Here is a 57671-nt window from a genome sequence, read left to right as displayed (position 1 = left end):
AGGCGCTGCGCTTCCAGACCGGAGGCCTGCGCTACGTGAAGGCGCTGGGCTTCTTCCTCGAGGACCGCGGGATCGCCCAGGTGAGCATGAACCTGGTCAACTACCGCCAGAGCCCCATGCACCGCGCCTTCGCCATGGTGCGCGAGGAGGCGGAGCGCTTCGGCGTGGGCGTGGTGGGCAGCGAGATCGTGGGGCTGGTCCCGCAGGACGCGCTGTTCGCCGCGGCCGAGCACGCGCTGCGGCTGGAGGCCTTCACCCCCAACCAGGTCCTCGAGAACAAGCTGGCCGCGGCGGGTGCGGGCGGGGGCGGTGGGTCGGTGGGGGAATTCCTGGATCGGATCGCCTCGCGCGAACCGACCCCGGGGGGCGGAGCGGTGTCGGCGCACGCGGGCGCGCTGGCCGCCGCGCTGGGCGCGATGGTGGCGGGCCTCACCGTGGGCCGCAAGAAGTACGCCGCGGTGGACGCCGAAATGCGCCAGGCGATGCGCAGGTGCGAGGAGTTGCGCTCCCGGCTGTCCCAGCTGGTGGAGGCGGACAACGCCTCCTTTGACGAGGTCATGCGGGTCCGCAAGACGCCTGCCAACAACGAGATCGAGACGTCGCGTAAGGCGAAGCTGGAACTGGAGGCCCTGTGGAAGGCCACCCGGGTGCCGCTGGAGACGGCCCGGGCGGCCGCCGAAGTGGTGGGCCTGGCCGGCGAGATGGCCGCCAAGGGCAACCGCAACGCCTTGAGCGACGCGGGGGTGGGGCTGCTGATGTCGCAGGCGGCCGGGAGGGGGGCGCTGTACAACGTGGCCATCAACCTCAAGGACCTGCCCGACGGGCCGGACAAGGAAGAGGTGCGCCGGGAGGCCGCGGCTCTCAAGCAGGCCCTCGCGGGGGCCGATAGTGTATTGGCTGCACTGGAAGCCGGACTGGCCTGACCCGTTGCGGGAGGATCCTTGGAGCGAGCTGCTGACATTAAGCGGCAGGCCCAGAATTTCATCAAGCAGGGCCGTTGGGACGAGGCCATCAGGGCCTACGAACGTCTCGCGCAGGCGTCGGATCCCGATCCGTACCTGCTGGTGATGATCGGCGACGTCCACATCCGGCGCGGGGACACCGCGTCGGCGCTGGGGTCGTACACCCAGGCCATCGAAGGCTACCGCGCGGTCGGGCTGCTGAAGAACGCGGTCGCGCTGGGCAAGAAGCTGCTCCGCTACAACCAGCAGAAGGTGCAGGTGCTGCGCCTGCTGGGAGACCTGACCGCGCAGGACGGCCTGGCCGGGGACGCGGCCGCCTTCTATGCCGCCGCCGCGGAGGAGGAGGTCTCCACCGGCCACATGGACGCCGCGGCCGAGATGTTGCGCCGGGGCGTGTCCGTCTCACCGGTGCACGCGGATTGTTCCAACCGGCTGGTGGATCTCTACGTGAGCCTGGATCGCCCGCGGGATGCCGCGGGAGAGCTGCTGCGCATGGCCGCGGCGCTGCGCATGGCCGGCCGCGAGGAGATCGTGCATTACCTCCTGGAGCGCGCCCGCGCGCTGGATCCCGAGGCGGAGCTGCCGTCGCTGGAGCCGGTGCAGGGCGGGACCACCGACCCCGCGCTCGGGCTGCGGGATGCCCTGGAGTCCTCCGGGCGGCCCGCCGCATCGCCCCAGGCCCCCGCGGTGCCGCGCGTCGCCGGGGACCGGTTGTCCGACCTCGAGGGCACCAGCCGCGCCAAGGAGAGCCCCGCTGCGCCGAAGGAAGTAACCCCCGCCGCGAAGTCGGCTGCCGGGCAGGCGCAGAAGGAAGGCACTCCGGCCGCGAAGCCGGCGGCCCCGTCGGCGCCGAAGACCGCCGCCGCGAAGGCGAAGCCGCCCGAGGCGGCCGCGCCGGAGGCGGCGCCGGCAGCCGCCGAGGCCGCATTCGTGGAGCCCGAGGCGCCCGCGAAGCGCAGCACCAGCCGCTCGGTCAGCGTGCGCGACGAAGCGCCGGCGGCCGGGGCGTTGATTGATCTCTCCAAGATTCTGGACGAATTCAAGCAGGGCCTGGAGCAGCAGATCGCGCCCGACGACGCCAAGAGCCACTACGACATGGCCATGGCATTCATGGAGATGAACCTCCTCGGGGACGCGGTGGCCGAGCTGGCGGCGGCCTCGCACGACACCGAGATGCGCCCGCGCTGCTGCGAGCTGCTGGGCCAGTGCTACCTGCGCCAGGGCCTGCCGGCCGACGCCGAGCGGATCCTGCGCCGCGGCCTGGAGTCGCCCGGCCTGGCGGAGGAGGCGTTGCTGTCGCTGCGCTACCACCTGTCGCTCGCGCTCGACGAGCTGGGACAGGGGGAGGAGGCGCACGAGCTGATGGCGGAGGTGGTGCGCACGCGGCCCGACTTCATGGACGCGGCGACGCACCTCGAGGCGTTTCGCCTGAAGCGCGCCTCGTGAGCCCCTTCGGCATCAAGCTGCTCCGGCCGCGCCCCCGGCCCCCCGAGATTGACCTCCACATGCACAGCACGCAGTCCGACGGGTCGGTGGACCCGGCGGGACTGGTGCGCGAGGCGCTCGCGCTCGGGCTCAAGGCCATCTCCATCACCGACCACGACACCACCTCCGCCATCGTCGAGGCGCGCCGCTCCGCCGAGGGCACCGGCCTGGAGATCGTCCCCGGCGTGGAGCTGTCCACGGCGGAGGGCAAGTCCGACGTGCACCTGCTGATCTACGGCTTCAGCGACTCCGAGGGCCTGGAGCAGGCGCTGCTCCGCTTCCGCGAGGCGCGCGAGCGGCGCGCGGAGGAGATGGTGGGCAAGCTCAACGCGCTGGGCATCGAGATCACCATGGCCGAAGTGCGGGCGTTGGCGGGCCCGGGGGCCATCGGCCGCCCGCACCTGGCGCAGGCCCTGGTGCTCATGGGGGCGGCCGAGACCAGCCAGGAGGTCTTCCGGCGCTGGCTGGGGCACGGCGGCTCGGCGTGGGTGCCCAAGGAGCGTCTCACCATGGAGGACGCCGCGGAGATCGCGCGCCGGCACGGGGGCGTCACCTCGCTGGCGCACCCCGCCACGCTGCGTCGCGACGACCTGATCCCCACCCTGCGCGACCGCGGGGTGCAGTGCCTGGAGGTGTGGCACTCCCGCCACGACGTGGAGTGCTCCAAGTACTACCTGGCGCTGGCCCGCCGGCACGGGCTGGTGCCCACCGGCGGCTCCGACTACCACGGAGCGCACAACCCCGGCGTGACCATGGGCTGCACGCGGGTCGCGGCGGAAGTCCTCGAGGAGTTGCGCGCGGCCTTCCCGTCCACTCCGCCCAGCATCTCGCCATCCATCCCCTGAGCCCCGGTTTCGAGATCGCCCCGCCCGTTCCCGCCGCCCGGAGCATCCGCACGGTGCATCTGAAAGGTTGACACTGGTCGGCACTGCAAGGTTGACCGGCCCGCACCCGCTGCCTAGACTCCGCAAGCTGGATGCCCGAATCTCCCGATCGTCACGAGCCGGTGTCGCGGCGCGCCCGGCGCATCGCAGTGGAGGCCGTGCTGGCCGCGCTGATCGTGGCCAGCGGGCGCTTCCACGTGATCCCCAGCGTGGAGTGGGTGAGCGTGCTGTGTCTCGCCGCGGGCCTGCTCCGGGGAGTGGGCGGCGGGCTGCGCGTGGCGGTCGCGGGCATGTTGCTCTACAGTCTCACCAGTCCGTATGGCCTGGCCTCGCCGCTGGTGCTCGCGGCGCAGGTGCTGGGAATGGCGCCCGCGGGGCTCGCGGGCGGTTTGCTGCGCCGCGGGACACCCGCGTTCTGGGTCTACGGCGCCGCCGGGTTCCTCACCACCCTCTGGTTCGATCTTTGGACGAATCTCGCCACCGCACAGTACGTGGGAGCGCTGGGGCCGTCGCTGGCCGCGGCGCTGCCGTTCACCGCGGTGCACGTGGCGTCCAACGTGGTGCTGTTCGCCGCGCTGGGCCCGCTGCTGCGCTCGCGGCTCTCACCGCTCTTCTCCTCGGCGCGCTGAGCCCAACGGGGGTCGCGGCGGCCGTGGATTCGACCGCGGCGCGGCCGGCGCCCGTGAATTCGACCGCGGCGCCTCGCACGGACGTACCTGCCGCTCCCCCCGCCGTGGCGCGCCCGGCGCCCGTGCCGCACGCGGTCACCACGTTGCAGGCCGGCCTGCCCGGTGTGCGTTCCGCGTCCGTCGCCCCGCCCTTCGACCGCCCCGCGGACCGGGAGGACCGTTTCTTCCGCTCCTACGCCGACCGGCTGGCCGAGGCGGGCTGGGTGGCGGACGTGGACTACGGCTACACCGGCCGCGAGCGCTACCTGTTCGCGCCCGGCTCCCCGCGTCCACCGGTGATCCTGCTCGATGGGTTCCCCGCGGACCTGGGCTGGGTGGCCTCCGGCGCGCTGGAGGGCTGGGGCGGGGACCTGGACGGGGGGGGGCGCGCCTCCTGGCCAGACGGACCCGGTCCACACCTTCCCGGTGGGGTGCTGGCGCTGTCCCGCTACCCGGCGGGCGACGGCTCGCTGCTGGCCCGGCTGACGCTGCACGCCTCCGACGTGGGCGCCCAGGACGCGCGGGTCCACTTCGCGCGGCGCGACGCCGGCAGCGAGTGGGCGTCGTCGTTCGGCACGCGCAAGGAGGTTGCGAGCTACCTGGTCGAGGAGTACCGCGCCCGGGGCCTGGCCCTGGCCGGCGCGCGCCGGGCCCGCTGGGGGCGGTGGCGCGTGTCGCTGCTCAGTTCCACCTCCGACGTGGTGGACTACTCCCCGGACTTCACCGGCGACAAGACCCGCCGCGAGCTGGTGCGGCTCGGGGCGGGAGCCTCCAGCCGCGACAGCGTGGTGTGCGCGTGGGTGGTGCTGGGGAGCGCCGGCGACGGCAGCGGCCGCGAGCCGCGCCGGGCCGCCGCCGTGCGCTTCGCGCCCCGAGGCCTGCCGCTGGGTGGTGCGCTGGGGCTCTCGGTGCAGCGGGACAGTTCCGGCGGGGCCCGCGCCACGGTGCAGGGGTCCGTGGGTGCACCGGGCTGGGAGGCGGCGGCGAGCCTGGACGCCACGCGTCCCGACGGGCGGCCGCGCCTGCTGCAGCTCCGCGGTTCGGCCACGCGCGCGTTGTCCGGGGGCTGGAACATGGCCTTCGAGGGCAGCTGGAGCGCGGAGATCAGCACTCCTCCGGGCGCAGGGCAGGGAGGCGGGCTCTCCATGCTGCGCGTGGAACCTCGATTGCAGTGGCGGGCGGGGCGGGCGCGCGCGGAGATGTCGGTGTTCGTGGAGCGGGACAAGGGGCTGGACCGCGAGCCGGCCCTGGAGGCGTACTCCACGCTCGCGCCGGCGGCGGTGCGCGACGCGCGCTCCCTGGGCCTGCGGGCCCGCGCGGAGATCCCCGGGATCCTTCGCACCCGGTGGGGCGTGTCCGGCTTCGTTCAGCGCACGCGCGACGAGCGCGGGTGGCGCTTGCCGTACCAGCCCCCCTACGCCGCGCACGCCTTCGTGGCCGCCGACCGGCGCACCCCGCTGCTGCCCCTGGATGCGCACCTGCGCCTCACCGCGCACGCGGAGGGGGAGCGGAGGGGCGAGAACGACGTGCCCGCCGCCGCGCACGTCACCCTGGATTTCGAGACCGTCCTCGACTACGGCCAGCTGCACGGTCAGTTCGGCTTCTACAACTTCACCGACCTCGGTTACGAGACCACGTTCACAATCCCGGGACGGCCCACGCTGGCCGCGCCCGCTCCGGGCCGCAGCTTCCGCTTCGGCATCACCTGGGACCTCTGGAACTAGGCCGGCACCGGCCCGATCCCTCGACTTCCCCCGCGGACCCGCCGAGATGACTCCTGGCGCGCGCGCCCTGCTCCGGATGGGGCTGGCGTCGGCGGTCGCCGTCCTGATCGCGGTGCTCGCGCACCGGGCCCCCGTGCCGGCGGAGCGCCTTGCCGCCGCGGGAGGCGTGGGCACCGCCGCCGCCGCCGCAGACGCGCCCGGAGCGGAAGCCCCCGGCTCACCTGGAGCGGGCCTGCCGCCGCGTGGCGCAGCGTGGCCCGGCGAACCCGGCGGGCATCGCTTGAGCCTCAACCGGGCCAGCCAGGCCGATCTCGAGGCCCTGCCGGGCATCGGACCGGCCCTGGCGCGGCGCATCCTCGAGTTCCGCGCCTCGCACGGGCCATTCCGGAGCGCGGAGGAGCTCCTCCTGGTGCGGGGCATCGGCCCGCGCAAGTGGGCGGCGCTGCGGGGTCTGGTGGCACCGTAGGGAGCCGGGGCCCGGGAGACCCGAAGCAGCCCGAGGCCACAGGCTCCGCGCGAAGCGGAACTCAGAAGAGGGCAGCCTGCACGCGCGCGCCCGCACTCCCCGCTTGCATCCTGCATCCACCCATCGCGTCCCGTGGGCGCGCATTTCCGGAGCGGCAACGAGTTAGGACGCATCGGGAAGCGGCACGCCCCTTGCGCCTACTCTCGCGGGGGCCATCCGGCCCCGCCTTGCCCGTTTCCTGACACGCAACCGATGCCGGGGGCTCCGGAACCTTGGAAGACCTGGGACTCAAACTGCTCGAAGCGCAGCTGGTCACCGAGGAGGGGCTTTCCAAGGCCCTGGTCCAGCAGAAGAGCTCGGGCGGCACGCTGGAACACAACCTCGTCAAGGCCGGCGCGGTCCAGGAGGAGCGGCTGATGCTCTTCCTCTCCGAGCTGTTCCACGTGCCGCTGTTTGACGTGGCGCACGCGGAAGTGGACCCCACCGTCACCCGCCTGATCCCCGCGGAAGTCGCGAACAAGTTCCTGGCCATCCCGGTGGCCCGCCTCGGCCGCCGCCTGAAGGTGGCCATGGCCCACCCGGACAACCTGTTCGCCATCGAGGACATCAAGTTCATCACCGGCTACGACGTGGAGCCGGTGCTCTCCTCCGAGGCGGATATCCGGCGGGGGATCGAGCGCCACTACGAGACCGCGGGCGCTTCGCTGTCCGAAGTGATGAAGGGGATGGAGGACGACCTCCAAATCGTCGACGAGGACGAGGATGACGATGCGGACCTCGGCAACCTCGCCGAGGAAGCGCCCATCGTCAAGCTGGTCAACTCGCTGATCACCGACGCGGTGCGCAAGGGGGCCAGCGACATCCACGTGGAGCCCTACGAGCGGATGCTGCGCGTGCGCTTCCGCATCGACGGCACGCTGTACGAGATGATGTCGCCGCCGGTGAAGTTCAAGAGCGCCATCCTGTCGCGGCTCAAGATCATGGCCGAGCTGGACATCGCCGAGCGCCGGCTGCCCCAGGATGGGCGCTTCAAGACCAAGATCCTCAACAAGACGGTGGAGTTCCGCGTCTCGTCGCTGCCCACCATCCACGGCGAGAAGATCGTGCTGCGCGTGCTGGACCAGTCGAACCTGAACGTGGACCTGACGCGCCTGGGCTTCCACGAGAAGTCGCTGGACGCGTTCATGCGGGCGATCTTGAACCCCTACGGGATGGTGCTGGTGACCGGTCCCACCGGCTCGGGCAAGACCACCACGCTGTACTCGGCGCTCAGCAAGCTCAACACGCCCGAGGTGAACATCATGACCGCCGAGGATCCGGTGGAATACAACCTCGAAGGCGTGAACCAGGTGCTGGTCCAGGAGGACATCGGGCGCACCTTCGCCGCGGCGCTGCGCGCGTTCCTGCGCCAGGACCCCAACATCATCCTGGTGGGTGAGATCCGCGACGTGGACACCTGCTCCATCGCCATCAAGGCGGCCCTCACCGGTCACCTGGTGCTGTCCACGCTGCACACCAACGACGCCGCCAGCTCCATCAACCGTCTCATCGACATGGGCATGGAGCCGTTCCTGGTGGCCGCGTCGCTGAACCTGATCGAGGCCCAGCGGCTGCTGCGCCGGGTGTGCCCGCACTGCAAGAAGCCCATGAAGGTGCATCCGGAGCTGCTCGAGGAGCTGCAGTTCCCGGAGTCCGAATGGGACGGCATCAGCCTCTTTGAGGGCCAGGGCTGCGTGGAGTGCCGCAACACCGGGTACAAGGGCCGCGTGGCGGTGCACGAGGTGATGCCCATCAGTCCGGCGGTGCGGGACATGATCCTGGACCGCTCCCCGACCAGCGCGATGAAGAAGCAGATGATTGATGAAGGATACCTGACGATGCGCGTGGATGCCCTCATCAAGCTCAAGAACGGCATCACCACGGCCGAAGAAGTGTTGAAGGAGACGGCCCCGGACCGATTCTGACCGGGGCCCGGAATCGCGCGCGCCACTGACGGACGCCTGGCCCGAGGAATGACCGACCATGTGGAACATGAGAGCCCTGCTGGAGGAGATGATCTCCCGGAACGCCTCGGACCTGCACCTGAGCGCCGGCATCGCGCCCGCCTACCGCGTGGACGGTGCAGTGGCCATGGGGGAGGGCGAGCCGCTCACCCCGGAGGACACCCAGAAGCTGGCCTACAGCGTGCTCACCGACGAGCAGCGCAAGCGCTTCGAGGTGAGCAAGGAGCTGGACCTCTCCTTCGGTATCAAGGGCCTCTCGCGCTTCCGCGCCAACGTGTTCCAGCAGCGCGGCGTGATCTCGATGGCCATCCGGCAGATCCCGTACTCGGTGCTGGCGTTCGAGCAGCTGGGGTTGCCGCCCTCGTGCCGCGAGCTGACGCTGAAGCCCCGCGGGCTGGTGCTGGTCACCGGCCCCACCGGCTCCGGCAAGTCCACCACGCTGGCGGCCATGCTGGACCTGATCAACGGCGAGCGCGAGGGACACATCATCACCATCGAGGACCCCATCGAGTACGTGCACACGCACCGCAAGTGCATCGTGAACCAGCGTGAGGTGAACACCGACACGCAGACCTTCGCGGCGGCCCTCAAGTACGTGCTGCGGCAGGACCCCGACATCATCCTGGTGGGGGAGATGCGCGACCTCGAGACCATCGCCGCCGCGCTGACCATCGCCGAGACCGGTCACCTGGTGTTCGCCACGCTGCACACCAACAGCACCTTCGAGAGCGTGAACCGCATCGTGGACGTGTTCCCCGCGGAGCAGCAGGAGCAGATCCGCGCGCAGCTGGCCTTCTGCCTGGAGGGCGTGATCACCCAGCAGCTGGTGCCCCACGTGAAGGGCCGCGGGCGGGTGCTGGTGGCCGAGGTGCTGATGGTCACCCAGGCCGTGCGCGCGGTCGTTCGCGAGGGCAAGGTCCACCAGATCTACACCCTGATGCAGGCCGGCGCGAAGCACGGCATGCAGACCATGAACCAGGCCCTGTACCAGGCCTACATCAACAAGAAGATCTCCATGGACGAGTGCCTGGGCCGCAGCCCCAACGTGCAGGAGCTGGAGCAGCTCCTGGGCAAGACGGGATCGCGCGCAGCCGCGTAAGGAGCCGGACGCATGCCGACGTATCTCTGGAAAGGCCGGACTGTCAGCGGGGACGCCCAGGGCGGCGAGCTGACCTACGAGAGCCAGGAAGAGGCGCTCGCGTACCTGCGCAAGAAGCGCATCCTGATCACCTCGCTGACCGAGAAGCCCCGGAACATCCGCATCAAGATGCCGGGCAAGGGCAGCGTCACGGTGAAGGAGCTGGCCATCTTCACCCGCCAGTTCGCCACCATGATCGGGGCGGGCCTGCCGCTGGTGCAGTGCCTGGACATCCTCTCCAAGCAGACCGAGAACGCGGGCTTCCGCGCCGTCATCACCGACGTGATGCACGACGTGGAGGCCGGCTCCACGCTGGGCGACGCGCTGAACAAGCACAAGCGTGTGTTCGACGACCTGTTCGTGAACATGGTGCACGCGGGCGAGGCGGGCGGCGTGCTGGACGAAATCCTGATGCGCCTGGCCACCTACATCGAGAAGGCCAACGCCCTGATCCGCAAGGTGAAGGGCGCGCTGACCTACCCGGCGGTGGTGCTCACCGTGGCGCTGGGCGCGACCATCTTCATGCTGATGTTCATCATCCCGACCTTCGCCAAGCTGTTCATCGACTTCGGCGGGGAGCTGCCGCTGCCCACCAAGATCGTCATGGGAGCCTCCAACTTCCTGCGCGGCTACTGGTGGACGCTGCTGATCGGCGCCATCGGCTCGGCGATCGCGTTCAAGCGCTACTACGCCACCGAGGCCGGGCACATCATGATTGACCGGCTGTCGCTGAAGATGCCGGTGCTGGGCGACGTGATCCTGAAGGGCGGCGTGGCCCGGTTCACGCGCACCCTGGGCACCCTGATCGCCAGCGGCGTGCCGATCCTGACCGGGCTGGAGATCACCGCCCGCACCGCGGGCAACAAGATCCTCCAGATGGCCATCGAGGCCACCCGCACCAGCATCCGCGAGGGCGAGACCATCGCCGCGCCGCTGCGCGCCTCGGGCGTGTTCCCGCCCATGGTGGTGCAGATGATCGCGGTGGGCGAGCAGACCGGCGCGCTGGACCAGATGCTCAACAAGATCGCCACGTTCTACGAGGAGGAAGTGGACGCGGCGGTGGAAACCCTGACCTCGGTGATCGAGCCGGTGATGATCGTGATCATGGGCACCATCGTGGGCGGCATGCTGGTGGCCATGTACCTGCCGATGTTCAAGCTGATCAACGTGGTCGCCGGCAAGGGTTGATGCTCGCGGCGCTGATCGAGCCGGTCGCGCCCCGGGACCGGTCGCGGACCGGCGCGCTGCTGGTGAGGGGCGGCATCCTGGCCCTGACCGGGTGCATGACCCTGCTGGGGCCCCACCACCCGGGTGCGGAGACAGCGGTCTCGCTCCTGGTCGTGGTGGGGGTGGCGCTGACCCTGGTGGAGCGGTTCGCGCTCCGCCGCTTCGGCGAGTCGGCGGAGATCACCGCCCACTACGTCGGCGACGTGGGGCTCCTGACCGCGGCGCTGGTGCTGGGCGGGGACCTGCAGGGGCAGTTCGCGCCGATCTACCTGCTGGTGGTGGCGGCCGCGGGTTCCGCGGCCGGAATGGGCGGCGGGCTGACCTGTGGCACGCTGGCCGCGCTGGCCTACCCCGCGACACTCTGGCTCACGCACCCCCGCGGAGCCGACGTGGACTGGCCCCGGGCCACGGTGCTCTCGCTGGTGTTCCTCAGCGTGGGCGCCCTGGCGGGCACGCTGGGGCAGCGCTCCCGCGAGCACCGCACTGCGCTCGAGGACGCGCATCGTCGCCTGCACCGCATGCAACTCGACACCGCGTGCATCGTGCGGAACATGTCCAGCGGGCTGATGACGGCCGACCTCGAGGGCCGCATCGGCATCTGCAACCCCGCCGCGGAGGAAATCCTGGGGCTCGCCCCGGGGGGCGCGGCCGGGCGGATCCTGGCCGAGGCGCTCCCGCCCGGCGTGCGGCCCTTCCGGGGCATCCTGGACGCGGCGATCCTCGCCGGGGTGGTGCACCAGCGGGCCGAGGTGGACATCGTGCGGGGCAGCGGCAGCGAGATTCCCCTGGGGATCAGCACCTCGCTGCTGCGCGAGCCCGACGGGCGGCGGCGCGGGGTGGTGGCGGTGTTCCAGGACCTTACCGAGGCGCGTGAGCGCGCGCGGCGGGCGCGGCGCCAGGAAACGCTGGCGGGCATCGGGGAGCTGGCCGCGGGAGTGGCGCACGAGATCCGCAACTGCCTCAACCCCATCACCGGCTCCATCGAGCTGCTGAAGACGGAGTTCCGGGTGGACGGTGAGGGCGGGCGGCTGATGGACCTGATCACGCACGAGGGCGAACGGCTGAACCAGTTCATAGCAGAGTTGCTGGACTTCGCCCGCATGGAGGAGCTGCGCCCCGGCCCGGTGGACCTGGGGGCGCTGCTCGAGGAGACGGCCCGGCTGCTGGAGTGCCATCCGAAGCGCCGGCCCGACCACCAGGTCCGCTGCGAGATCGCCACCCCGTGCTGGGCGCGGGTGGACGGCGAGCAGCTCAAGCGGGTGTTCGTGAACCTGGGTGTGAACGCGCTGGAAGCCACCGACGGGCCGGGCACGCTGATGCTGCGGCTGGACACCGCGGCCCCGGGCGGGCGGCGCGACGAGGTCGCGATCGTGTTCGAGGACGAGGGCCAGGGCATCCGGGAGGATCACCTGCCCCACGTGTTCGAGCCCTTCTTCACCACCAAGCGCGGCGGCACGGGCCTGGGCCTGTCGCTGGCGCGCCAGGTGGTCGAGCGTCACGGCGGGCACATCTCGGCCCGCAGCGAGGGCCGCGGGACGCGAATGAGCGTCACGCTGCCCCTGGAGGAAGTCGCAACGCCCCCCGCGCGCGCCGCCTGAAGCGCGACGGGGGTATACGGGTCCGGCTCCGCTGAACTTGCAGCCGTGGGATGCCGATAAGGGACTGGATTCGAAAGCCGGCCACGCCGGAAGGACGCACCGATGCCGCAGAACAAGATCCTGGTGGTGGACGACGAACAGAGCATGTGCCAGTTCCTGTCGCTGATGCTGCGGCGGGAGGGCTATCTCGTCACGGCGGTCAACCGCGGCCAGGAGGCCCTCGAGAAGCTCAAGGAGGAGGAGTTCGACGTCGTCATCACGGACATCAAGATGCCCGAGATGGACGGCCTCGAGGTCCTCACCTCCGTGAAGAAGCATGATCCCGGGATCCCGGTGATCATCCTTACCGCGTTCGCCTCGCAGCGCTCCGCGATCGAGGCGGTGAACCGCGGGGCGTTCCAGTATCTCGAGAAGAACGCCAAGAACGACGACATCAAGATGGTGGTGAAGAGCGCGCTGGAAATGCGCAAGGTGCGCTCCGAGAACACCTTCCTCAAGCGCCAGCTGCGGCGCACGCACGAGGAGCGCGAGATCATCGGCAGCAGCGACGGCATGGTCCGGGTGTTCAAGATGGTGGACAAGGTCGCGGAGACCGACAGCACCATCATGATCTTCGGGGAGAGCGGCACGGGCAAGGAGCTGATCGCGCGCGAGGTGCACTACCGCAGCCGGCGCTCCCAGGGCCCGTTCGTCTCCATCAACTGCGGCGCCATCCCGCGGGACCTCCTGGAGAGCAATCTCTTCGGGCACGTGAAGGGCTCGTTCACCGGCGCGGTGCGCGACCAGGCCGGGCTGTTCACGGTGGCCGAGGGTGGCACGTTCTTCCTGGACGAGGTGGGCGAGATGCCCGCCGCCACGCAGGTGAAGCTGCTGCGGGCGCTCCAGGAGCGCGAGATCATCCCGGTGGGCGGCACCAGCCCGATCAAGATTGACGTGCGCCTGGTGGCGGCCACCAACGCCGACCTCGAGAAACAGGTGGCCGAGGGCCACTTCCGCCCCGACCTGTTCTTCCGGCTCAACGTGATCCCGGTGCACCTGCCGCCCCTGCGGGACCGCCTGGACGACATCCCGCTGCTGGTGGACCACTTCCTGAAGAAGCTGGCCCTGGGCCGCGACGGCAAGGTGCTCTCCGTGGGCAAGGACGCCATGGAGTGCCTGGCCCGCTACGACTGGCCGGGCAACGTGCGCGAGCTGGAGAACGTGATGGAGCGCGCCGTGATCCTGAACGAGTCCGGCGCCATCGGCCTCGAGGACCTGCCGGACAAGGTCCGCCGCGGCAGCAGCGCCACCCCCAGCCTGGTGATTGACCGGCCGAGCATGACCCTGGAGGAGCTGGAGAAGCAGTACATCCTGCGGGTGCTGGAGTTCACCAACTGGCAGAAGAAGCGCGCCGCTCAATTGCTGGGCATCAACCCGTCCACCCTCTATCGCAAGCTGGTGGGCTACGGCATGCATACCGAGGGAGCGGAGGAGGGCGACTCCGACGCGGCGTAGAGTGCAGCCTGCCGCCGCCGAGTGCGCGACGCAACGGCGGGCGGGCCGGGAGTGCAGGACGCAACAGGGTGGGCGAATTCGAGCACGGACGTAAGCGAAACGGGGCCAATACAGTGGCGGTCCCGAGGGGGTGAGGGGGGAGTGGCACGCGGGTTGCTCTGACCGTGTGTGGAAGTGAGGAGCACGCGTCGCGGGCCGGGTCGCCCCGCGGCGCTGAAGACTCGAAGCAGCGCGAGAGCGCAGGTCAATCCCGAGGGCCGGCCGTGGGGCCGGCGGAAGAAAGGAAGGCACCGAGAATGCTGCGGAACACCAAGGGCTTCACCCTGATCGAGCTGATGATCGTGGTGGTCATCATCGGTATCCTGGCCGCCATCGCCATCCCGAACTTCATCGCCATGCAGGCCCGTGCGAAGGAAGGCTCGACCAAGAGCAACATGCACACCTACCAGCTCGCGGCCGAGGACTGGGCGGTGCGGCGTGACGGCGCCTACGGCAACTACGACACCGTGGCGAACTTCCTGCCGGCCAATTTCAAGAACCCGTTTGACCAGGCGACGGGCGACGGCGGCGCCTACATGGACGGCGCGGCGAACGTGGCCGGGATCACCGGGTACGCTGCCAACGCCACCGACTCGACGCTGGGGTACACCATCACGGGCGGTGCGAAGGACGGGTCGGCGCTCATTCTGACGCTGACCAACGGCTCGTAAGCCGGCTTATCCAGAGGCGGATCCGACGGCGGGCCTTCGGGCCCGCCGTCCTTTTGTTGCGCGGGATGGCTGCCGATAACCCCTCGGGCACGTTTCGTGCGATTCGCTGAGGGCAGTGCGGGCTCCCCGGATCCGGGGGGCGCACCCCGAGGTCCGCAACCTGTGAGAGCACAAATGGAAAGAGGCGACACCCACGGCGGGCGACCGGTTCGGTTGATCGCCGGCGCGGCCAGTTCCGCGCCGGCGGGGGCAGGCGCTTGGCCGCCGGCTGGCGCGCCCGTGGTGCTTAGCCTGCGGGGGCTCGGGAAGGCCTACCGCCATCCGCTGACCCTGCGCCGCTCGGGAGGACTCGAAGACGTGAGCTTCGAGATCGCCCGCGGGGAGACCTTCGGCCTCCTGGGCCCCAACGGGGCGGGCAAGACCACCACCATCAAGCTGCTGCTGGGCCTGCTCCGGCCTTCCTCGGGGACCGGGTCCATCTTCGGACACCCGCTGGGCTCGCGCGAGGCGCGCGCCTGCCTGGGCTTCCTGCCCGAGAACCCGTACTTCTACGATTACCTGAGCGCCCCGGAGTTCCTGGACCTGTGCGGCAGCCTCTCGGGCATGGACGCCGGGGCGCGGCGGCGACGCGTCTGCGAGCTGCTGGAGGAGTTGGACCTCGCGGAGGCCGGCACGCGCCCGTTGCGGAAGTACTCCAAGGGCATGCTGCAGCGCGTGGGACTCGCGCAGGCGCTGATCGCCGATCCCGAGCTGCTGGTTCTGGACGAGCCCATGAGTGGCCTGGATCCGCTGGGCCGCCGCCTGGTGCGCGACCTGGTGCTGCGCCTGAAGAAGCGGGGAAAGACGATTCTCATGAGCACCCACATCCTGCCCGACGTGGAGCACCTGTGCGATCGCGTGGGGATCCTCAACCGGGGCCGCCTGGTGCGCTGCCTGGACCTGGCCGAGCTCACCTCGGGGGTCCGCGGCGGCGCGGAGATCCGCCTGCGCGGCCTGCCCGACGTGGCCGGGGCGCGCTGGCCCGGCGATCCCACGATCGAGCGCGGGGTGGACACCGCGCTGGTGCGGGTGGCCGACGCCGCGTTGCTCAACCCGCTGCTCACTTCGCTGGCCGCCTCGGGGGCGGAGATCCTGGCGGTGCAGCGCGACCAGTTCCGGCTCGAGGACGTGTTCCTGCGCCTGCTCGAGGGGCGCGACGTCGGCGAGCCCGACCGGGAGGCCGTGTGAACCGCGTCGCCGCCATCGCCGCCAACACCTTTCGCGAGGCGCTGCGCCAGCGGGTGCTGTACCTGTCCGTGGGCTTCATGCTGTTCCTGTTTGCCGCCGCCCACGTGCTTTCGCCGCTGGCGCTGGGCGAGGGCCCCCGGGTGGTCCGCGACGTGGGCCTGAGCATGGTGAGCCTTTTCGGGATGATCCTCGTGGTAATGGTGGGCACGTCGCTGCTGCACAAGGAGCTGGAGCGCCGCAGCATCTTCGTGCTGCTGAGCAAGCCGGTGGGCCGCAGCGAGTACCTGCTGGGCAAGTACGCCGGCCTGGTGGCCATGCTGGCGCTCTCGGCCGCGCTCATGACCGTGGCGGTGTTCCTGGCCGACCGCTGGATGAGCCGCGCGTGGCACCCGGTAATCCTGTTGTGCGGTCTGGCCACCGTCGTCGAGCTGATGGTGCTCACTTCGTGGACCATGGTCTTCTCGGCGGTGGCCTCGCCACTGCTGGCGGGGGTGTTCACCCTGGGCTGCTACGTGATCGGGAACTGCGTCGCCGACCTGCGCGACCTTGCGGCGCTGATGCCGGCGGGGGGCGGGGTGCTGACCTGGGTCTCCTACGCGCTGCCCAACCTGTACGTGTTCAACTTCCGGGCCCAGGTGGCCGCCGGGCAATGGCCGGAGGCGTCCCAGCTGGGATTCGCGCTGATGTACGGCCTGCTGTATTGCGCGCTGACGCTGACGGTGGCCACCGGCCTGTTCCGGCGGCGGGAGTTCGCATGACCCGCGGGGCCCGCAGGCTGTGGCTGGCGGGGCTGCCGGTGCTGCTCGCGCCCGCGTGCCTGTGGACGCTGCTCCAGGCCGAGGCGGCCCGGCCGCACGGTGGGGGGCTGGGGGAGTTGTCCTATTTCCCCAATGGGCGCATGGTGCGCGTGCTGGCCGCGGGTCACCACGTGGCGTGGGCCGACGTGGCCTGGTTCCAGACGGTGCAGTACTACGGCACCCATCGCAAGAGCGACCAGGACTTCCACAAGCTGCGGCACCTGGCTTCGGTGATCGCGGACCTGGACCCGAAGTTCTTCGGCGTGTTCCGCTTCACCGCCTTCGCGCTGGGGCAGGAGGGACATGACTATCCCGGGGGCATCGCCATCCTGCAGCGCGCCATGGCCGAGAACCCGGATTCGTGGGAGCCGTGGTTCGACGCCGGCTTCCTGGAGTTCGTGGGGCGGCACGACTATGCGCGCTCCGCATTCTACCTGCGTCACGCGGCGTCCCTGCCGGGACACCCGGAATACGTGGAGCGATTCGCCGGCTGGGTGGCCGGCAAGGCCGGCTTCACCGAGACGGCGGAGCAGTTCTGGACGCAGATCCTGCTCACGTCCGACAACGAGTACATGAGGACCATGGCGCGCAAGTACCTGGACCGGCTGCACACGCGGGGGCGGTTGTGATCCCCCCGCCGTGTCCGCCGTGGATCCTGGGCGCGTTCTTCGGCCTGTTGATCGGCAGCTTCCTGAACGTGGTCATCTACCGCATGCCCCTGGGCCAGTCGGTGATCTTCTGGCGCTCGCGCTGCACCGCGTGCGGCCACGAGATCCGCTTCTTCGACAACGTGCCGCTGCTGTCGTGGGTGGCCCTGGGCGGGCGGTGCCGGGACTGCCGGACGCCGATCTCGGCCCGCTACCCCCTGGTGGAGGCCCTCACCGCGGCCGTCTTCGCGCTGATCGTCGCGAGCTTCGGACCGACCGTCACCACGCTGTTCCGCCTGGGCTTCGCCGCCGCGATGGTGGCGGTGGTCTTCATTGACCTGGATCACCAGATCATCCCGGACCGCATCACTCTGCCGGGACTGGCCCTGGGGCTGGCGGCGTCCTTCTTCGGGCCCCCGGGGCCGTGGGGGGCGGTGCTGGGCGCGCTGGTGGGCGGCGGCACGCTCTACGCGGTGGGCTGGGGCTACGAGAGGCTTCGGAGGATCGAAGGCATGGGTGGGGGGGACGTGAAGCTGGGCCTCATGCTGGGGGCGTTCACCGGCTGGCAGGGGGCGCTGTTCACCCTGATGGCGGCCTCCGCGGCCGGGGCGGTGGTGGGGCTCTCCATGGTGGCGGCGCGCCGCGCAAATGGCCGCACGGCGCTGCCCTTCGGGACCTTCCTGGCGCCGGCGGCCATTCTGGCCCTGCTGGCGGCACCCGCATTTTTTTCTTGGTATGGGGCATTGCTTCGCCGATAACCCGCATCGAGGCGCGTGAAACGCCGTCTCCCCTTTGCGTCCTGCAACCCCCATTCGCCGGAGTCGGCGAGCGGGAACGCAAGGCAGGGCCGTAAGGCGATATGCGACACGCCGCCGGCCGCAACCCCCGGAAATCGGGGGCATGGCATGCGCGTTGCAGTGAATGAACCGATGGGGCTCCCGTCTCGCGCACCCGGCGAGCGGGGCTCGGCCCCTGTTGAGCCCGGAGCAATCTAGAGACACACGAACGCGGCGGCACGCGCCGCGGGGGCACGACCCGGCACTTCAAGGAGGCTCGGCGTGATCTTCAGGAAACAGAGGTCGGTGGTCGGGCTGGATCTCGGCAGCCACACCATCAAGGCGGTCGAGCTGGAGACCACACCGGCCGGGCCGAGGCTCATCAACATGGGCGTCTCGGAACCGCTGGACGAGGCCATCGTGGACGGCGAGATCATCGACCGCCAGATGGTCGTGGACGCGCTGCGCCGGCTGTTCGAGACGCGGCGGTTCAAGTCCAAGAGGGTGGTGACCTCGGTCAGCGGCCGCGCGGTGATCGTCAAGCCCATCACCATGGACCGGCTGGGGGAGACCGAGGCGCGCCAGGCGATCGTGTGGGAGGCCGAGCAGCACGTGCCCTACGACGTCAACGACGTGGTGCTGGATTTCGAGATCCTCGACCCGCAGGGCGAGGGCAAGCAGATGCAGGTGCTGCTGGTGGCGGCCAAGAAGGACCTGGTCATGTCGCAGGCCGACCTGCTGCGCGAGGCGGGGCTCACCCCGGTGGCCGTGGACGTGGACTCCTTCGCCATCCAGAACGCCGTGGAAGTGAACTACACGCTGGACGAGAAGGAGATGGTCACGCTGGTCAACGTGGGCGCCGAGCTCACCAACATCAACGTGATCCAGAACGGGCGCCCGCTGTTCACCAAGGATCTTCAACTGGGCGGCAACAACGTGGAGGAGGCGCTGCAGCGGAAGCTGGGCCTCACCCAGTCGGAGGCGCAGGCCATCGTGCAGGGCCGCGCGCCGTCCAAGCCGGAGCACATGGAAACGCTGCGGGCGGCGTTCGAGCCCCTGTCCACCGGGATCGAGCGGGCCGCTTCGTACATCAAGTCGGGCGCGGAGAGCGAGAAGATCGACCGGATCTTCCTCTCCGGCGGGTGCGCGCGCATCGAGGGGCTGAAGCAGTTCCTGGAGGAGCGGCACCACGTCCCGGTGGAAGTGGTCAACCCGATGAACCGCATCCCGTATGACCCGGCGGTGTTCGGCGCCCAGGACCCCGAGAGCCTGGCGCCGTCGCTGGCCGTGGGCATGGGCCTGGCGCTCAGGAGCGTGGGGGACAAATGATCCGGATCAACCTGCTGCCGCCGGAAGAGCGCATCGCCCGGGCGCGCAAGGGCCCGGCCGTCCCGTGGTTCGCGCTGCCGCTGGGCGCCGCCGGCGCGGTGACGCTGCTGGCGTTCGCGAGCGCCGGGATGCAGGCCGCGCGCATCCAGTCGCTGCACAAGGATATCGTCAAGGCGGAGGCGGAGACCGCCTCGCTGGCCCCCCAGATCCAGCGCATCAGCCTGCTGGCCCGCGAGCGGGCCGACATGGACCTGCGCATGTCGCTGCTCAAGCGGCTGGAGGGCAGCCGCTACGTGCGGGTGCAGATGCTGGACGAGCTGTCCCGGCAGCTGCCCGACCACGTGTGGATCACCACGCTGCGGGAGAACGGTCCGGGCAGGGTGCAGGTGGAGGGCGTCACCTTCAGCAACCTGATGGTGGCCGACTTCATGCAGCGCCTGGATTCCTCGCCGCTCTACGAGGCGGTGGACCTCACGGTGTCCGAGCGCGGCACCATGGAGGACCGTGACGTGCTCAAGTTCACCCTGACGGCGCAGGTCTCGGCCGACCTGGGCGCGACAGCCGAACCCCCGCAGCCGAAGCAGGGCGTGAGGAGGCGCGAGTCGTGAAGCGCATTGATCTGAAGGATCCCAATACGCAGCGCTCGGTGCTCTCGTTCCTGGGTGTCGGATTGCTGGCGTACCTGTTCTTCTTCGCGCCGTTCGTGCCGGGCAACTACCAGGCCCGGGCCAAGCGGCTGGGAGAGCTGAAGTCGAAGTACTCGGCCCTGAGCAGCGACCTGACCAAGGCGCGCCAGGCGGTGGCCAGCCTGGACCGCCTCGAGGACGAGAGCCGCAAGCTCCACGAGCGCTGGGCGACCGTGCGCGAGCAGCTGCCCGACCAGCGCGAGCTGGCCAGCCTGCTGCGCAAGATCACCCTCGCGGGCTCGCAGGCGGGGGTGCGCTTCCACCTGTTCAAGCCGGAGCCCCCGGTCGCGAGCCAGTTCTACACCGACAACCCCGTGCGCGTCACCGTCGTCGGGGGCTACCACCAGGTGGCCACGTTCCTGAGCGAGGTGGCCGGGCTGGGCCGGCTGGTGAACAGCCACGACCTGACCATGACCACGTACACCCAGGACAGCCCCGATTTCACCACGCAGGCCATGTTCGTGGCCTCGGCATACACCCTGGGAGGCTCCGGGCCCAGCTCGGCCTCGAAGGGCGCCAAGGCGACTACGGCAAAAGGAGCGAAGCGCGATGCGCATCAGACTGCCAGCGTCACGCCCTGATTTCCGAAGGATCGGAGTGGTGGCGGGCGCGGCCTTCGTGGCGTGCGCCGCCGTCCTCGCGGCCGGCTACCTCGTGGACCGGCAGGCCGACGAGTTGTCGGCCGCGTCGCAGGCGAAGGCCCGGCGCACGCACCGCATCGGCCGCATTGCACCGCGGCTGGTGACCGTGGCGGCGCCGAAGGGCAGCGCCAAGGCCACCGAGGCGACCATCGTGGCTTCCACCCGCGGCACGCAGTCCGCCGTCGCCGCCGTGTCCAAGCCGGGCAAGCCGGGGGCGAAGCCCGCCGCAGGCGCGGTGGCGAGCCTGCCGGCGAAGCCGGCGCCGGCGGGTGCGCCGAATCTCATGGCTGCCTCGCTGCGGGTCATTCCGCAGGCGAACAGTGAGCCGGGCGGTCCCGCGCCGGTGAAGGCCGCGCCCGCGGGCGGAGCGAAGACGGCGCCGGCTGCCGTGGCGAAGCCCGCCGTATCCGCGGCCGCACACCAGGGCCCCGGAGCGCCGGTGATTGCGGCGAAGCCCGCCGCGCCCGCCGGGAAACCGGCGCAGGTGGCCGCCGCCTCGAAGCCCGCGCCGTTCTGGATGTTCTGGAAGCAGGCCACGCGCACGCCTCCGGCCGCGGTGGCGCGGCCGGAGCAGGCCGCCGCGCCCAAGGCGTCGGCCCGCAAGGTGGTGGCTGCGGGCATGGTCGCGGGCGGCCCGCCGTCCGTGGCGGCCGTCCGGAGGCAGCCGGTGCCGGCCGCCGAGGGCGCGACCGCCCAGCCGGCCCAGGCGCTGCAGCCGAGCCCCGAGGACGACTTCGGGATCGCCCTGCCGCTGCCGTCGCAGTACGCATACAACCCGGACGACCGGCGCGACCCGTTCCAGTCGCTGCTCAAGGGCGAGTTCCAGGCCGAGCAGGGCCCCGAGGGCCAGCCGCTGGTGGATGTCGCGGACCTCTCGCTCATGGGCGTGATGGCCGCGGGCAATGAACGCTACGCCATGGTGGAGGATTCCAAGCACCATGGCTTCACCCTGCGCGTGGGGGATCCCGTGATAAACGGGCGCGTCACGCGCATCGAGGACGACTGCCTGACCGTGAACCTGAGCTCGTACGGCGAGACCCAGACGGTGAGGCTGCACCTTTCCGCCAATCGCAACCCGAAAGTAGGTGGCAGACGATGAAGCGAATCGCATCCCGGACCATCCTCGCCGCGCTGCTCAGCCTGGTGGCGCTGTGCTCCGCGACCGGCGCGTTCGGTGCGACGCGCCTCGAGCAGGCTTCCCTGACCGACGACGGCACCGTCACCCGCCTGCGGCTGCAGGCCAGCGGGCCGGTCCAGTTCAGCGACTTCTCGCTGACCGGCCCGGACCGGATCGTGGTGGACTGCTGGGACGTCGAGGGCGCTCCGTCGCTGCCGAAGTTCCGCAACGACCTGGTGCAGGACGTCAGCTTCGTGCGCATGAACGGGGAGAACGGGCCCACCACGCGCATGGTGGTGTCGCTGGCCCGCTCCGCCGACTACACCGTGTCCCAGCGGCAGTCCGCGCTGGAGGTGTCCATCCAGCCCGGCGCGCCGAAGGACAACGCCGGCCTGGTGGAGGCCGGCGGCTCGCGTGGCTCGCGCGTGAGCCTGGACGTGCAGGGCGCGGACGTGAAGACCGTGCTGCGCACGCTGTCCGAGGCCAGCGGCCGCAACATCGTGCCGGCCAGGGACGTGAAGGGTGAGGTCTCGCTCAGCCTGCGCAACGTGGCCTGGCGCGACGCGCTCAACTCCCTGTGCCGCGCCCACGGGCTGGGCTACAAGGAGGAGAACGGCATCATCCGCGTGGCGCCGCTGGAGCTGATCCAGAACGAGGACCTCAACGCCCACGCCGCCGAGCGCAAGGCCGAGGACATGCTGCCCCTTGAGACCCGCACGGTGCACATCAGCTTCGCCAACGTGGGCGAGCTGAAGGCCCCGCTCACCAGCACGCTGAGCAAGCGCGGCCGCGTGGACGCCGACGAGCGCACCAGCACGCTGTTGATCACCGACATCCCGGAGCGCGCCGAGGCGGCGGAGAAGCTGGCCGCCAGCCTGGACTCGCGCACCCCGCAGATCACCATCACGGCGAAGCTGATTGACGTGGACGCCTCCTGCGCCCGCGACCTCGGCATCACCTGGAACTCCTCGCACACCGGCGGGACCGTGGGCGTGGACCCGGCGGTGAAAGCCGGGCTGGGCGAGTCCAGCGGCTCGATCAAGATCGGCCTGCTCTCGCCCGACAGCCATGTGTTCAACCTCAAGCTCGAGGCCCTGGAGCGCGAGCGCAAGGCCAACGTGATCTCCAACCCGACCATCACCACCGTGGACAACCGCGAGGCGCGCATCGTGGTGGGGCAGAAGATCCCCCTGATCGTGGCGGACGCGGCGGGCAACGCCATCACCCAGCTGCAGACGATCGGGATCCAGATGCGGGTCACGCCGCACCTGAACGCCGACAACAAGATCACCATGGACATCCACCCCGAGGTGAGTGATCTTTCCACGCAGGCGACGGTGCAGGGAGGCGTGATCATCAACACCTCCGAGGCCGACACCCGCGTGCTCGTGGAGGACGGCGCGACCGCGGTGATCGGCGGCCTGATCCGCACCAACGAGAGCACGTTCATCACGGGAGTCCCGGTCCTGAAGGACATCCCGGTGCTGGGCCACCTGTTCCGGTCCAGCAACAAGACCACCCAGAAGCGGGAGTTGATCATCCTCGTGACTCCGCACCTGGTGACGGGCAACCCCGGGAAGTGACCCGGGATCCGCGCACACGCAGCCGCGCGCACGTCACCGGCCGCCGGGCAACCCCCGGCGGCCGTGGCGTTTTCCGGCGGCACGCGGCCCTGCTGGGCATGATGGGCTCGGGCAAGAGCACGCTCGCGCCCCTGGTGGCCGCTCGCCTGCGCATGGGGCTGGTGGACACCGACTCCTGGATCGAGGCCCGCGCCGGCCGGAGCGTGGCGCGCATCTTCGCCCGCGACGGCGAGCCCGCCTTCCGCGCCCTGGAGCTGGAGGCGCTGGATTTCCTGCGCGGCCGCGCCCCGGCGGTGATCGCCGCCGGGGGCGGGCTGGTCAGCGTGCCCGCCGCGGCCCGCCGGCTGCGCGCCCTGGCGTGCTGCATGTTCCTGGACGCCTCGCCGGTCGTCCTGGCCGGCCGCCTGGATGCCGCCGGCCACCGCTCCAGGCCGCTGTTGCGGGGCGCGGAGAGGGACCCGGCCGCGCACCTCTCCCGGATGCTGGCCGGCCGCCTCCCCGCGTACGAGGCCGCGGCCCATGCCGTCCTGCGAGTGGACGGCCTGTCGGCCCGCCAGGCCGCCTCCCTGGCCGCGTGGGCCCTTGCGGCTCTGGGCTCGCCCCACCGCGGGCGGGCGGCCCGCCGCCGCCGCTGACATCCCACGTCCGCGAGTTGACGCAACCTGCTGCGGGGCGCATAATTCCGACTTGTGTCCCGGATCCTGAGCACCCATGCCGCTGCGCATCACGGGCGGTGATCTGAGGGGCCGCGTCCTCTTCGGGGGGAGCGGCCGGGCGGTGCGCCCCACGCTGGGACAGGTGCGGGAGGCCCTCTTCAGCATCCTTGGCCCGCGGGTGCGCGGGGCCGGGGTGCTGGACCTGTTCGCCGGCAGCGGGGCGCTGTCGTTCGAGGCCCTCTCGCGCGGTGCGGCCCGCGCGGTGCTGCTGGAGCGGGACGCGCAGGCCCTGCGGGTGGTGCGGCGCAACATCGACTCCCTGGGACTATCCTCGAGCGCCGTGGCTCACCTGGCCGATTCCCGCCGCTGGGTGCGGTCGCATCCACTGCAGGAATTCGAGCTGCTGTTCCTGGATCCGCCCTACGCGGGCCCCGAGGGCATGGACGTGCTGCAGGCCCTGGGGGATGCGGAGCTGCACCCGGACGCGCTGGTGGTCTGGGAGCACGCGGTCCGATCCGGGCCGGGCGCGCCGGAGCGTGTGGGCCGACTGGCGAGGTTCCTGGACCGACGATACGGCGACACGGGACTGGCGATGTACCGCCGACCGGGGGAGGAAGCATGAGCGCACGCAAAGGCAGGCTGGCGATCTTCCCGGGCACCTTCGACCCGGTGACCTTCGGCCACCAGGACCTGGTGGAGCGCGCGCTGAGCCTGTTCGACCGCGTGCTGGTGGCGGTGGCCCCGCGCGACGAGAAAGGCGTGCTGTTCACCGTGGAGGAGCGCGTGGCCATGGTGCGGGAGGTCACCCGGGGACTGCGCCGGGTGGAGGTGGTGCCGTTCCGGGGGCTGCTGGTGGACTTCGCCAGCCGCATGGGCGCGGACGCCGTGGTGCGCGGCCTGCGCGCGGTGTCCGACTTCGAGTTCGAGTTTCAGATGGCGCTGATGAACCGCCGCCTGCGGCCCGGGCTGGAGACGGTGTTCCTGATGCCCAGCTCGCGCTACACCTACCTGAATTCCACGGTGGTCAAGGAGATCGCGCGCAACGGCGGCAGCGTGCGGGGCCTGGTGGCCCCGCTGGTGGCGCGGCGCATGAAGGCGAAGTTCGCCCTGAAGGCCCGCCGGTAGGCGCGGGCCGGGGCCGGGATATGGAGGGGATGAAGGGATGCGCAGGCCGAGCCACACGATCTTCGTGGGTGGGGTCCGGGGAAGGGGTTCCGGAGGGGACTCGCCGATGAACACGCTGGAGACGCTCAGGGCGCGCGCCGCGAGGCGGGATGCCCGGGTGGTGTTCCCCGAGGGCGAGGACCCGCGGATCCTGCAGGCGGCCGAGTGGCTGGCGGAGCGCAAGCTGGCCCGTCCCACGCTGATCGGGCGCGAGGCGGTGGTGCGCGCCGGGGCGCGCCAGCTGGGCCTCAAGCTGGTGGGAGTGAAGGTGGTGGACCCGGCGACCGCGGTCACCGCGGAACGGGTGCACCAGCTGCAGCTGCTCCTGGCGCTGGCCGACGAGCAGGAGGCCCGCGCCCGGCTGGCGCAGCCGATGTGGCTCGCCGCGCTGCTGGTGCGCTCGGGCGAGGCGGACGCCGGCGTGGGCGGGGCGGTGCACACCACCGCCGACGTGCTGCGCGCCGGGATCAAAGTGGTGGGGCTCAAGCCCGGCGTGAAGACCGTGTCCAGCTTCTTCCTCATGGAAGTGCCGGGCAGCCCGCCGCGGGTGCTGTTCTTCGCCGACTGCGGCGTGGTCCCGGCGCCCACGCCCGAGCAGCTCGCCGATATCGCGGTGAGCACCGCCGATTCGTTCGAGCGGCTCACCGGCGGCGTGCCGATGACGGCCTTTCTGGCGTTCTCCACGAAGGGGAGCGCGGAGCACCCCTCGGTGGACGCGATCCGCGCCGCATTGGCGATGGCGAAGGAGAAGGCCCCGGGGCGCGCGATGGACGGGGAGCTGCAGGCGGACGCGGCGCTGGTGGCGGCGGTGGGGGAGAAGAAGGCGCCCGGGAGCCCCGTGGCGGGTCGCGCGAACGTGCTGATCTTCCCCGACCTGCACTCGGGCAACATCGGGTACAAGCTGGTGGAACGGCTTGCGGGGGCGAGGGCGCTGGGGCCGATCGTGCAGGGCCTGGCCCGCCCCTTCTGTGACCTGTCGCGCGGGGCCTCGGCCGAGGACGTGTTCCACGTTGCGGTGGTGGCGGCCGTGCTCGCGGAGGAGCGGTGATGACGACCCAGAACCTGAGGCAGCTCTCGAACCGGGCGCGCTCCACGCCGCCCTCGCCGACCATCGCCATTGACGACGCGGCGCGCGATCTCAAGGCGAAGGGCGTGGACGTGCTCTCGCTGGGTGCGGGCCAGCCCGATTTCGACACCCCCGACGACATCAAGGAGTCGGGCATCGGCGCGATTCGCAAGGGCGAGACCCGGTACACCGGCGTGGCGGGCATCCCCGACCTCCGCAAGGCGGTGGCGGAGAAGCTGCGCCGGGAGAACGGCATCCCGGTCGAGCCCGGCCAGGTGATGGCCGCTGCCGGCGTGAAACCGGCACTGTTCCACGCGCTGCTGGCGCTGGTGGAGCCCGGTGACGAAGTGGTGATCCCCACGCCGTGCTGGCCCAGCTACCCGGAGATGGTGCGGCTGGCCGGCGGCGTGCCGGTGGAGGCGCCGCTCTCCGCCTCCAGCGGTTTCGCGCTGGACGCGGCCGCGCTGCGCGCGGCGTGCACCCCGCGCACGCGCGTCCTGATGGTGAACAGCCCCAACAACCCCACCGGCGCGGTGGCCTCCCGCGAATCGCTCGAGGCGGTGGGGCGGCTGGCGGTGGAGAAGGACCTGTGGGTGATCACCGACGAGATCTACGAGAAGCTGGTGTATGACGGCGCCGCGCACGTGAGCCTGGCGTCGCTGGCGCCGGAGTTCGCCGAGCGGTGCGTGACGCTGAACGGCTTCAGCAAGGCTTTCGCCATGACCGGCTGGCGGATCGGCTACGCGGCGGGGCCGCGGGACGTGATTGACGCCATGACCGCGCTGCAGAGCCAGACCTCGGGCAACTGCAGCTCGATCGCCCAGCGCGCCGCGGCGTTCGCGCTCACCGCCGCCCATCCCGCGAACCTGGCTGCCATGCAGGCGGCCTTCGCCGAACGCCGCGCCCTGGTGATGGCGGAGATCCGCACCTGGAAGCACGCGCGGATGCAGCCGCCGCCCGGCGCGTTCTACGCGTTCGTGGACCTGTCGGCCTACGCCGCGGCGCTGCCCGGCGGCGGGGGCTCGGTGGCCCTGGCGAAGCACCTGCTGGACACCGCACGCGTGGCCATCGTGCCGGGCGCGGCGTTCCTCGACGACCGCTACCAGCGCCTGTCGTACGCCGCTTCGGAGAGCGTGCTGCGCGAGGCTCTGGGCCGCATCAAGGCGTCGCTCCAGAAACTGAAGGCCTGAAAGGCGGAGAAGCACCACCATGCCCACGTACGAGTACCAGTGTGCCGACTGCGGCCACCGCTTCGAGAAGGTGCAGCCCATCACCGCCAGGGCTCTCACCCGGTGCCCCGAGTGCAAGGGCAGGGTGAAGCGGCTGGTGAGCGGCGGAGCGGGGCTGATCTTCAAGGGCTCCGGCTTCCACGCCACCGACTATCGCAGCGCCGGCTACAAGAAGAAGGCCCGCAGCGAGGACGGCGGGAAGGCCACGCCCGGCGCCGGCGACGGCTCCGGGAAGGCCACACCCAAGGCCGGCGACGGCGGCTCGTGCCCGCCCGGCGGCTGCGGCTCGTGCGGGCCCGCGTGATCGCGTGCTGATCGACCGCGTACGCATCCACGTCCTCGCCGGCCGCGGGGGCGACGGCTGCGCCAGCTTCCGCCGGGAGAAGTACGTGCCCAAGGGCGGGCCCGACGGCGGCGACGGCGGCGACGGCGGCAGCGTGGTGATGGTGGTGGACCCGCACATGCGCACGCTGCTGGACTTCCGCTACCACGAGCGCTTCGAGGCCGACCGCGGCGGGCACGGCATGGGCAAGAAGATGTACGGCAAGGCCGGCCGCGACCTGCGCATCCGCGTGCCCTCCGGCACCGTGGTGTACTCGGACCCGGCCGGCGAGGTGCTGGCCGACCTGGTGGACGCCGGCGCGGAGTTCGTGGCGGCGCGCGGCGGGCGCGGGGGCCGGGGCAACGCCCACTTCGCCACCCCCACCAACCGCGCCCCCCGGCGGGTGGAGCCCGGGCGGGCGGGGGAGGAATTCCGGCTCCGGCTGGAACTCAAGCTGATCGCCGACGTGGGGCTGGTGGGCCCGCCCAACGCCGGCAAGTCCACGCTGCTCTCGCGCGTCTCGGCGGCCCGGCCGAAGATCGCGGACTACCCGTTCACCACGCTGGAGCCCCACCTGGGCCTGGTGCAGCTGGACGGCGAGCGCAACTACCTCATGGCGGACATCCCCGGGCTGATCGAGGGCGCCAGCGCGGGCCGCGGCCTGGGACACGACTTCCTGCGCCACGTGGAGCGCACCCGGGTGCTGTTGATGATGGTGCCCGCCGATCACGAAGACCCGCCGGCGGCGGCGCGGATGCTCGAGGCGGAGCTGATGGCGTATAATCCCCTACTGGCGTCCAAGCCCCGGCTGCCGGTGCTGACCAAGTGCGACCTGCTGGCGCCCGGCGCGAAGGTGGGGGACTGGGCCGAAGGGCCGCCCCTGCGCATCTCCGCGCACACCGGCGACGGCCTGCCCGAGCTGCAGCAGCGCATCTGGACGGCGCTCGAAGAAGTTTCCAAGGCCACCCCCGTTTGAGGGAGAAGCATTGAAACGCGACGATGTTCGAAAGAAGCGGGCCCACGTGGACGAGCTGGTCCGCGCGCGCGGGGCGGAGGCCATCCCGGCCCTCACCGAGCTGCTGGGCCACGAGAGCTGGACGCTGCGCGAGAGCGCGGCGAAGGCGCTGACCGCCATGGGCCAGGACGCGGTGTCCGCGGTGCTGCCGCTGGCGCGCTCGGGATTGTGGTACAGCCGCGCGGGCGCGGCGCGGGTGCTGGGGGCGGTGGGCGGTTCGGAGTGCCTCGCGGTGCTCCTGGACATGCTGCTGGAGGAGAACCGCACCGTCAGCGAGTCGGCCGCCTCGGCGCTGGTGCACGTGTGCCGGCGCGGCGGAGTGACCTCCGTGGCGCGCGGCGTGTACGCGCGGAGCCCCTCGGACCGGGAGCCGGCGCTGCGCCTGCTCGAGGCCGGGGAGGCCGGGCTCGAGGAGAAGGTCCGGCGCCTGCTGGCCGACACGCAGCTCATGACGGTCAGGGAGGACGGCAGCGAGCTCTGGGAGCAGGGGGACACCGGCCGCAAGGGCGGCCTGGTGTGGGAGGTGCTCACCGGGGGCAAGGCGCAGCCTCCGGAAGCGGTGCGCTAGCCGCATCGGGGACCGGCCCGGGGCCGCCGCGCGGGGGCGCGGGGTGCCGGGCCGGGAATCACGGTCCGCGGGGCGGGCTTACAGGGTGGGGGGTTCGGGTGGACGCGACGGGGCGTGTTCTGGGCGCGGGGCTTTCGGGCCGCGCGCTTCGTGTTTTGGTGGAGAGCGGGGAGGGGCCGTTCGGGTGCGCGCGGTGGAGCGCGGCGCGGCTGGGGCGCGAGGGATTCTCCGAGGAGGAACAGCGGGCGCTGAAGGATGCCGTGCGGGCGGCGCGGGATGGGACGGGCCGGCCTGCGGCCGCGGGACAGCGGCCGGAACCCCCTGTGGATGCGCGAACCGGGGCGAGTTGCCCCGAGGACGTCGCGCCGGGCCCTGGAGTCACGGCGCCCGGCTCCGGGTTCGAGCCGCCGGGAGGTCGTCTCGTGACGGCGGCGGACCCGGAGTACCCGGAGCGCTTCTTCCGCCTGGAGCAGGCCCCCGCGGTGGTGTGGGTGCGCGGACGGCTGGAACCGGCGGCCCGCCGAGTGGCCTTGGTGGGCGCGCGGCGCGCCACGCGCGGCGGGCGGGCCTTCGCCCGCGACCTGGCGGCGGAGCTGGCGCGGGAGGGTGTGGAAGTGTGGAGCGGGCTGGCGCGGGGCGTGGACGCGGCCGCGCACGAGGGCGCCCTGGAAGCCGGGCGGACCGTGGCGGTGCTGGGCGCCGGCCTGGACGTGGTCTACCCGCCCGAGCACGCCGGCCTGCTGGAGCGGGTGTGCGCGCGGGGCGCGGCGTTGAGCGAGTTCGAGCCCGGCACGCAGCCGCTACCCTACCATTTTCCCCGGCGCAACCGGCTGATGGTGGCCGTCGCGGACGCGGTGCTGGTGGTGGAGGCGGGAGAGAGGTCGGGCGCGCTCACCACCGTGAACTGGGCGCTGGCCATGCAGGTGCCGGCGCTGGTGGCCCCGGGAGATCCCACCGCACCGTCGTGTCGCGGTTCGAACCAGCTCCTGCGCGCCGGCGCGACTCCGCTCCTGGATGCCTCGGACGTGCTGGCGGCGATGGGCTGGGGCTCCGCGTGCGGGAGGTGCGGGACGGGTGCGTCGGATGACCCCGCGCCCGAGTCCCTTCCGGAGGGCGGGGAGGGCCCGGAGCGCGAATGGCTGCTGCGGGCGCTGCGGCGCGAGCCGCAGCACGTGGACGAGCTGGCGAACGGCGGAAGCAGCGCCGGCGCGGTGCAGGCGGAGCTGGTGCGGCTGGAGCTGGAAGGCCGGGTGGAGGCGCTGGGCGGCGGCTACTACGCGCTGGCGCGCCGCGGTCCGCGCGGCCCCGGCTAGAACCCGATGCCGCGGGCCTGGGAGCCGGGGTCGCCGGGGATGTTGATCTTGCCGAAGCTCTCTTCGAACTTCTTCAGATTCTGCTCCAGCGCCTGCGACAGGAGCTTCGCGTGGTGCGGGGTCATGACGATGCGCGCGTACACGCGGCTCTTGGGGATTCCGGGCAGCACCCGCGCGAAATCCACGATGAATTCGGACGGCGAGTGCGCAATCAGGGCCAGGTTCGAATAGATCCCCTCGGCTTCCTTCTCCCCGAGCTCGATGTTAATGGATGGCTGGTTTTTGTCCTGGGGGCCGAAGGCCGCCGGTCCGTCACTGCCCATGCTCGACTCCTTGGGTTGGCGTAAGGGGTGGATCAGAAGGAAGTTAGAGGCGGGTCCGGAGGCTGTCAAGTCCCAATCGGAGAACGTCTTACCGGGATCCGTGGGGGTTGTGCCGGGGCCTGGAGGCCGGGAGGCGTTGCTGGAACGGAACTTGCGAAATTCCGGAGTGGACAGGTGCGGCCTTCCGACAGGCGGGCCGCCGGATGGGCTCAGACAGTGAAGCACGACCCCGAGTTCCGCTTTCGCCCCACCAGGGGCCGGAACGATCCCACAAAGGACCGCGACCCGATGGAACGCGCCCACGACCTCGAGCGTGAGCTGGCCGACCTGGAATTGCTGTTCCGGGTGGTCAACCTCATGCACGCCACCATGGAGCCCGAGCGCATCGCCCGGATCACGCTGACCGCGGTCACCGCGGGCACGGCGCTGGCGATGAACCGGGCGGCGATGTTGCTGGTGGACGAGGAGACCGGCACGCTGCGCGGGCACATGGCGGTGGGGCCTCCCTCGCGCGAGGCCGCCTACGAAATCTGGTCCACGCTGGAGCGGGAGCCCATGCCCCTGGAGGACCTGGTGCGCCTCGCGGTGGGCAGCTCGCCGGGGCCCGGCGACGCGGCCCTGACCGCGTGCGTGGCCGCGCTGAGCTATCCCGTCGCCAGCCTGCCCGAGGGCGTGCTGGCCCGGGCGCTGGCCGGTGAAGCGGGTTGCTTCGGCGCGCACGACCCGCTGCCGGCGGGGCTGCGCGACATGTTCGACGGCCCCACCGGGCTGGTGGTGCCGCTGCGCTCGGTGGACCGGGTCCTGGGAGTGGTGGTGGCCGACCGTTTCGCTGGCCAGCCCGGCGACGCGGGCGAGCGCCTGGCGCTGGCCGCCGAGGTGGCCCACCAGGCGGGCCTGGCCCTGGGCAATGCGCAGCAGCTCTCCGAAGTGCGCACGCGTGCCGCCCAGCTGGCCACCCTCCACGAGATCGGCAAGCACTTCCTGGGCGTGCAGGACTTGAAGAAGACCCTCGAGCTGCTGGTGCGCTGCGCGGCGGAGGTCACCTCGGCGCGTGGGGGCATCGCCTGGCTCTCGGCCGCCAGCGGGCTGGCGGTCCACTCGCGCTGGTGCGCGGGGGGCACGCAACCCGGCCCGGAGGTGGAGGCCTCCCTGGCCTCGCTGGCCACCGAGGCGGCCCGCCGCGGGGAACCGATCGCGGTGCGCGACCTCGAGGGTGAGCAGGTCGGGCGCGCCGCGCTGTGCGCGCCGCTGGTGGTTCGCGGCCGCGTGATCGGCGCGCTGGCGGTGTACGACCGCATGGCGCGCGCCAGCTTCGAGCTGCCGGCCTTCGACCGGCACGACCGGCAATTCCTGGGCACCCTGGCCGACCAGGCTGCCATCGCGGTGGACAACCTGCGGCTGCTCGACGGGACGCGCCGCCAGGAGATCCGGCTGCGCGAGACCCAGGCGCTGCTGCTGCGCAACGAGAAGCTCGCCGCGCTGGGGGAGATGAGCGCCAAGGTGGCCCACGAAATCCGCAACCCGCTGGCCGCCATCGGCGGCTTCGCCCGGCGCGTGACCCGCACGCTGGCCCAGACCGACCCCAACCGCGAACCCATGGAACTGGTGGTGCGCGAAACCGAGCGCCTGGAGCGGATCCTGACCGAGCAGCTGCAGTTCGCGCAGCTGTCGCAGCCGCGGGTGCGCCTGGAGGACCTGAACAAGGTGCTGGGGGAGACGCTGCAGTTGCTCGGGCCCACGCTGGGCGAGCGGAAGGTGCGCCTGGTGAAGCGGCTGGGCCCGGACATCCCCGAGCTGCTGCTGGACGCCGACAAGATCAAGCAGGTGCTGCTCAACATCCTGCAGAACGCGCTGCAGAACGTCTCCCACGGCGGCCGGATCAAGGTGGAGACCCGGCGGCTGCCGGAGCACGTGGAAGTGGACGTGGCCAATGACGGCCCCAAGATCCCGGGCGAGGTGATGGAACGCCTGTTCGTGCCGTTCTGCACCTCGCGCGAGAACGGCACCGGGCTGGGACTGGCGGTGGCCGACCAGATCGTGCGCGAGCACGGCGGCGAGATCCGGGTGCGCAGCGACGGCGACTGGGGCTGCGTGTTCTCGGTGGTGCTGCCGCTGAAGGGGAACGAAGACCGCCGGGAGGGCGCCGCGGACCGGCGCCGCCCGGCCCGCTCCGACCGGAAACAGGCGGCCTGAACCGACCGGGCCGGCGGCCCGGGAACCACAGAAAGGTGGCAGGTGTGAACGGGAAGAAGTCTCTCCTGATCGTGGAGGACGACGAGAGCCTGGTGGACCTCTACACGCTCGAGTTCGAGGACGAGGGCTACCGGGTGGTCTCGGCCGCCAGCGGCGAGGCGGCCCTGGAGCGGATCCGTTCCGATGCCGTGGACGTGGTGGTCCTGGACATCCGCATGTCCGGCATGGACGGCCTGACCACCCTGGGCGAGCTGCTGCGGGTCCGGCGGGACCTGCCGGTGGTGATCAACAGCGCCTACCCCGCATTCAAGCATGACTTCGGGGCCTGGGGCGCCGAGGCCTACGTGGTAAAGTCGGCGAACCTGGACGAGCTCAAGGCCCGGGTCCGCGAGGCGCTCCAGCGCCACGACCCCGCCCGCGCCGCCTAGGGCCCGGGGGATGTTGACCGGCCTCGGGACGATGTGGTAGCGTGACAGGGCTTTGCGACCCTAGCTCAGTTGGTAGAGCACCAGACTGAAAATCTGGGTGTCCCCAGTTCGATTCTGGGGGGTCGCACCATGTTTCCGCCCGGCCGTGCCCGCAGGGGGCGCGGCGGAATCGTTTCCGGAGCTGGTGTAGCTCAGCTGGTAGAGCAGCTCACTCGTAATGAGCAGGTCAGCGGTTCGATTCCGCTCACCAGCTCCATCCCTTGGAAACGACCCGGTCCGGTCCGGCCACCGCGCCGGCTCGGACCTTTCCTTTTTCGACCTGGACGGACCGCATGCCACTCGTGATCTCCGTCAGCGGCGCCCGGGGTGTGGTGGGCGACGGCCTGACCCCCGACCTGGTCTCCCGGCTCGCCGCGGCCCACGCCACCTTCTGCGGCGGGGGGCCCATCGCCATCGGCCGCGACTCGCGCGTTTCCGGCCCGCTGGTCCTGGCCGCCGCCGCGTGCGGCGTGCAGGCGGTGGGCGGCGATGTGCTGGTCCTGGGCATCGTGCCCACTCCCACGGTGCAGCTGGCGGTGGAGCAGCTGCCCGCCCGCGGCGGCCTGGTGGTGAGCGCCAGCCACAATCCCCCGGAATGGAACGCGCTCAAGTTCATCGGGCCCCAGGGCAGTTTCCTGTGCGCGCACGACGCCGCCCAGATGCTCCGGATCTTCGAGCAGGGCCTTCAGAAGTGGGCGCCCTACGACCGGCTGGGGGCCCTGCGCGAGCAACCCGGAGCCGCGGCGGCGCATCTGAAGCGCGTGCTGGGGCTCTCGTGCATTGACCCGGCGGCCATCCGGAAGCGTGCCTTCAAGGTGGTCCTGGACTGCGCCCACGGCGCCGGCGCGGTGGTGACCGCTCCGCTTCTCGAATCGCTGGGGTGTAGACTCACGGTGATGGCCGGCGAGCCCACGGGCCGCTTCTCGCGCGGCGCCGAACCGGTGCCCGAGAATCTCGGGGACCTGGGCGCCGAGGTGCGCCGGCTGGGAGCCGACCTGGGCCTCGCCCACGATCCGGACGCCGACCGGCTGGCGGTGGTGGACGAAACCGGCACCCCGATCGGCGAGGAGTACACCCTGGCGCTGGCCGCCGACCACGTCCTGGGGCTTGCCCCGGGCCCGGTGGTGATCAATCTTTCCACCAGCAACCTCACCGCCGAGGTGGCGCGCGCACACGGCTCGCAGCTGTTCCGCACCCCGGTGGGTGAGGCCCACGTGGTGCAGGGCATGCGGGAGCACGGAGCGGTGGTGGGCGGCGAGGGCAACGGCGGGCTGATTCTGCCCGAGTGCCACATGGGTCGCGACGGCTCGGCGGCGGCCGCGGTCCTGCTGGCCGGTCTGGCCAGGCGCGGCGGCACGCTGTCCGCCTGGGTCCGGTCGTTGCCGGCGTTTCACATCGTGAAGACGAAGCAGGCCGGCCGCGCCGCGCCGGAGCGGCTGCGCGAGGCCGTGAAGACCGCGTTCCCGGACGGGCGCTTCGACGAGCGCGACGGTATCCGGGTGGACTACGAGGACGCGTGGGTGCAACTGCGCGCCTCGGGGACGGAACCCATCAGCCGCATCCTGGCCGAGGCCCGCGAGGCCGGCCGGGCGGCGGACCTGTGCCGCCGCGCCGAGCAGGCGTGGCGGACGGCCCTGGAGGTGTAGAGCATGTGCGGGATCGTAGGCTACGTCGGCAACCGCAACGGGGTGCCCATGCTGCTCGAGGGCATCAAGCGCATGGAGTACCGCGGCTATGACTCCTCCGGCGTGGCGGTGCTCGAGGACGGCGCCCTGCGCGTGGTGAAGGCGGCGGGGAAGATCCGCATGCTCGAGGAGCGCCTGCGGGGCAACACCCCCGCGGGCACCACCGGCATCGCCCACACCCGGTGGGCCACCCACGGCGAGCCCAACGACGTGAACGCCCACCCCCACATGGACGGGCGCAGGCGCATCGCGCTGGCCCACAATGGCATCATCGAGAATTACCAGGTGCTGCGCCAGATGCTGGAGAGCGAGGGCCACGTCTTCGACAGCCAGACCGACACGGAAGTGCTGGTCCACCTGGTGGAGAAGTTCCACAAGGGTCCGCTGGAGGAGGCGGTGTGCCAGGCGCTGCAGATGGTGGAAGGCACCTACGGCATCGCCGTGATCAGCAGCGACGAGCCGGGCAAGCTGGTGGGCGCGCGCCTGGGCAGCCCGCTGGTGGTGGGCCTCAACGACGAGGAGAACTACCTGGCCTCCGACGTCGCGGCCCTGCTGGCGCACACCAAGCGCGTGGTGTACCTGGACGACGGGGAAGTGGTGGTGGTCACCCGCGACGGGTTCCAGACCATGACCGTGGACCGCGACAAGGTGAGCAAGGACGTGACCGAGGTGAGCTGGAACCTCTCCGAGGTGGAGAAGGGCGGCTTCGCCCACTTCATGCTCAAGGAGATCTTCGAGCAGCCGACCTCGATCGAGAACGGCATCCGCGGCCGCGTGCAGCCCGACGAGGGCACCGCCAAGCTGGGCGGCCTCAACATGACCGACGAGGAGCTGCGGCGCATCGAGCGGATCATCATCCTGGGCTGCGGCACCAGCTGGCATGCGGGCATGATCGGTGAGTACATGCTCGAGGACCAGGCGCGCATCCCGGTGGAAGTGGAGTACGCCTCCGAGTTCCGCTACCGCAACCCCATCATCCGGCCCAACACGGTGGTCCTGGTGGTGAGCCAGTCCGGGGAGACCGCCGACACGCTGGCCGCCATGCGCGAGGCCCGGCGCAAGGGCGCCCGCTCGCTGGGCATCTGCAACGTGGTGGGCTCCACCATCGCCCGCGAGTCGGACGGCGGCGTGTACATCCACGCCGGCCCGGAGATCGGGGTGGCCTCCACCAAGGCGTTCACCTCGCAGGTGACCGCGCTGGCGGTGCTGACGCTGCAGCTGGGACGCCTCCACGAGATGAGCCGCGAGGACGGCGTGCGCATCGCCCGCGCGCTGAAGGCGCTGCCGGGCCAGGTGGACGAGATCCTCAAGCGCCACCGCGAGGTCGAGACCATCGCCCGGCTGTACTCGCACCACAACAACTTCCTGTACCTGGGGCGCGGCTACAACTTCCCGGTGGCCCTGGAGGGCGCGCTCAAGCTCAAGGAGATCTCCTACATCCACGCCGAGGGCTACCCGGCCGCGGAGATGAAGCACGGCCCCATCGCGTTGATTGACGACAACATGCCGGTCGTGTTTATCTGCACGCAGGACAGCGCGTACGAGAAGGTGGTCAGCAACATGGAGGAAGTGCGCGCGCGGCGGGGCAAGATCATCGCCGTGGCCACCGAGGGCGACGACCAGGTGCGCAAGCGGGCCGACCACGTGATCTACATCCCGCGCACCGAGGACATGCTCACGCCGGTGCTCTCGGTGATCCCCCTGCAGCTGATGGCCTACTACATGGCCGTGGCGCGCGGCTGCGACGTGGACCAGCCCCGCAACCTGGCCAAGAGCGTCACGGTAGAATAGGGGCGGCCGCCCGGCCGTCCCGGCACAGCCGCCGGCTTCCGACGTTTCGGGGACGGCCGGCCCGTTGCCCCGGATGACGCCCGCGTCCTCCGCGGGCGGGAGATCCCATGCGGAACCTTCAACCGGTGAAGACGGACCAGGCCCCCGCGGCCATCGGCCCCTACAGCCAGGGCATGGCGGTCAACGCCACGCCCCAGGGCATCACCCGGCCCGTGGCCACTGCCGGGCAGCTGGGCCTGGACCCCGCCACCGGGGAGATGGTGCCCGGGGGGGTGCAGGCCGAGACGGAGCGGGCCCTGAAGAACCTGGCCGCCATCCTGGCCGCCCAGGAGATGACCCTGGCCAACGTGGTGAAGACCACCGTGTTCCTCGCGGACATGGGCGAGTTCACCGCCATGAACGAGGTGTACGCGCGTCACTTCGGCGAGTCGCCGCCGGCCCGCTCCACCGTGGCGGTGCTGGGGCTGCCCAAGGCGGCGCGTGTGGAAATCGAGGCATGGGCCGCCCGCTGAACCGGCGCGACCTGGCCCGCGTGCGCCTCACCGCGCAGGTGGAGTGCGCAGGCTGAGCCGCCAAGCTCGGGCCGGGGGTCCTGGCCCGTGTGCTCAAGAGCCTGCCACGGAGGCGCGCCTCCTCGCGCGTGCTGGTGGGCCCCGAGACGTGGGACGACGCCGGCGTGTACCGGCTGTCGGCCACGGAAGCACTGGTGCAAACGGTGGATTTCTTCACCCCGGTGCTGGACTCGCCGCGCGACTTCGGCGCGGTGGCCGCGACCAACGCGCTCTCCGACGTGTACGCCATGGGCGGCCGGCCGGTGACCGCGCTGGGCCTGCTGGGAGTGCCGGCCACCGGCGTGAGCGACGCTTCGGTGGCGCAGATCCTGCGCGGCGGCAACGAGGTGATGCGCCGCGCGGGGGTGGAGGTCATCGGCGGGCACTCGATCAAGGACCGCGAGCTGAAGTTCGGCTACGCGGTCACGGGGCTGGTGCACCCCCGCCGGGTGGTCACCAACGCGGGTGCCGCGCCCGGCAACGTGCTGGTGCTCACCAAGCCGCTGGGCACCGGCGTGCTGACCACCGCGCTCAAGCGGGGGCTGTTGCCGCCGGCGCTGCTGCGCCGGGTCACCGCGCTGATGCGATCCCTGAACGCGGGGGCCGCGCGCGCCATGCTGGCCGCCGGCGCGCGCGCCGCCACGGATGTCACCGGCTACGGCCTGCTGGGCCACGCGCGGAACATCGCCGCCGCCAGCGGGGTCACGCTGGAGATCGACGCCTCGAGGGTGATGCTGCTGCCCGGCGTGGAGGAGTACCTGGCGGCCGGCTGCTTCCCGGGCGGGCTCACGGCCAACCTGGAATTCGTTTCACCCCTCACGGGCTTCGCCGCGCATGTGCCGCTGGAGCTCCGGCGGGCGCTATGCGACCCGCAGACCAGCGGCGGGCTGCTGATCGCGGTGCCGCGGTCCCGGCTGGGCCGGCTGCTGGACGGGTTGCGGCGCGGCAAGGTGCGCGAGGCGCACGTCGTCGGGCGGGCGCTGCGCCGCGGGCGGAAGCTCCTGCGGGTGGTCTGATGCCGGAGGCCGCGGTGGTTCCTTCGGGAGTGGGTAGGGTCTGGTGACCCTCCAGGACTTCAAATCCTCGTGTGCGGCGTGGTTCACGTCGTGGGTGGGTTCGATTCCCATGCACTCCCGCCATCTTCTGATCCTGCCGGCGCTGCTGGCCGCCTGCGCGCTGGCGGTGCCGGCGGCGGCAACGGCCGAACGGGAGCCGCCGGCCCGGCCCGCGGCGGCAGCCTCGGGAGCGGCGGAGGCGCCGGATTCCGCTGCCGCCATCGTCGGCGTACGCGCCCCCACCGATACCTCGGGCCTCATCCACGGCCCGCGGCCGCCCCGGCTGAGGCTGCCGACCTCCCGCCTGCCCGGCAATCCGGATACCCTGGGGGCGTTCCCGGACAGCCTGCCCGGGGACTCCACCGCCGTGGACACCGCCTCCGGCGCAGGCCCGGGCCGTGGCGCCGGGCACGCGCCAAATCTCCTCTCCGCAGCGGATTCCGCCGTGGCGTTCCCGGTCTACGAGAAGCCCGGCGAGGCCGATCCGCGCTTCGCGCCGGGGGCATCTTCCGACTCGACCCCGCCGCCGGCAATCGCGTATCCTAGGCCCAAGCCGTACTCGGTCATGCTGCGCTCGGCGCTGCTCCCCGGCTGGGGGCAGCTGACCAACGGCAAGTGGTGGAAGGCGGTCCTGGTCGCCGGCCTGGAGGGATACCTCGCGGGATCGGCGGTGTCGGCGGGGCGGGACGTGGGGCGGGCCGAAGACAGCCTGCGCGCCGCGCCCACCCTGGACGACAGCCTGAGCATCGGGATCTCCCTGCAGAGCGCCCGCGACCGGCGCGCCGGGTTCATCTGGTGGACCGTCGGCGCGGTCGGACTGTCCATGCTGGACGCCTACGTGGATGCCCACTTCAAGAACTTCGACGTGACACCGGTGACGGCCCTTCCGGGCCGGCGCGGGCAGGCGTTCCTGGGCCTGCGCGTGGGCTGGCGTCGCGGCAGCGCGCACGGAGCGGAATGACACCGGATCGCTTTCGCAACTTCTGTATCATCGCCCACATTGACCACGGGAAGTCCACCCTGGCGGACCGCCTGCTGGAGGCGACGCACACGCTGCGCAAGAGCGAGATGATGGCGCAGGTCCTGGACGACATGGACCTGGAGCGCGAGCGCGGCATCACCATCAAGTCACACCCCATCTCCATGGACTACACCGCGCGCGACGGCACGGAGTACATCCTGAACCTCATCGACACGCCGGGGCACGTGGACTTCAGCTACGAGGTGTCGCGCAGCCTGGCCGCCTGCGAGGGGGCCCTGCTGCTCGTGGACGCCACGCAGGGGGTGCAGGCCCAGACCATTTCGAACCTGTTCCTGGGACTGGACCAGGGCCTGACCATCCTGCCGGTGATCAACAAGGTGGACATGCCCGCGGCGCGCCCGGACGAGGTGGAGCAGGAGATCCGCGACACCCTGGGGCTGGACCCGGAGCACATCGCGCGGGTGAGCGCCAAGCAGGGCACCGGGATCGACGAACTGCTGGAGCTGGTGGTGCGGGACCTGCCGGCGCCCAGGGGCGACGCCGGCGATCCGCTGCGCGCTCTCATCTTCGACTCCCAGTTCGACCCCTACCGCGGGGTGATCGTGTACGTGCGGGTGATGGAGGGCACGGTCAAGCCGGGCGGGCACATCCGGCTGCTGTCCAACGGCGAGGAGTTCGAGGTGGGCGAGGTGGGCCACTTCAAGATGAGCTTCGAGCCGCGCTCCGAGCTGGTGGCGGGGGAGGTGGGCTACGTGGTGGCGGGCATGAAGGAGGTGCGCGACGTCACCGTGGGCGACACGGTGTGCGACGCCGGCGCCACCGGGACCCTGCCGCTGCCGGGATACCGCCCCATGAAGCCGATGGTGTTCAGCGGCCTGTACCCGGTGAACACCGACGACTACGAGCTGCTGCGCGACTCGCTGCTGAAGCTCATCCTGAACGACTCCTCGCTGAAGTACACCCCGGAGACCTCCATCGCGCTCGGGTTCGGGTTCCGGTGCGGGTTCCTGGGCCTGCTGCACATGGAGATCGTCCAGGAACGACTCCGCCGCGAGTACGGCGTGAACCTGCTGGCCACCGTGCCCAGCGTGGAGTACCACGTGCTGCGCAGCGACGGGACCCTGGCGGTGGTGGACAACCCGGTGCTGATGCCCGACCCCACCGTGATCGAGGAGATCGAGGAGCCGGTGGTCAAGGCCACGGTGCTGGTGCCCTCGGACTACGTGGGCAACATCATGCAGCTGGCCCAGGAGCGGCGTGGGATCTTCGGCGGCATGGAGTACCTCGACACGCGCCGGGTGCGCCTCAATTACACGCTGCCCCTGAGCGAGATCGTGCTCGATTTCTACGACCGCCTGAAGTCGCTGTCCAAGGGGTACGCGAGCTTCGACTACGAACCGTGCGGTTACCAGGCCGCCGACCTGGTGAAGATGGACATCCTCCTGAACGGCGAGCCGGTGGACGCGCTCTCGGCGATCGTGCACCGCGACAAGGCGCACGACTGGGGCCGTCACATCGCCAGCCGGCTCAAGGAGCTGATTCCCCGGCACATGTTCCAGGTGGCGATCCAGGCCGCCATCGGCGGGCGGGTGGTGGCGCGCGAGACCATCGGCGCCATGCGCAAGAACGTGATCGCCAAGTGCTACGGCGGCGACATCACGCGTAAGCGCAAGCTGCTGGAGAAACAAAAGGAAGGCAAGCGTCGTATGAAGCAGATAGGGCGCGTGGAGGTCCCGCAGGAGGCCTTCCTCGCGGTCCTCAAGGTGGACAAGCCCTGAACCAGGAGGCCGGTTTGGCAGGCAAGGCTCGAGCGGGCGCAGGAAGGAAATCCGGGGTGAGGGAATACGCCGAAGCGATCCTGTTCGCGGTGGTGCTCACCGTGATCATCCGCATGGTGGTGCTCCAGGCGTTCCGAATCCCGTCCGCGTCCATGGAGGACACCCTGCTGGTGGGCGACTTCCTGTTCGTGAACAAGTTCCTCTACGGCGCGAAGATCACCGTGCCGTTCACCGACAAGCTGCTGTTCCAGCTGCCCCGGATCCGCGACCCCCGCCACGGCGACGTGATCGTGTTCCGCAATCCCATGGACCCCTCCCAGGACTACATCAAGCGCTGCGAGGGCGTCCCCGGCGACGTGATCGAGATGCGCAACAAGCAGCTCTATCGCAACGGCGCCCCGGTGGTCGAGGGCTACGTGCACCACATCTACCCGGATACCATCCCCCGCGAGGTGGCGCCCCGCGACAACTTCGGCCCGTTCACGGTGCGGCCGGGCCACTTCTTCATGATGGGCGACAACCGCGACGACAGCCAGGACAGCCGCTTCTTCGGCGACGTGGATGGCCAGTTGCTGAAGGGCAAGGCCATCTTCATCTACTGGTCCTGGGACAGCACGCCCGTGGGCGAGGTCCTGGGCGGGCCCGTCCCGAAGGGACTGAGGTTTGGGCGGCTCCTCAACCTCGTCCGCTGATTTCGGCGCGCCCGCGGCCGCGGGCGTGTACGCGCACGTCCCGTTCTGCCGGACCCTCTGCCCCTACTGCGACTTCACCATCGCGCGCAGCGACCCCGACGCGCACGCCGGGCTGGCGCGCGCGCTGCTGGGGGAGTGGCGCCGGCGCGGCGGAGGCCTGCGTCCCCGCACGGTGTACTTCGGAGGCGGCACCCCCACGGAACTCCCCGCGGAGCTGCTCACGGGCCTGGTGCGCGAGCTGTGCGCCGCCGGCACCGCCGTGGAAGTGACCGTGGAGGCCAACCCGGAGAGCGCCACCCCCGCGACGCTGCGGGCGCTGCGATCCGCGGGCGTCACGCGGCTCAGCCTGGGGGTGCAGTCCACGCGCGCCCACCTGCTGGAGCTCCTGGGCCGCGGGCACGGCGCCGGCGGCGCGAGGGCGGCGTTCGACGCGGCGCGCGAGGCCGGCTTCGATTCGGTGAACGTGGACCTGATGTTCGGTCTGCCGGGCCAGGCCGACGCCGATTGGGCCGGCACGCTGGACGAGGTGCTCGCCTGGCGGCCCGATCACGTGTCGGCCTACGCCCTGGAGCTCAACCCCCGCGTGCCGATGGCCCGCCGGATCGAGTCCGGCAGGGTGGCCCCGCTGTCGGAGCAGCAGGCGGGGCGGCACTACGAGCACCTGTGCGCCCGGATGCGCGGGGCGGGCTGGCGCCACTACGAGATCTCCAACTTCTGCCTGCCGGGCCACGAGTCGGCGCACAACCTGGGCTACTGGCAGGACCGGCCGTACCTGGGGCTGGGCCCGGGCGCGCACAGCTTCGACGGCCGGGACCGTTCCTGGAACGTGCGCCCGCACCGGGTGTACGCCCGGCGCATCGAAGCCGGGGGCGACGCCGAGGAGGGCCGCGAGACTCCCACGCCGGAGCAGCGGCGGCTGGAGCGGCTGTTCCTGGCGCTGCGGACCGCCGGGGGAGTGGAGTTGGGCTCGCTGGGCCCCGGGGCGGAAGCCGCAGCCGGGAAGTGGGCCGGACTCCAGGACACCGACCGTGTGACCTGCGCGGCCGGGCGGCTGAGCCTCACCGAGGCCGGCTTCTGGTATTCTCAGACCCTGACCGCCGACCTGGCGTCGGCGCTGCCTCCGTTGCCCGGCGATGAGCCCGGGGACGGCATCCGGTAGGAGGATGGCATTCGTGACCCGAGACCCCGTGAAACCTCCGGACGCTCCGGAACTCGAAACCCGTGACGACGAGGCGGGCGGCACGGCCGCACCGGCCGCCGCCGACGCGTCCGGCGCCCCCGTGGAGACCGGCGCTCCCGGGCCGGAGGACTATCGCGACCGCTGGATGCGGGCCGCTGCGGAGCTGGACAACTACCGCCGCCGCACGCTCCGGGAACGCGAGGAATGGAACCACCGCCGCACCACAGAGATCTTCGACGACCTGCTGCGCGTGCGGGACGACTTCGAGCGGGCCCTGGCACACGCGCCCGAGGGCGGCGACGACCCGGTGCTCTCCGGCTTCCGCCTGGTGTACCGACACCTCGTGGAGTTCTGCGAGCGCCACGGCGTGACTCCCTTCGAGTCCGCGGGGGAGCCGTTCGACCCGGACCTGCACGACGCCATCCTCCAGGTGCGCCGTCCCGGCGTGGAGCCGGACACGGTGGTGGAAGTCGTGCTGCCGGGCTACAGGCTCGGTGAGCGGGTGCTGCGCCACGCGCGGGTGGTGGTGTCCACTTCCGATCCCGGGGAGACCGTCCCGTGAGCCGGCGCGACTACTACGAAGTCCTGGGCGTGCCGCGGGGCTCCGACGAGGACGACATCAAGAAGGCCTACCGGAAGCTGGCGCGGGAACACCACCCCGACGTGAACCCGGGGGACAAGAGCGCCGAGGAGAAGTTCAAGGAGGCCACCGAGGCCTACGAGGTGCTGCGCGACCCGGACAAGCGCGCGCGCTACGACCAGTTCGGCCATGCCGCCACCGGTGGCGGCGCGCAGGGCTTCCCCGGCGGGGCCGAGTTCAACATGGAGGACGCGCTGCGCGCCTTCATGCGCGACTTCGGCGGCATGGACTTCGGGGACCTCTTCGCGGGCGGCCGGCCCGGCCAGGGCCGGCGGGGCGAGGCGCGCGGCGCGGACCTGCAGGCGCGCGTGGAAGTCTCGCTGGAAGAGATCGCCACCGGGGTGAAGAAGACGCTGCGCATCCGGCGGCAGAAGAAGTGCGAGCACTGCGCCGGCGGCGGCTCGGAGCCGGGCCGTCACACGGAGAGCTGCCCGGCGTGCCACGGCAGCGGCGAGGTGCGCCAGGTGCAGCGGACGTTCTTCGGGCAGTTCGTGAACGTGGCGCCCTGCGCGCGCTGCGGGGGCACCGGCAAGCTGGTCACGCACCCGTGCAAGGAGTGCGGTGGGGAGGGCCGGGTCCGGGCGCAGGACACGGTGGTGGTGACAGTCCCGCCGGGCGTGCAGTCCGGGAATTACATCCGGCTGCAGGGCATGGGGGACGCGGGCCCACGCGGCGGACATGCCGGCGACCTGCTGGTGGTGCTCGAGGAGAGCCCGCACGAGGTGTTCGAGCGGGACGGCAACGACCTGCTGTGCCAGGTGTCGGTAACGGTGTCGCAGGCCGCCCTCGGCACGGAGCTGGAGATTCCCACGCTAACGGGGAAGGCCCGCGTGAAGGTGCCCGCGGGCACCCAGTCGGGCAAGGTGTTCCGCCTGGCCGGCAAGGGGCTGCGCGGACTTAATGGGCGGGGGCACGGCGACCAGTTGGTCCGGGTGGTTATCTGGACGCCCACGCGGCTGAGCCAGCGCGAACGCGAGCTGCTCGAGGAGTTGGGCCGGCTGGAGGCGGACAAGGTCCCCAAGCCCACCAAAGGCTTCTTCGAGCGGGTCCGGGACGCCTTCGGAGCTCCTTGAGGCCCGCTCGCGGAAGCGAGTGTAACATGTGCACTGTCATAGAGATATGGAGCCATCCCGACGTCCCGGCACAGCCCGCGGGCGGGCGGGGAGGGCCGGGCCGCCTCCGGCCGGCAGTAATGGCTCCGCGGTTGACACGGCATTTCCCAGAGATTACGATGTAGCGGGTAGTTACGCGCCTACCCCATGGGGTGCGCGAACGCAAAGGTCGATCCCGTTTTGACATGCAGTGCCCGAGGGGGGAGATTGAGTGCCCGGCATTAGGGTCAAGGAGGGCGAGTCGTTCGAGAGTGCCCTTCGCCGTTTCAAGAAGAAGTGCGAGAAGGCGGGCATCCTTGCGGATCTGCGCCGTCACCAGCACTTCGAAAAGCCCAGCGAGCGCCGCAAGCGCAAGCTGAACGCTGCGAAGCGCAAGAACCTGGCGCGTCGCATGGAGAATTAGCAGCGCTCTCCGAACGAGTGCCTGAATGAACTGGCCGGATGTCCTGGCGGTGGTCCTCGTGGTCTTGGCCGCGGTGTCGGGGCTCCGCAAGGGCTTCTGGCTGGAACTTGTGTTTCTCTTGGGGGTCTGCCTGGCCGTGCTCACGAGCGCCTGGCTGACCCCCAAGCTATCTGTGCTCATTCCCGGCCACGGCGGCCGCTTCCACGACACGCTGCGCGCGATCACGTTCGTGGTGGTGGCGCTGTTCTTCGTGGGGCTGTACCAGTGGCTGGGGGAACGCACCCGGGGCCTGGTGCCGAAGGCGCTCGAGCCCCTGGACCGCCTCCTCGGCCTGTTCCTGGGCGCCGCGAAGGGCGTGGTCCTGGCCGGGCTGGTGTTCCTGGCGCTCCTGCAGCCGCTCTTCCCGGGCAAGCTCCGCCCGGCGGTGCGCTCGTCGCACGCCGCCCGGGCGGTGGTGCTCGCGGACGCGATCGTGGCCGAGGCGCTCGCCACCCGTTTCCCCGCGCTCCGGGCGATCGCCCATGCGCTGTCGGGCTCCCTGCTCCCGGACCCCGCGCCCGTTCCCGGCGGGGCCCCGAGTCCACCGAAGACTCCCGTGACCTGATTCGAGAGGTTTCGAAGCCACCCGCATGCTGGAACAACCCGATCCGAGAACCCGGCAGGCCCTGGACCTCGACCGACTGCTGGGGCTGATGGCGGGCCGCACCCGCACCGCGCACGGTCGCGAGTGGGTGCGCGCGCTTGCGCCGCTGCCCGCGGACGCAGCCGCACGGCGCTCCGCGCTGGTGGGCGAGATGCGGCTGCGCCTGGAGGAGGGCTCGGGCGGGTGCGCGCTGCCCTCTGCGGACATGCGCCCCTGGATCGCCCGCACGGGCGAGGGCGGGGTGGTCCGTCTCGAGATGGAAGAGTTGCGCGACGCCGGCCAGGCCCTGGAGGCCGCCGAAGCCACGCGCCTGGAGCTCAGCTCCCTGGACTCGACCGCCTACCCGGGGCTGCGCCTGCTGGGGCAGGAGCTGCCGGAGCTGGAGCCCACCGCCGCCCTCTTCCATCGGACCTTCGACGCCCAGGGCAACATCCGCGACGACGCCACGCTCGACCTGCAGCGGCTGCGCAAGCGCCTGGAACGGCTGGATGGCGAGATCCAGGCGCGCGTGGAAAAGCTCCTGGGCAAGCTGGGCCCGTACCTGGCCGAGCAGTACGTGACGCTGCGCAACGACCGCTACGTGTTCCCCGTCCGCGCCGACAGCCACCGCAAGGTGCCCGGGTTGCTGCACGGCCAGTCGGGCACCGGCGCCACCTGGTTCGTGGAGCCCTTCGAGGTGGTGGAGCTCAACAACGAGCGCAACGAGGTCCGTCTCGAGGAACAGGCGGAGGTGGACCGGATCCTGAGGGCGCTCACCACCCGCCTGCGCGAGCAGCTGCCCGAGCTGCGTCGCGCCTCCGAGCTGCTCGCCGAAGTGGACTTTCTCGAGGCGCTGGCCCGCAGCAGCCGGTTGTGGCAGGCGCGTGCCGTGGATCGCTCCCCGGCGGCGGTGCTGGAGCTGCGCGGGGTGCGCCACCCGCTGCTGGTGGAGCAGCGCGGCGGCTCGGGCTCGGTGGTGCCCCTGGACCTCAGCCTCGACGACGACCGCGCGGGAACCCTGATCACCGGCCCGAACATGGGTGGCAAGACGGTGGTGCTCAAGACCGTCGGGCTCACCGTGTACCTGGCCGCGAGCGGGGCCCACGTGCCCGCCGGGGCGGGCACCGTGGTGGGCGATTTCGAGGGGCTGTGGGCCGACATCGGCGACGCCCAGAGCCTGGAGCGCGACCTGAGCACCTTCGCCGGGCACCTGATGCGCCTGGACCAGGTGCTGGCCGCGGCCGGTCCCCGGGCGCTGGTGCTGTGCGACGAGCTCGGCACCGGCACCGACCCGGCGGAGGGCGCGGCCCTGTCGCGGGCCTTCCTGGAGGCGCTGCGGGCCCGGGGCGCGCGGGTGCTGGCCACCAGCCACCTGGGAGCCCTGAAGCTCTTCGCGGGCGGGGATTCGGGCTACGCGAATGCCTCCATGGAGTTCGAGCCGGGCACGTTCCAGCCCACCTACCGGCTGCGCAGCGGGGTGCCCGGCGGCAGCCATGCGATCGAGATGGCCCAGCGGCTGAACTGCCTCGAGGCGCTGCTGCCGCGCGCGCGCGCCCTGCTCGACCCGGAGGAGCGCGACGCGCAGCGGTTGCTGGAGGCGCTCGGCCGGCTCACGGAGCTGCAGCAGCGCACGCTGGCCGAAGGCCAGGCGGCCGCCGGTCGGGCGGAGCAGCTGTCCGCCGAGCTGAACCGCCGGATCGGGGAATGGGAGCAGGAGCGGCTGCGGCTGCGCGACACCACGCGCGAGGACCTGGACCGCAAGCTGGCCGAGGCGGAGCGCTGGATCTCGGATATGAAGGCCGCGGCGCGGGCGAAGAACCGGGAGGCCATGCGCGAGGCGCGCCAGCGGCTGGAGCAGCGGCTGCAGGAAGTGGCCCCGCCGCCCACGCCACCCTCCCGGTGGCACGAGTTCCAGCCCGGGGAGCGGGCGCGGCTGCCGCGCCTCTCGGCCACGGTGGAGATCCTGAGCGCCCCCGGTTCCGACGGGCGAGTGTGGGTGGCCGCCAGCGGGGTCCGGGTCCAGGCGCATGCCTCGGAACTGGAGCCGCTGGCCCCCGCGGCCATCCAGCCCGTGCCGCTGCGCAACGTCGAGCTGGCCGAGGAGCGCTCGGCGGAGGCCGAGGTGGATCTGCGCGGCCTCACCGTGGCCGAGGCGGAGGAGAGGCTGGAGCAGGCGCTGGATGACGCGCTGCTGACCGGCCTGCACGAGCTGCGCATCATCCACGGCAAGGGCACCGGCGCGCTGCGCAAGCGGGTGGACGAGATGCTGCGCGTTTCGAAACTGGTGCGCGGCCACCGGCTGGGCAACTGGAACGAAGGCGGCGCGGGGGTGACCGTGGCGGACCTGGACACATGAGCGATCCCTTCGTCACGCAGGTCCGCGAGCGCGTGGACATCGTGGAGGTCGTGGGCCAGTACGTCGAGCTCAAGAAGGCCGGCAAGGCGTGGAAGGGGCGCTGCCCGTTCCACGAGGAGAAGACCCCCAGCTTCCACGTGAACCAGGACCGCCAGCTCTTCCACTGCTTCGGCTGTTCCAAGGGCGGGGACGTGTTCCGGTTCCTGATGGAGCTGGAGAAGCTGACCTTCCCCGAGGCCCTGGAGAAGCTGGCCGCCCGGGCCGGGCTGCAGGTGCCCCGGAGGGACCCCCGCTCGGCGGCGGAGCGGGGCCTGGCGGAGGTCGTGGACTTCGCTGTCCGCTATTACGAGGACGAGCTCAAGCACCCCGAGCGGGGCCGGGAGGGGCGGACCTTCCTGAAGACCCGGGGGATCAAGGCCGAGACAGTAGTGGATTATCACCTCGGGCTCGCCGGGGCCGGTTGGGAGGGCCTGGTGCGGGCCGCCCGAGGAAAATTCCCCGATTCGGCCCTCCTCGAGGCTGGTTTGTGCGTCCAAAAGGAAGGTGGGGCCGGGGCTTACGACCGTCTGCGGCGCCGGCTGGTGATCCCCATCGCCAGCCCCGGCGGGGTGTGGATCGGCCTGGCAGGACGGGCCCTGGCGGACGGGGAAGTGAAGTACTTGAACACGGCGGACTCAAACCTGTATCATAAAAGTTCTGTCCTCTACGGGCTGCCCCAGGCACGCCCCTTCATTCGTCAAAGTCAAAGGGCGATTCTGGTCGAAGGTTACCTGGACGTACTTACCTTGCACCAGGCAGGCGTGCGCGAAGCCGTGGCATCGTCGGGCACCGCGCTGACGCTGGAACATGCCCGTCTGTTGAAGCGTTTTACAGACCAGGTGCTGGTGCTCTACGACGGCGACGATCCCGGGCGGGCCGCGGCGTTGCGGTGTCTGCGCCCGCTGCTGCGCGCGGGGATCCGCCCCAAAGTGGCGTTCCTGGAGGGCGGCGAGGACCCCGACAGCCTGATCCGCAAGCGCGGCGCCGGGGCCATCGCCCCGGTGCTGGACGGCGCGCCCGACTGGCTCGAGGTGCTGCGCCGCCACCCGGACCTGCCGGCGCGGCCCGAGGCGCGGCTGGAGGCGCTGGCCGGGCTGCTGGCGGAGGTGGAGGACGAATTGCTGCGCGCCTCGTTCACGCGCGAGGCGGCGCGCGAGTTCAGCGTTTTCGAGGACGTGCTGCGCGGCGCCGTGGAGCGCCGGCGCTCCCTTCCGGGGGCCCAGGCGAACATCCGGGCCGGCTCGGGCGGCGCGGCGGCGCGCCCCGAGAGGAGGCCGCGGGACCTCGCGGAGCACGGGCTGCTGCGCTGGATGCTGCACCGGCCCGCGGTGTTGGAGCAGCTCTCGCCCCTGGCGGGCGAAGCCTGGTTCGAGGGGCCCGCGGAGCGGGAGGAATTCCGGGCGCTGGCGAGGTACATGGCGCAGCCCCTGGAGGAGCCGCCGGCGGTGCTCATGGAGCTGATGGCGATGCCCCCGGAGGAGGGGCTGCAGGAGGACCAGGCGTACGTGCTGGCCGCCACGCTCGAGGAGCGGCGGATCCGGCGCGAAGTGACCCGGGTGCGGGATTCGCTGCGCGACCGCGCCGGGGACGAAGAACGGCGGGAAGGCATGCGGCGCATCCAGGAGCTGGAGGCGACGATCCAGGACTTGAAGTCCAGGGCGGGCGAGGCCCTGCTGGAACAGATCGACACGGCGAGGCGACTCGGGGATGGCGGCGCGGCGGCGCGCTAGGCTCCGCGCGGGAAGGATCGCAACGGCACATGGCGGCAAAGAAGAAGACCACGACTGCGAAGAAACCGGTGGCCAAGCCGGTGGCGAAGGCGGCCCCTCCGGTGGCGAAGGCGGCCCCTCCGGTGGCGAAGGCGGGCGCCAAGGCGCGCCCGGCCCCGGCCCCGGATCCCAAGGCGAAGAAGTCGGCGCGGCCCAAGGCCGAGGCGAGGGGTGCCGCGGCCGCGGGAGCCGCCAAGGCCGCGCCGGGCGCCGCGGTCGAGGACATCAAGGTCCGGGCGCAGCGCCAGGGCTACGTCACCCACGAGCAGATCGAGTCCTCGCTCCCGGACGACTTCTCACCGGAGCAGATGGACGAGCTGTTCGTCGAGCTCAGCCACCTCAAGATCCAGGTCTACGACACCGAGGCCGAGGCCCAGAAGCAGGCCGAGAAGCGCGTGCGCAAGGAGGAGGCGCAGCGCGCCGAGGCCAAGCCCGCCGCGCCCCAGCCGCACGTGCGCTACGACGATCCGGTCCGCATGTACCTGCGCGAGATGGGCCGCGTGCCACTGCTCGACCGCGAGGGCGAGGTGAAGATCGCCCGGCGCATCGAGGACGGTGAGCGCCGCGTGCGCCAGGCCCTGTTCCGGAGCGCTTCCACGGTGCGCGAGCTCAAGTCGCTGGCCCAGAAGCTGCGCGAGGACAAGATCCGCCTCGACGAATTCGTGCAGCTCGACTTCCAGGGTGGCAGCCCCGAGGCGGCCGCCCCGGTCCCGGGCAAGCCGCTCACCGGCAAGGCCGCGCGCGAGGCGCGGGAGGCCGCCCTCCGCGAGGCGGCCAAGGAGAAGGAGCGCCGCGACGGCACCCCGGCGCGCGAGAAGCGCAAGGTGCTGGACGTGATCCGCAAGGTGGACCGCCACCAGCAGGTGCTGGTGAAGCTGCGGGTCCAGGCGCAGAAGGGCGCGCGGCGGCTGGGTGAGAAGGCCCGGGTGAAGACGCAGCAGGCCATCGAGAAGACCGAGCGGGGGCTGTTGGAGGAGATCGACAAGATCAACTTCAACCCGCGCCTGATTGACCGTCTGAGCAAGCGGCTCAAGGACCTGGCCGACCGACTGCGCGAGGCCGAGACCGAGATCGCGGTGTTCGAGCAGGAAATCGGCTACGGGTTCGAGGACGTGAAGGAATTCTGCCGCCGCATCAACCGCGGCAAGAGCGCCGCGCGCGGCGTGGTGCGCGAGAGCGGTCGAAAGGTGGAGGACCTCGAGGAGGCCTGCCGCAAGATCAAGAACAGCCAGCGCAAGATCCACCGCATCGAGGAGGAGGCGCAGATGCCCACTCCCGAGTTGCGCTACGTTGTGGACGAGATCCTGCAGGGCGAGCGCGAGCGCGACAAGGCCAAGCGGGAGATGATCGAGGCCAACGTGCGGCTGGTGATCTCCATCGCCAAGCGCTACACCAACCGCGGCCTGGAATTCCTGGACCTGATCCAGGAGGGCAACTCCGGGCTCATGCGGGCGGTCGAGAAGTTCGACTACAAGAAGGGCTACAAGTTCTCCACCTACGCGACATGGTGGATCCGGCAGAGCATCACCCGGGCGATCGCCGACCACGCCCGCACCATCCGCGTGCCGGTGCACATGATCGAGGCGATCAACAAGGTGGTGCGCGTCTCCCGGCGGCTGGTCCAGGAACTGGGTCGCGAGCCGACGCCCGAGGAGATCGCGGTCAAGCTGGAAATGCCCGTGGACAAGGTGAAGAGCGTGCTCAAGGCGGCGCAGGAGCCGATCTCGCTGGACCGGCCCATCGGCGAGGACGACGACTCCAACCTGGGTGACTTCATCGAGGATACCGCCGCGGTGTCCCCGGCGCGGGCGGCGACATTCGCCATGCTCAAGGACCAGGTGAACAAGGTGCTCGAGACGCTGAGCAAGCGCGAGGCCAAGGTGATCCGGCTGCGCTTCGGGCTCACCGAGGACGGCTGCCCGCGGACGCTGGAGGAGGTCGGGGTGCTGTTCAACGTCACCCGCGAGCGCATCCGCCAGATCGAGGCCAAGGCGCTGCGAAAGCTGCGGCACCCCACGCGCAGCCGGGAGCTGAAGCGGTACGAAATCGACCTGATGTAACCCGGGCGGCACGCGTCCCGGGAGGTGGTTGGGGCGTTGACCCGGGGTGGGGCGCCGTGGTAGTTTTCCCACCCGGGTCGCGCAGAGCCTCGCGTGGGCCCATAGCTCAGGTGGTTAGAGCAACCGGCTCATAACCGGTCGGTCCTTGGTTCAAGCCCAAGTGGGCCCACCAACACGAGGGCCGGCGCAGATGCGCCGGGAAGGCCGGGGCCGCAAGGGCCCGGAAGGCAGCCTGGAATCCACGGAGGGCGGGTAGCTCAGTTGGGAGAGCGCCGGTATCACAAGCCGGAGGTCACAGGTTCAATCCCTGTTCCGCCCACCATTCTTGCGGTGCAGCCGGGTGCGCGAATGAACGCGCGCCCGGCTGCGCGTTTTCCGCGCCGGCCCGCCGGGGGTCTTGCGCGGGGTGGTCCCGGCGCACGCGCTTCGCGTGCGCCGATTTCTTTTTCCGGGCGGAGCCTCGCGGACCGCGGCCGCCGCCCGCGGAGCGCCGCATGACTGAGGATCTGACCACCCTGGTGGAGCTGGCGCGGCAGGACACGGCCTGGGCCGAGGTCCGCCGCGCGCTGGAGGAGTTCCCCGCCCGGCTGCACGAGCTGGACCGCAGGCTCGAGGAGCTGAAGAAGGGCGCGGCCGAAGCCCGGGCGGCGCTGGAGGCCGGCCGCGTGGAGCGTCGCCAGATGGAAGGCCAGGCGCAGGATCTCGAGACCGAGCTGCGCCGGCTGAGCTCGCAGTTGCCCCAGCTCAAGACCAACGAGGCGTATGCCGCCATGCTCAAGGAGATCGACGGCGCGAAGGAGCGCCGCTCGGTCCTGGAGACCGGGGTGCTGGAGCTGATGGACCGCGAGGAGCGACAGTCCGCCACGCTGAAGGCGCGCGAGGCGGCGCTGGCCTCCAACACCGCCGTGCTGGATGGCGAGCGGCGCAAGCTGGAATCGGACCGCGTCGCGGTGCGGGCGCGCTCCGCGGAGACGGAAGCCGCGCGCGGAAAGCTGCTGGCGCGCCTGGCGGAGCTCAATCCCCAGGTGCGCGCGCGCTACGAGCGGCTGCTGAGCAGCAAGGGCGGGCACGCGGTGGGCCTGGTGGTGGCGAATGCATGCGGCGGCTGCCACGCCGCCCTGACCCCGCAGCTGCTGGCGGAAGTGAAGCGCCGTGACGAGGTCCGGGTGTGCCAGGGATGCGGGCGCCTGCTGGTGTGGGGCGAGGCGTGAGCACCGAAGGCGCCGGGAGCAGGCGGCCCGAGCAACGCCCATGGGTGTTGTCCACGGACGGCGCGGCGCGCGGCAACCCGGGGCCGGCCGGCGCCGGAGCCACGCTGGCCGATCCCTCGGGCAGCCTGGTGGACGAGCTCGGCGTGGGCCTGGGTCGCCTCACCAACAACGAGGCCGAGTATCACGCGCTGCTGCTGGGCCTGGAGATGGCCCGGCGCCACGGCGCCACCCGGCTGCGCGTGCGCATGGACTCGGAGCTGGTGGTGCGCCAGCTCGCCGGCCGGTACAAGGTGAAGTCCGAGCACCTGCGGCCGCTCTTCGATCAGGCCCGGAAGCTGCTGGCGGCCTTCGAGTCCGCGGAAGTGGTGCACGTGTTCCGCGAGCAGAACGGCGACGCGGACAGGCTCGCCAACCAGGGCATTGACGCGGCCTCCTGAAGGCCCCCACACTCGGATGTGGCGCGGAGCTTTCCTGGCGGTCGCGGCCGGGCTTGCCCGGTCCGAGGAAAGTCCGAGCTCCACAGGGCAGGGCGCTGGGTAACCCCCAGGGGGAGCGATCCCACGGAAAGTGCAACAGAGAGCAGACCGCCGACGTCGGCGCAAGCCGGCGGGCAAGGGTGAAACGGTGCGGTAAGAGCGCACCAGCGCCGGGGGCGACCCCGGCGGCTTGGTAAACCCCGCCTGGAGCAAGACCCAATAGGAGAGGAGAGGTGGCCCGCCTCGCGGTCCGGAGTCTTTCCGGACCACAACTCTCGGGTAGGTCGCTTGAGGCGGCGGGCAACCGCCGTCCCAGAGAAATGACCGCCTCGGTCGCAAGACCGAACAGAACTCGGCTTACGGAGAACTCCGCGCCACTATCGGACACGGCCCCCGCGGGAACCCCGCGGGGGCCGTGCGATTTTGGTCCTCTGGGAGCGGTACAAGTTCGACCAGGAGCGCGATCCTGGGCACCGACCCGAGGGGGCGAGCGCCTCTCCCGCGCCCGGAGCTACTTGGCGAGGAAGCCGGACATCGCCCAGAAACCCATGGCTGCCAGGGCCAGGAAACTCAACACCGCCACCCACGAGCCCGCCTTCTGGGCCCGAGGCCCGACCAGGATCCCCCAGTCCACGGCGAAGTTCCACAGACCGTTGGCCAGGTGGAAACTGGCGCCCAGGATGCCCAGCGCGTACACGCCCAGCGTGAGCGGGCTGCGGAACCCCTCGTTCAGGTGCTCCCATGCGATGGGCTGGTGGAAGAACACCTGCGAGAAGCGAGCCTTCACCAGGTGCGCGGGGATGAACAGCGCCAGGCCGATGGCGGAGGCGCGCTGCAAGGTGTACATCCAGTTCCGGAAGAATGTGAACTGCAGGAAGTTCGGTCGGGACCGGGTGGTCACGATGAAGCCCAGCACCGAGTGCCAGGCCAGCGGCAGGTAAACGGTGAGGAACGCCACCGCCAGGTGAAAGGGCTGCGCGTACAGCCGGCGGATATTCTCGTCGTACACCGCCGCCCCGGCGTGGGAGAAGGAATGGAAATAGAAGTGGTAGACCATGAACGTCCCCAGCGGCACGACCCCGAACAGGGACATCAGCCGGCGGGACGTGAAATGACCCAGGGCGGCGGATTCAGCGGCAGCGGGAACGGCGGCAGGTTCGCTCATCGGGCCTCCAAGCCAGTGTCGGACCCCACCCGGGAGCCCGGTTGAATTCGCAACACCCTAGCAAATTCCGGTGCCCCCCGGGAAGTGCCCAGCAAAGAGCCGGCCCCCTGAGGGCCGCCCGCGAACCGCCCGAAGGCGCAGTCCGGCAGCCCCGAGGGACGGTGACGGGGATCGATCCGGCGCAGCCGGACGACCCCGGCGCCGGCCCCTGCGACCCCGTCCGCGCACCCTCGGAGCCCTGGACTCCGGGCTGCCCGGGGGGGCGCATAGGGAGGCGAATCCGCCCCCCCCGAGGGGCACTTGCGCCCCCGAGCCCTGCTCTGGTACAGTGCGGCCAAACGGATTCGCCCCTCGGAGTCCCGCCTTCTCGTTACGAACCCCATCCCGTGCGAGATGACTGCCGCGGCGCCGGCCTCGGGCCGGCGCTCCCAACCACGGCGGGCAGAAGAGGTTGTGGCCCTGACCCTCTCCCTGGCATTCACTTTGGCCGGAGGTATGCCGTTTCCTATGCGACGTATCGGCTTCCTGATCCTTTGCCTTGGCCTGCTGCTGATGGGGCTGGCCTGCAGCAAGCGCTCGGACGTGATCCCTCCCGAGATCCCGGTCGCCTCGGTCCTGCAGACACCCGAAAGTGTGGACATCGGGCCGGACTACATCGCCCTGCGATGGACCGAGTCCACGGCCTCCAGCTTCACGTCCTACGAAGTCCATGAGCTCCCCGCGCTGGACGCTCAGCCGACCGCGAGCACGCTCCAGGCGATCGTCGGGGGCCGCACCAACACGCACTACGTGGTGCGCGGCCTGGTCCTGAACACCAGCCACGTGTACGCCATCCGCTCGGTCACCCGTTCCGGGGGCTCCGCGGTGAGCAACAGCATCCAGGTGCAGACGAAGAGCAACGAGGCGCCGCCGCCGATTCCAGTCACCCTGCTGGCCCCGGTGGACTCCAGTTACGACCGGGTACTGCTCCGCTGGACCGCCAACCGGGAACGGACCTTCGACCGCTACGTGGTCTACGCGAGCACGGTGTCCGGCTTCACACCCACCCCGGCCGAGTTGGTCGAGGTGAAGAGCACCTTCACCGACACTTCCACCGTGGTGCAGGAGCTGCGGGATACCACGACCTACTACTTCAAGGTCGCGGTGTACAACTTCGCCAACAAGGTGAGCAGTTCGAACCAGATCCGCTGCCGGACGCTGCCCAAGGGGGACATCACTCCGCCGCAGACCCCGGTGGTCACTGTGGGCGCGGTCACCAACACATCGGTGCAGCTCAGCTGGACTGCCAGCCCGGATACCGACTGGTCGTCGTACCGGATCCTCACGGACACCACCGACACGTTCAATCCCAAGGACGCGACCAAGATCGTCACCGACATCCGGGAAGTCGCCTCCACCTCGTACACGGTCACCGGGCTCCGCCCCGACAAGGCCCACTACTTCATGGTCACGTCGTTCGACCAGTCCGGCAATTCCAGCAGCAGCTTCTACACGTTCGCCCGGACCCGTCCGCCGGTGGACCCGCGGTACAAGTTCGGGGGCTACGGCACCGCGCCGGGACGGTTCCTCTCGCCGGAGGCCGCGGCGTTCGACGCCCAGGGCCGTCTGTTCGTCGCCAACACCGGGAACAACCGCATCGAGGCGTTCCTGGCGCCGGCCACCGGCGACACCAGCCTCGTGAGCGGCTGGAACGTGGGCGGCCCCGGGAGCGCGGTGTCGCTGCGACTGCCGCAGGGCGTGGCCACCGATCCCGCGGGCAACGTGTACATCGCCGACACCGGCAACAACCGCATCGTGGTGATTTCGCCGGACGGGACGCTGCTGCGCACGTTTGGCACCTTCGGCTCGGACTCCGCAGGCTACAATTCCCCGACCGCCCTGGCCGTGGACGACGAAGGCGCCGTGTGGATCTGCGACCGCGGCAACGACCGCATCAAGAAGGTGGACAGCCTCGGCCGCACGCTCGAGCTGCTGCCGAAGGCGGGGACGGTGAACCGCCCCTCCGGAGTCTGCTTCGAGCCGCACAGCCGGGAAATCTACGTGGCGGACCAGGGGCACCACCGCATCCTGCGGTTCCACCTGGACGGCAGCCGGTCCACGGACTTCGGCAACGGTCCGGGCTCCGAGGTGGGGCAGTTCAACCAGCCCACCGGGGTGACCACCGACGGCCTGGGGCGGATCTACGTGGCCGACACCGGGAACGACCGCTTCCAGGTGTTCCTGGCCGGTTCTCCGTCGCCGCTGAACGTGTTCGGGACCATCGGCCTCACCAACGGCAACGAGGATGTGCTGGCGGGCCAGCTGCTGCTGCGCAAGCCGCGCGGCATGGCCAACAGCGGCTCCAACGGCGTGATCATCGACACCGACAACACCCGGGCGATCGTGACCAACATCACCTTCGTCACCGCCCCGGAGCGCGGCCGGCACCTGCGCCCCGCGGTGCGGCCGCGGGTGGCGGCGCGCCGCTAGCGCCCGCCCGCCAGGGCAGCACGCTGCATTCGAAGGGCCCGGCCGGCCGGCCGGGCCCTTCGCTCCTTGTGCGCCAGGCATGGCGCATGTCTAGGAGGTGGGAGACCTCTGGGGGCCTTGGTAACAGGAACCCCTAGTCGAACAGCAACCGCGTCGT

At 71.1% G+C, this 57671-nt stretch carries 51 protein-coding genes, 5 tRNA genes, 1 other RNA gene and 1 pseudogene (1 of these 58 running past the window's edge); 56 read left to right on the top strand and 2 right to left on the bottom strand.

Annotation, left to right across the window (positions count from 1 at the left end):
• The 30 genes and pseudogenes from ftcD to dprA form a co-directional block, all read left to right on the top strand.
• On the top strand, positions 1-923 hold the 3' portion of the coding sequence (gene ftcD / locus HZB25_00290; GenBank protein ID MBI5835658.1) for a glutamate formimidoyltransferase. Its footprint begins 607 nt before the window's first position; only the last 923 of its 1530 coding nucleotides appear in the window; its start codon lies off the left edge, out of view; the stop codon is at positions 921-923.
• A gap of 18 nt (positions 924-941) precedes the next feature.
• Positions 942-2408: a tetratricopeptide repeat protein gene (locus HZB25_00285; protein ID MBI5835657.1), complete on the top strand. Its 1467-nt coding sequence runs from the start codon at positions 942-944 to the stop codon at positions 2406-2408.
• Positions 2405-3292 carry a PHP domain-containing protein gene (locus HZB25_00280; GenBank protein ID MBI5835656.1) on the top strand — a complete coding sequence of 296 codons (888 nt, stop codon included), beginning with the start codon at positions 2405-2407 and terminating at the stop codon, positions 3290-3292. The genes HZB25_00285 and HZB25_00280 overlap by 4 nt, the downstream gene beginning before the upstream one ends.
• A gap of 131 nt (positions 3293-3423) precedes the next feature.
• Complete coding sequence (locus HZB25_00275; protein MBI5835655.1) at positions 3424-3960, top strand: hypothetical protein; 537 nt, start codon at positions 3424-3426, stop codon at positions 3958-3960.
• Between the two features lie 122 nt (positions 3961-4082).
• Complete coding sequence (locus tag HZB25_00270) at positions 4083-5723, top strand: hypothetical protein (protein MBI5835654.1); 1641 nt, start codon at positions 4083-4085, stop codon at positions 5721-5723.
• A gap of 46 nt (positions 5724-5769) precedes the next feature.
• Positions 5770-6189 (top strand): helix-hairpin-helix domain-containing protein, encoded by a 420-nt coding sequence (locus HZB25_00265; protein ID MBI5835653.1) that lies wholly within the window; start codon positions 5770-5772, stop codon positions 6187-6189.
• Positions 6190-6461: 272 nt separating this feature from the next.
• Positions 6462-8153: a type IV-A pilus assembly ATPase PilB gene (gene pilB, locus HZB25_00260; protein ID MBI5835652.1), complete on the top strand. Its 1692-nt coding sequence runs from the start codon at positions 6462-6464 to the stop codon at positions 8151-8153.
• Between the two features lie 58 nt (positions 8154-8211).
• Positions 8212-9291, top strand: coding sequence for a PilT/PilU family type 4a pilus ATPase (locus tag HZB25_00255; protein ID MBI5835651.1), 1080 nt, complete (start codon positions 8212-8214; stop codon positions 9289-9291).
• Between the two features lie 12 nt (positions 9292-9303).
• Positions 9304-10518 carry a type II secretion system F family protein gene (locus tag HZB25_00250; protein ID MBI5835650.1) on the top strand — a complete coding sequence of 405 codons (1215 nt, stop codon included), beginning with the start codon at positions 9304-9306 and terminating at the stop codon, positions 10516-10518.
• Positions 10518-12155: a PAS domain S-box protein gene (locus tag HZB25_00245; GenBank protein MBI5835649.1), complete on the top strand. Its 1638-nt coding sequence runs from the start codon at positions 10518-10520 to the stop codon at positions 12153-12155. The genes HZB25_00250 and HZB25_00245 overlap by 1 nt, the downstream gene beginning before the upstream one ends.
• A gap of 102 nt (positions 12156-12257) precedes the next feature.
• A complete protein-coding gene (locus HZB25_00240) occupies positions 12258-13649 on the top strand; it encodes a sigma-54-dependent Fis family transcriptional regulator (GenBank protein MBI5835648.1) in 1392 nt (463 codons plus the stop codon).
• Positions 13650-13945: 296 nt separating this feature from the next.
• A pseudogene (locus HZB25_00235) lies at positions 13946-14086 on the top strand (prepilin-type N-terminal cleavage/methylation domain-containing protein).
• Positions 14087-14533: 447 nt separating this feature from the next.
• Positions 14534-15586, top strand: a complete 1053-nt coding sequence (locus tag HZB25_00230; protein MBI5835647.1) for an ABC transporter ATP-binding protein — start codon at positions 14534-14536, stop codon at positions 15584-15586.
• Positions 15583-16344 carry an ABC transporter permease subunit gene (locus tag HZB25_00225; GenBank protein ID MBI5835646.1) on the top strand — a complete coding sequence of 254 codons (762 nt, stop codon included), beginning with the start codon at positions 15583-15585 and terminating at the stop codon, positions 16342-16344. Before HZB25_00230 ends, HZB25_00225 begins: the two co-directional genes overlap by 4 nt.
• Positions 16341-17012 (top strand): hypothetical protein, encoded by a 672-nt coding sequence (locus tag HZB25_00220; GenBank protein MBI5835645.1) that lies wholly within the window; start codon positions 16341-16343, stop codon positions 17010-17012. The genes HZB25_00225 and HZB25_00220 overlap by 4 nt, the downstream gene beginning before the upstream one ends.
• 83 nt (positions 17013-17095) lie before the next feature.
• On the top strand, positions 17096-17788 hold the full coding sequence (locus tag HZB25_00215; protein MBI5835644.1) for a prepilin peptidase: 693 nt from the start codon (positions 17096-17098) through the stop codon (positions 17786-17788).
• 300 nt (positions 17789-18088) lie between these two features.
• Complete coding sequence (pilM, locus tag HZB25_00210) at positions 18089-19135, top strand: type IV pilus assembly protein PilM (protein ID MBI5835643.1); 1047 nt, start codon at positions 18089-18091, stop codon at positions 19133-19135.
• Complete coding sequence (locus HZB25_00205) at positions 19132-19743, top strand: PilN domain-containing protein (GenBank protein ID MBI5835642.1); 612 nt, start codon at positions 19132-19134, stop codon at positions 19741-19743. The genes pilM and HZB25_00205 overlap by 4 nt, the downstream gene beginning before the upstream one ends.
• Positions 19740-20402 carry a type 4a pilus biogenesis protein PilO gene (gene pilO, locus HZB25_00200; GenBank protein ID MBI5835641.1) on the top strand — a complete coding sequence of 221 codons (663 nt, stop codon included), beginning with the start codon at positions 19740-19742 and terminating at the stop codon, positions 20400-20402. The genes HZB25_00205 and pilO overlap by 4 nt, the downstream gene beginning before the upstream one ends.
• Positions 20371-21561, top strand: a complete 1191-nt coding sequence (locus tag HZB25_00195; protein ID MBI5835640.1) for a hypothetical protein — start codon at positions 20371-20373, stop codon at positions 21559-21561. Before pilO ends, HZB25_00195 begins: the two co-directional genes overlap by 32 nt.
• Positions 21558-23162, top strand: coding sequence for an AMIN domain-containing protein (locus tag HZB25_00190; protein MBI5835639.1), 1605 nt, complete (start codon positions 21558-21560; stop codon positions 23160-23162). Before HZB25_00195 ends, HZB25_00190 begins: the two co-directional genes overlap by 4 nt.
• Entirely contained in the window at positions 23159-23797 is a 639-nt protein-coding gene (locus HZB25_00185; GenBank protein ID MBI5835638.1) for a shikimate kinase, read from the top strand. Before HZB25_00190 ends, HZB25_00185 begins: the two co-directional genes overlap by 4 nt.
• 82 nt (positions 23798-23879) lie before the next feature.
• Positions 23880-24440 carry a 16S rRNA (guanine(966)-N(2))-methyltransferase RsmD gene (rsmD, locus tag HZB25_00180; protein ID MBI5835637.1) on the top strand — a complete coding sequence of 187 codons (561 nt, stop codon included), beginning with the start codon at positions 23880-23882 and terminating at the stop codon, positions 24438-24440.
• Positions 24437-24943, top strand: a complete 507-nt coding sequence (gene coaD / locus HZB25_00175) for a pantetheine-phosphate adenylyltransferase (GenBank protein MBI5835636.1) — start codon at positions 24437-24439, stop codon at positions 24941-24943. The genes rsmD and coaD overlap by 4 nt, the downstream gene beginning before the upstream one ends.
• A 106-nt stretch (positions 24944-25049) precedes the next feature.
• Positions 25050-26030 (top strand): phosphate acetyltransferase, encoded by a 981-nt coding sequence (gene pta, locus HZB25_00170; GenBank protein ID MBI5835635.1) that lies wholly within the window; start codon positions 25050-25052, stop codon positions 26028-26030.
• Positions 26030-27238, top strand: coding sequence for a pyridoxal phosphate-dependent aminotransferase (locus HZB25_00165; GenBank protein ID MBI5835634.1), 1209 nt, complete (start codon positions 26030-26032; stop codon positions 27236-27238). The genes pta and HZB25_00165 overlap by 1 nt, the downstream gene beginning before the upstream one ends.
• Positions 27239-27257: 19 nt before the next feature.
• Positions 27258-27581, top strand: a complete 324-nt coding sequence (locus tag HZB25_00160; GenBank protein MBI5835633.1) for a zinc ribbon domain-containing protein — start codon at positions 27258-27260, stop codon at positions 27579-27581.
• A gap of 4 nt (positions 27582-27585) precedes the next feature.
• The gene (gene obgE, locus HZB25_00155; protein ID MBI5835632.1) at positions 27586-28575 is read left to right on the top strand and encodes a GTPase ObgE; all 990 of its coding nucleotides are present in this window, start codon (positions 27586-27588) and stop codon (positions 28573-28575) included.
• A gap of 10 nt (positions 28576-28585) precedes the next feature.
• Positions 28586-29182: a HEAT repeat domain-containing protein gene (locus HZB25_00150; protein ID MBI5835631.1), complete on the top strand. Its 597-nt coding sequence runs from the start codon at positions 28586-28588 to the stop codon at positions 29180-29182.
• A gap of 422 nt (positions 29183-29604) precedes the next feature.
• Positions 29605-30495 carry a DNA-protecting protein DprA gene (dprA, locus tag HZB25_00145; GenBank protein MBI5835630.1) on the top strand — a complete coding sequence of 297 codons (891 nt, stop codon included), beginning with the start codon at positions 29605-29607 and terminating at the stop codon, positions 30493-30495.
• Here the strand turns inward: dprA and HZB25_00140 are convergent.
• Positions 30492-30818: a DUF3467 domain-containing protein gene (locus HZB25_00140; GenBank protein MBI5835629.1), complete on the bottom strand. Its 327-nt coding sequence runs from the start codon at positions 30816-30818 to the stop codon at positions 30492-30494. The two genes, dprA and HZB25_00140, sit on opposite strands and share 4 nt — an antisense overlap.
• 288 nt (positions 30819-31106) lie before the next feature.
• On the opposite strand from HZB25_00140, the gene HZB25_00135 reads away from it, so the two are divergent.
• The 25 genes from HZB25_00135 (at position 31107) to rnpB (ending at position 54255) form a co-directional block, all read left to right on the top strand.
• Positions 31107-33011, top strand: coding sequence for a GAF domain-containing protein (locus HZB25_00135; protein ID MBI5835628.1), 1905 nt, complete (start codon positions 31107-31109; stop codon positions 33009-33011).
• A 44-nt stretch (positions 33012-33055) separates the two neighbouring features.
• Positions 33056-33439 (top strand): response regulator, encoded by a 384-nt coding sequence (locus HZB25_00130; protein ID MBI5835627.1) that lies wholly within the window; start codon positions 33056-33058, stop codon positions 33437-33439.
• A 54-nt stretch (positions 33440-33493) separates the two neighbouring features.
• A tRNA-Phe gene (locus HZB25_00125) sits at positions 33494-33569 on the top strand.
• A gap of 50 nt (positions 33570-33619) precedes the next feature.
• Positions 33620-33695, top strand: a tRNA-Thr gene (locus HZB25_00120).
• Positions 33696-33771: 76 nt separating this feature from the next.
• Positions 33772-35124 carry a phosphoglucosamine mutase gene (glmM, locus tag HZB25_00115; GenBank protein MBI5835626.1) on the top strand — a complete coding sequence of 451 codons (1353 nt, stop codon included), beginning with the start codon at positions 33772-33774 and terminating at the stop codon, positions 35122-35124.
• A gap of 3 nt (positions 35125-35127) precedes the next feature.
• Complete coding sequence (gene glmS / locus HZB25_00110; GenBank protein MBI5835625.1) at positions 35128-36954, top strand: glutamine--fructose-6-phosphate transaminase (isomerizing); 1827 nt, start codon at positions 35128-35130, stop codon at positions 36952-36954.
• A 107-nt stretch (positions 36955-37061) separates the two neighbouring features.
• On the top strand, positions 37062-37466 hold the full coding sequence (locus tag HZB25_00105; protein ID MBI5835624.1) for a reactive intermediate/imine deaminase: 405 nt from the start codon (positions 37062-37064) through the stop codon (positions 37464-37466).
• A gap of 80 nt (positions 37467-37546) precedes the next feature.
• Positions 37547-38521: a selenide, water dikinase SelD gene (gene selD / locus HZB25_00100; protein MBI5835623.1), complete on the top strand. Its 975-nt coding sequence runs from the start codon at positions 37547-37549 to the stop codon at positions 38519-38521.
• Positions 38522-38546: 25 nt separating this feature from the next.
• Positions 38547-38644: transfer RNA gene (locus HZB25_00095), tRNA-Sec, on the top strand.
• Positions 38631-39521: a hypothetical protein gene (locus tag HZB25_00090; GenBank protein MBI5835622.1), complete on the top strand. Its 891-nt coding sequence runs from the start codon at positions 38631-38633 to the stop codon at positions 39519-39521. The genes HZB25_00095 and HZB25_00090 overlap by 14 nt, the downstream gene beginning before the upstream one ends.
• The gene (lepA, locus tag HZB25_00085; protein ID MBI5835621.1) at positions 39518-41320 is read left to right on the top strand and encodes an elongation factor 4; all 1803 of its coding nucleotides are present in this window, start codon (positions 39518-39520) and stop codon (positions 41318-41320) included. Before HZB25_00090 ends, lepA begins: the two co-directional genes overlap by 4 nt.
• A 113-nt stretch (positions 41321-41433) precedes the next feature.
• A complete protein-coding gene (gene lepB, locus HZB25_00080; protein ID MBI5835620.1) occupies positions 41434-42012 on the top strand; it encodes a signal peptidase I in 579 nt (192 codons plus the stop codon).
• On the top strand, positions 41984-43171 hold the full coding sequence (gene hemW / locus HZB25_00075; protein ID MBI5835619.1) for a radical SAM family heme chaperone HemW: 1188 nt from the start codon (positions 41984-41986) through the stop codon (positions 43169-43171). The genes lepB and hemW overlap by 29 nt, the downstream gene beginning before the upstream one ends.
• 13 nt (positions 43172-43184) lie before the next feature.
• Positions 43185-43754 carry a nucleotide exchange factor GrpE gene (locus tag HZB25_00070; protein MBI5835618.1) on the top strand — a complete coding sequence of 190 codons (570 nt, stop codon included), beginning with the start codon at positions 43185-43187 and terminating at the stop codon, positions 43752-43754.
• Complete coding sequence (gene dnaJ / locus HZB25_00065) at positions 43751-44905, top strand: molecular chaperone DnaJ (GenBank protein MBI5835617.1); 1155 nt, start codon at positions 43751-43753, stop codon at positions 44903-44905. The genes HZB25_00070 and dnaJ overlap by 4 nt, the downstream gene beginning before the upstream one ends.
• A 250-nt stretch (positions 44906-45155) precedes the next feature.
• Positions 45156-45347, top strand: coding sequence for a 30S ribosomal protein S21 (gene rpsU, locus HZB25_00060; GenBank protein ID MBI5835616.1), 192 nt, complete (start codon positions 45156-45158; stop codon positions 45345-45347).
• A gap of 25 nt (positions 45348-45372) precedes the next feature.
• On the top strand, positions 45373-45951 hold the full coding sequence (locus tag HZB25_00055; GenBank protein MBI5835615.1) for a CvpA family protein: 579 nt from the start codon (positions 45373-45375) through the stop codon (positions 45949-45951).
• A 25-nt stretch (positions 45952-45976) separates the two neighbouring features.
• On the top strand, positions 45977-48325 hold the full coding sequence (locus tag HZB25_00050; protein MBI5835614.1) for a Smr/MutS family protein: 2349 nt from the start codon (positions 45977-45979) through the stop codon (positions 48323-48325).
• Complete coding sequence (gene dnaG / locus HZB25_00045; GenBank protein MBI5835613.1) at positions 48322-50094, top strand: DNA primase; 1773 nt, start codon at positions 48322-48324, stop codon at positions 50092-50094. Before HZB25_00050 ends, dnaG begins: the two co-directional genes overlap by 4 nt.
• A gap of 29 nt (positions 50095-50123) precedes the next feature.
• The gene (gene rpoD / locus HZB25_00040) at positions 50124-52193 is read left to right on the top strand and encodes an RNA polymerase sigma factor RpoD (GenBank protein MBI5835612.1); all 2070 of its coding nucleotides are present in this window, start codon (positions 50124-50126) and stop codon (positions 52191-52193) included.
• A gap of 95 nt (positions 52194-52288) precedes the next feature.
• A tRNA-Ile gene (locus HZB25_00035) sits at positions 52289-52365 on the top strand.
• Between the two features lie 74 nt (positions 52366-52439).
• A tRNA-Val gene (locus tag HZB25_00030) sits at positions 52440-52515 on the top strand.
• A gap of 172 nt (positions 52516-52687) precedes the next feature.
• Positions 52688-53404, top strand: a complete 717-nt coding sequence (locus tag HZB25_00025; GenBank protein MBI5835611.1) for a hypothetical protein — start codon at positions 52688-52690, stop codon at positions 53402-53404.
• Positions 53371-53841 (top strand): ribonuclease HI family protein, encoded by a 471-nt coding sequence (locus tag HZB25_00020; protein ID MBI5835610.1) that lies wholly within the window; start codon positions 53371-53373, stop codon positions 53839-53841. Before HZB25_00025 ends, HZB25_00020 begins: the two co-directional genes overlap by 34 nt.
• A gap of 25 nt (positions 53842-53866) precedes the next feature.
• An RNA gene (gene rnpB, locus HZB25_00015) (RNase P RNA component class A) lies at positions 53867-54255 on the top strand.
• A gap of 136 nt (positions 54256-54391) precedes the next feature.
• On the opposite strand, the gene HZB25_00010 is transcribed toward rnpB, so the two are convergent.
• Positions 54392-55045 carry a succinate dehydrogenase gene (locus HZB25_00010; protein ID MBI5835609.1) on the bottom strand — a complete coding sequence of 218 codons (654 nt, stop codon included), beginning with the start codon at positions 55043-55045 and terminating at the stop codon, positions 54392-54394.
• A 507-nt stretch (positions 55046-55552) separates the two neighbouring features.
• Here HZB25_00010 and HZB25_00005 point away from each other — a divergent pair.
• Positions 55553-57514 carry a fibronectin type III domain-containing protein gene (locus tag HZB25_00005; GenBank protein MBI5835608.1) on the top strand — a complete coding sequence of 654 codons (1962 nt, stop codon included), beginning with the start codon at positions 55553-55555 and terminating at the stop codon, positions 57512-57514.
• The last annotated feature ends 157 nt before the right edge of the window (positions 57515-57671 follow it).

The sequence above is a fragment of the Candidatus Eisenbacteria bacterium genome (assembly GCA_016235265.1).
Taxonomy (GTDB): Bacteria; Eisenbacteria; RBG-16-71-46; order RBG-16-71-46; family JACRLI01; genus JACRLI01.
This window is presented reverse-complemented; position numbering and strand designations above follow the sequence as displayed.

What these genes read in the sequence shown, in the direction of transcription:
- HZB25_00275 (MBI5835655.1), top strand. Translation starts at nt 3,424, where the DNA reads ATGCCCGAATCTCCCGATCGTCACGAGCCGGTGTCGCGGCGCGCCCGG.
- HZB25_00160 (MBI5835633.1), top strand. Translation starts at nt 27,258, where the DNA reads ATGCCCACGTACGAGTACCAGTGTGCCGACTGCGGCCACCGCTTCGAG.
- HZB25_00205 (MBI5835642.1), top strand. Translation starts at nt 19,132, where the DNA reads ATGATCCGGATCAACCTGCTGCCGCCGGAAGAGCGCATCGCCCGGGCG.
- HZB25_00190 (MBI5835639.1), top strand. Translation starts at nt 21,558, where the DNA reads ATGAAGCGAATCGCATCCCGGACCATCCTCGCCGCGCTGCTCAGCCTG.
- HZB25_00135 (MBI5835628.1), top strand. Translation starts at nt 31,107, where the DNA reads ATGGAACGCGCCCACGACCTCGAGCGTGAGCTGGCCGACCTGGAATTG.
- HZB25_00090 (MBI5835622.1), top strand. Translation starts at nt 38,631, where the DNA reads ATGCACTCCCGCCATCTTCTGATCCTGCCGGCGCTGCTGGCCGCCTGC.
- lepB (MBI5835620.1), top strand. Translation starts at nt 41,434, where the DNA reads ATGGTGGTGCTCCAGGCGTTCCGAATCCCGTCCGCGTCCATGGAGGAC.
- HZB25_00265 (MBI5835653.1), top strand. Translation starts at nt 5,770, where the DNA reads ATGACTCCTGGCGCGCGCGCCCTGCTCCGGATGGGGCTGGCGTCGGCG.
- HZB25_00230 (MBI5835647.1), top strand. Translation starts at nt 14,534, where the DNA reads ATGGAAAGAGGCGACACCCACGGCGGGCGACCGGTTCGGTTGATCGCC.
- HZB25_00140 (MBI5835629.1), bottom strand. Translation starts at nt 30,818, where the DNA reads ATGGGCAGTGACGGACCGGCGGCCTTCGGCCCCCAGGACAAAAACCAG.
- coaD (MBI5835636.1), top strand. Translation starts at nt 24,437, where the DNA reads ATGAGCGCACGCAAAGGCAGGCTGGCGATCTTCCCGGGCACCTTCGAC.
- lepA (MBI5835621.1), top strand. Translation starts at nt 39,518, where the DNA reads ATGACACCGGATCGCTTTCGCAACTTCTGTATCATCGCCCACATTGAC.
- HZB25_00050 (MBI5835614.1), top strand. Translation starts at nt 45,977, where the DNA reads ATGCTGGAACAACCCGATCCGAGAACCCGGCAGGCCCTGGACCTCGAC.
- HZB25_00240 (MBI5835648.1), top strand. Translation starts at nt 12,258, where the DNA reads ATGCCGCAGAACAAGATCCTGGTGGTGGACGACGAACAGAGCATGTGC.
- glmM (MBI5835626.1), top strand. Translation starts at nt 33,772, where the DNA reads ATGCCACTCGTGATCTCCGTCAGCGGCGCCCGGGGTGTGGTGGGCGAC.
- dnaG (MBI5835613.1), top strand. Translation starts at nt 48,322, where the DNA reads ATGAGCGATCCCTTCGTCACGCAGGTCCGCGAGCGCGTGGACATCGTG.
- HZB25_00245 (MBI5835649.1), top strand. Translation starts at nt 10,518, where the DNA reads ATGCTCGCGGCGCTGATCGAGCCGGTCGCGCCCCGGGACCGGTCGCGG.
- HZB25_00055 (MBI5835615.1), top strand. Translation starts at nt 45,373, where the DNA reads ATGAACTGGCCGGATGTCCTGGCGGTGGTCCTCGTGGTCTTGGCCGCG.
- HZB25_00105 (MBI5835624.1), top strand. Translation starts at nt 37,062, where the DNA reads ATGCGGAACCTTCAACCGGTGAAGACGGACCAGGCCCCCGCGGCCATC.
- rpoD (MBI5835612.1), top strand. Translation starts at nt 50,124, where the DNA reads ATGGCGGCAAAGAAGAAGACCACGACTGCGAAGAAACCGGTGGCCAAG.
- HZB25_00220 (MBI5835645.1), top strand. Translation starts at nt 16,341, where the DNA reads ATGACCCGCGGGGCCCGCAGGCTGTGGCTGGCGGGGCTGCCGGTGCTG.
- HZB25_00215 (MBI5835644.1), top strand. Translation starts at nt 17,096, where the DNA reads ATGCCCCTGGGCCAGTCGGTGATCTTCTGGCGCTCGCGCTGCACCGCG.
- HZB25_00025 (MBI5835611.1), top strand. Translation starts at nt 52,688, where the DNA reads ATGACTGAGGATCTGACCACCCTGGTGGAGCTGGCGCGGCAGGACACG.
- HZB25_00255 (MBI5835651.1), top strand. Translation starts at nt 8,212, where the DNA reads ATGTGGAACATGAGAGCCCTGCTGGAGGAGATGATCTCCCGGAACGCC.
- glmS (MBI5835625.1), top strand. Translation starts at nt 35,128, where the DNA reads ATGTGCGGGATCGTAGGCTACGTCGGCAACCGCAACGGGGTGCCCATG.
- pta (MBI5835635.1), top strand. Translation starts at nt 25,050, where the DNA reads ATGAACACGCTGGAGACGCTCAGGGCGCGCGCCGCGAGGCGGGATGCC.
- HZB25_00020 (MBI5835610.1), top strand. Translation starts at nt 53,371, where the DNA reads ATGCGGGCGCCTGCTGGTGTGGGGCGAGGCGTGAGCACCGAAGGCGCC.
- HZB25_00005 (MBI5835608.1), top strand. Translation starts at nt 55,553, where the DNA reads ATGCGACGTATCGGCTTCCTGATCCTTTGCCTTGGCCTGCTGCTGATG.
- HZB25_00010 (MBI5835609.1), bottom strand. Translation starts at nt 55,045, where the DNA reads ATGAGCGAACCTGCCGCCGTTCCCGCTGCCGCTGAATCCGCCGCCCTG.
- HZB25_00195 (MBI5835640.1), top strand. Translation starts at nt 20,371, where the DNA reads ATGCGCATCAGACTGCCAGCGTCACGCCCTGATTTCCGAAGGATCGGA.
- HZB25_00250 (MBI5835650.1), top strand. Translation starts at nt 9,304, where the DNA reads ATGCCGACGTATCTCTGGAAAGGCCGGACTGTCAGCGGGGACGCCCAG.
- HZB25_00165 (MBI5835634.1), top strand. Translation starts at nt 26,030, where the DNA reads ATGACGACCCAGAACCTGAGGCAGCTCTCGAACCGGGCGCGCTCCACG.